Consider the following 54,807-nt stretch of genomic DNA (forward strand, 5'->3'; position numbering starts at 1 on the left):
AGGCGGGCAGCCTCCCGCCGATACTCCGGGGTGAATTTTCGTCGTGTCGTGCTCACAAGAACACCTTCCCGCAGAATCCAAGGATCCCGCTACTTCAGGTGTCCATCAACAGAGGTTAACCCCAGAGCGTCCTGAGGGGAGGGGCGGGACGGGGGGGACGTGGGCCGGGGGAGGGCGGCGGCCTGCACCCCGGTGCCGGCGGTTGCCGTTCTCCCGTCGGACTTCAACTCGATAGGATCAACAGCGTGCTCCGACTCAAACGCCTTGCCGTTTTCTGCGTATTCGCGATTTGCGTGATCACCGCAGGGGCGTTCTGGGTGCTCCGGGAGTCCGGCGCGGACGCCGGCACGGCCCTTCCACCTCCGCCGCCGCGGGCGGCCGTGAAACTCGAAACGCTCTCCACCGGCCTTGCCACTGCCGTCAATGTCACGCGCAACGCGGACGCTGAGTGGCTCGTCCAGGCTTCCGCACAAACCGGCATACCCGCCCGCGCGCTTCGGGCTTACGTCAGTGCGGCTAGCGCTGCCAATCATGCCGCTCCGGGGTGTGGGATCGGCTGGAATACGGTGGCGGCGATTGGCTTCGTCGAGTCCGCCCACGGAGCTTACGGCGGCGGAAGCCTGTCTGCCGCCGGGCAGGCGACCGGGCCGATCGTCGGGCCGAGCCTGGACGGCGACGGATTTGCCGCCATCGCTGATACCGATGCCGGCGTGCTGGACGGGGACCCCCTCTGGGACCGAGCCGTGGGACCCATGCAGTTCATTCCCTCCACCTGGAAGCTTGCGGGACAAGACGGGAACGGTGACGGAAAAGCGGACCCCTTCAATGTCGACGATGCCGCCCTCAGCGCGGCCGGCTATTTGTGTGCTCACGGCCGCAATCTCTCCGCCGCAAACGGGTGGACTGCGGCCGTCTACTCCTATAACCAGTCCGGTGCCTATGTGGATCAGGTGCGCCGCCAGGCCACGTCCTACGCTGAAGAGACCGCCGCGAGGACCAGCACAGGGCTGAACTAGCGGAGTCCGGCGCGGGGCTGAACTAACAGGGCCCGGTGAGGGCGGGACCGCCTAGTGAGGCTGGCAGGAGGCGGGGTTCTGGCCCGTGCCGTCCTGGCTGACAACGGTCACCGGACACAGCTGCAGTGCCACCTCACGCAGTTCCTTGGGGCGAAACGGCTTGGTCAGGTAAGCGGCGGCCCCGGAGGCCATGCCGGCCAAAATGTCATCCTCTTCGGACCTGGCCGAGAGAAACAGCAGGGGAGCGGCATTCAGGGCGCGGATGGCGCGGGCCACCACGTGGCCGTCCATGTCCGGTAAGCCAAGATCCAAGGTGATGAGCGAAATGCCGGGATCCGCGGCGGCCGCAATGCCCTCGGCGCCGGTGGCCACCGTGCGCACGTCAAAGCCCGCACGGATCAGTACCACGGTGATCAGCCCGCGGATGTCGGCGTCGTCCTCGATGACGAGGCAGACTTGTTGAGTTTCCATAAAGCCCCCAGAGCCAGCTTCCCACCAGTCTACGGCTGCGTGGGTGGAGAATCGCTACTATGACGCCTTCCGTGCCACACCTACCGCTGCTGACCGTTGGCCACGGCACCACCGCCCAGGAGGACTTCAAGGCCCTGCTGGCTTCGGCGGGAGTCCAGTCCCTGGTGGACGTCCGCATTGCTCCCGGAAGCTGGAAGTTTCCGCACTTCGGCAAGGACCTGCTGGCGCAATGGCTGCCAGAGGCGGGCGTGTCCTACCGTTGGGAGCAGCGGCTCGGCGGATTCCGCAAGCTGCCACCGGATTCCCCGGACGTGGCACTGCGCAACGAATCGTTCCGGGCCTACGCCGCGTACATGCGGTCGCCGGAGTTTTCCCTGGCCCTTGACGAGCTCCTGGCACAGGCAGCACAGGAGCCCGTGGCCATCATGTGCAGTGAGACCGTGTGGTGGCGGTGTCACCGCCGGCTCATCTCTGACCACGTGGTGCTGCTTCGCCACGTGGACGTGCGGCACGTGATGCCCGGCGGAAGGCTGACGCCCCACCAGCCCACCTCCGGCGTGCGTGTCAACGGGAGCGAACTGGTTTACGACGCCGGGACCTAGTGCCGCCGGTTACTCGTCATAGTGGGTTTCCGCAGGGCCGTGTCCCAGGGCGTTGACCACGGCGGCGGCGACGGTGTGCAGCTTGGAGTTGCGGGTGCTGGAGGCGGCCTTGAGGAGACTGAAAGCCGCCTGCTGGCTGCACCGGTTTTGGGCCATGATGATGCCCACGGCCACGTCGATCACGGTGCGGCTCTCAAGGGTGGCACGCAGGTGGGCCGCGGTGTCACTGTAATGCGCGAAACGGACCGCCAGGCGCAGGGCCAGGGACGTCTGGCGGACAAAGTCCTCGGCGGTTTCGAGGATGCGGCCCTCAAAGCGGCCGGCACGGTGGGAGTACAGGAGCAGGGTGGCTTTGGTTTCGCCCTCCTGCTCGAAGGGAATCGCCAGCACGGACCGGACGCCATGGGCCAGCACCGCTGCGGAGTACCCGGGCCAGCGGTCCTCGTCTCCCAGGTCGGGGACATGGACGGTGCGGTGGCCCTCGGCCGCAGTGATGCCGGGGCTGTCGCTGGACTGGTACTCCAGCTGGCTGATCACTTGGGCGGGATCAGCGCTGCTTGCCACCGTGGCGGCCTTGCGCTGGCGCAGGAGAGTAATGCCGCACAGCACTTCGTCACCGGGCACGCAAAGGGTGCGCGCTGATACGCGCGCCAGTTCGGCCAGGAACTCCTCAACATCGGTGCTGTTGAGGAGTTCTTCATGCAGGTGATCAGTAATTGATGGAGCTGTATTTGCTGTCGACTCGCCGGCCACGGTTCTTGGTGCCATTCACTCAGGTCAAGACGACCCGGCAATCCCGGCGCACATCCTGCCGTGACGGCTTGAGCGTGGCAGGAATCGCTGGATCGACGAACTGTCCAACGGCCTGCTGCTAAACCGATAACCAGAAGTATATACAGCCCTGGCCAGAGCAAATGTCACATTCAGGGGCCCTGCCGGACGGCGCGGACTCTGGCGTTGTGCGGCCACTTGCGGGCAGAATGTAGCTCACGTTGGCGCTGCCGGCGGTTCACCCGAAGCCAACCGGCCATAACGCCGCGGAGGGACAGCTATGACCAGACTGCTCATCATCGGGCCGCCCGGCTCCGGCAAGGGAACTCAGGCGGTCCACATCGCCAGGCATTTCAAGGTCCCTGCCGTATCCACGGGCGAAATCTTCAGGACCAATGTCAGCGCGGAGACGCCGCTGGGCCAGGAGGCAGCGCAGTATCTCGACGACGGCGCTTTTGTCCCCGATCATCTCACCAACGCGCTGGTCCGGGAGCGTCTGCGTGACAGCGACGTCCGGCCCGGGTTCCTGCTGGATGGGTATCCCCGCACGGCACCTCAGGTCATGGAACTGGACAACATGCTCGCCTCGCTCGGCCACCGGCTTGACGCGGTTGTTGAACTCCGCGCCCCGGATTCCGAACTCGAGCAGCGGATGATCCAGCGCGCCAAGGAACAGGGGCGCAAGGATGACACCGTGGACGTGTTCCGGCGCCGGCTGGAACTGTACCACCGCGAAACCCACGAAGTGGTGTCGGTTTATGCCGGCCGGGGCATGGTGGTATCGGTGGACGGCAGCGGGGAGCCCGGTGCCATTACCGAACGGGCAATTGCCGCCGTCGAAAAGTTCCTTGCAGCAGGAGTAGCACCATGAGAATTGCAGTAACCGGTGGAAGCGGAAAGCTCGGACGGCATGTGGTCCGCAGGCTCAATGATGACGGCCACCAGGTCCTCAACCTGGACCGGACAGGTGAAAGGAACCCGGGACTCGCCATCGTGGACCTGCGCAACTACGGCCAGGTATTGGATGTGCTGCTGGGCCTGGACGACAGGCACAACGGGTTCGACGCCGTCGTCCATCTGGGGGCGATCCCGGCGCCGGGCATCATTCCGGACGCCGCCACGTTCGAGAACAACATGCTCTCCACCTACAACGTCTTCCAGGCGGCACGGCGGGCCGGCATCAAGAAGGTGGTTTACGCCTCGAGCGAGACCGTGCTGGGGCTGCCTTTCGACGTTGACCCGCCCTACATCCCGGTGGATGAGGAGTACCCTGCCCGGCCCGAAAGCACCTACTCCCTGGTCAAGCACCTTGAGGAGCAGATGGCCATCCAGCTGACCCGGTGGGATCCCGAGCTGAGCATCACCGGCCTGCGGTTTTCCAACGTGATGGACCCGGAGGACTACGAACGGTTCCCGGAGTTCGACGCGGACGCCGCCGCCCGGAAGTGGAATCTCTGGGGGTACATTGACGGACGCGACGGGGCCCAGGCGGTAGCAAGGGCGCTGGAACACGGCAAGCCGGGTTTTGAAGCGTTCATCGTAGCCAACGCAGACACTGTGATGTCCCGGTCCAGCGCCAGCCTCGCGGCGGAGGTGTTCCCCAACGTGCAGGTGACCAGGGAACTCGGCGAGCACGAGACCTTGCTGTCCATCGACAAGGCCAAACGGCTGCTCGGATTCAAACCCGAACATTCATGGCGTTCGTACCACCCGAGCCGCCGCACGCCCACCGAGGACTGAGCCACCAGGCAGTTCGCCACGGGACCGCCTTAAGCGGGCGGTTGGGAACGGGAGTCCGACGGCGGCCGCTGGGGGGCGTCGTCGGGCTCTCCCGCCTGCCGGGACGGGTCCGGCCGGGTTGGGTCCGGCCGGGTTGGGTCCTGGTCTGCGCCGGCGTGGTGCTCGGACCAGATGTGTCCCACCTCTTCGGCGAACTGTTCCACGATCCTGCTCATGGCGGCATGGGCGGCGCCGGCCTCGCCCCGCTGGATGGAACTGGCCACATCAACGTGCAACTGCAACGCTTCGTGGTGCGGCAAATGCGGCATGAGGCCGTGCTCGGCCCTGCCGGTCAGAACTTCGGCCACCAGGTTCTGGAGCTGGGAAAACATGGCGTTGCCGGAAGCCCCAAGCACCGCGGCATGGAATTCAACATCAAGCCGGAGGAATTCCTCCTGGTCTCCGCGCTGGCCGGCGGACCAGAGGCGGGCTGCCAGCGAAACCAGCTCGCTGCCGGCGTCCCAGGAGGCACGCTCAGCGGCGAGCCGGGCGGCCTGCGGCTCGATGGCGCCGCGCAGTTCATTCAGCGCCTGGAGTTGCTCCAGGCGCCGGGATGAGGCCAGCCGCCAACGGATCACCTGGGGGTCGTAGAGGTTCCATTCCTCTTCCGGCTGCACCACGGTGCCAAACCGGCGCCGCGACGCCAGCATGCCCTTGGACGACAGGACCCTCGCCGCTTCCCGGACCACGGAACGGGACACGCCGTGCTGCGCCTCCAGCTCATCCAGCCGGACGATCGAGTGCGGCGCCAGCGACCCCTCGGCAATGGCGAGTCCCAGGCTCTGAACCAACGCTGCATGCCGGTCGATGGGAGACTCCGCCTTTGGGGTTTTCATGGCTAAATCATACTCGTTACCCAATAAGGGTTGTTTAAGTCTGCCTTATTTACCTATGCTCTTCTCCAGAGCAGATGTAAAGAGGCATTTGTATGTGGCTGGACAGTGACGTCAGCCCGGAAAAGCAAGGAGTCGTTATGAAGCGACGTTCAGTAGTGAAGTATGCGGCAGTGGCCGCCGCGCTCTCGCTGGGGCTGACAGCCTGCGGCGGCAGCGGCAGCAGCGACGCAAAGGGATCGGGAACAGTCCGCGTGACGCTGGCCAACCACGTCTGGACCGAAGGCATCAAGGCAGCCATCCCCGAATTTGAGAAGTCCAGCGGCCTCAAGGTCGAGCTGACCCAGCTCGGTGAAGACCAGCTCTCGGACCAGTACAACGTCAAGCTCAACGCCGGCAGCGACGAGATCGACGTGATGATGTATCGTCCGCTCCAGGAAGGCAAGGCGTTCGCTAAGAACGGCTACCTCGCGGACCTGACCAGCAAGGTGTCCTCGGATTCCAACTGGGACTGGAAGGACTACCAAGAGGGCCCGGTCAAGGCCACCACTGCTGACGGCAAGGTGGTGGGTGTCCCCATCATCACCGAGCGTGAGGTCCTTTACTACCGCAAGGACCTGCTGAAGGCCGCCGGCCTTGAGGTTCCCAAGACGATGGAAGAGCTCGAAGCGGCTGCCAAGGCCATCAAGGCAGCAAACCCGGACACCGCCGGATTCGTGGCCCGCACCGGCAAGTCCGCGGCCGTCACCCAGTTCTCCAGCTTCCTCTACAGCTTCGGTGGCGATTTCACCGATTCCAGCGGCAAATCCGCCGTCAATTCGGATGCTGCCAAGAAGGCCTACGCCTTCTACGGCGGACTGATCAAGAACTACGGCCCGGCCAATGTCAGCACCGACATGAGCTGGCCCGAGGCCATGGCCATCTTCACCCAGGGCAAGGCGGCCTTCTACACCGAGGCTGATTCGCTCTACAAGAACGCCACCGACCCGGCCAAGTCCAAGGTTGCTGATTCGGTTGGGTTCGCTGCCCTGCCCGCCGGCCCCGCCGGTTCCAAGCCGTACAACATCCCGTCATGGGGCCTCGCAGTCAACCAGGCTTCGGCCAACCAGGACAACGCCTGGAAGTTCATCGAATGGGCCACCAGCAAGGACCGCACCCTCGCGGCGCAGAAGGCCGGCGTCCCCGGACCCCGCGCCTCTGTTTGGGCCAACTCTGAAGGCACGTCCACGTACCCGAAGGACCTTGCCGAGGCCATCGCAGTCAGCGCCAAGAACGGCGTCGGCCACGACCGTCCCCAGGTAGTCACGGTGGGCAAGGCACGTGAAATCGTTGGCGAGCCGATCGTTGCCAGCATCACCGGCGCGGACGCTTCAGCTGCCGCGGACTCGGCCCACGAGGCCTTCCAGAAGTTCCTGGACAGCGAAAAGAAGTAACGCACCCGGTGCACCAACGCGGGCACCCCACCCCGGTGCACCACCCGGCCGGGGCGGGACGGCAGCGACGCTGCCCTCCCGTCCCGGCCGCACTTCACCACCCCAACTCTTGAGGCGAACCATGTCTGTAATGACTTCTCCCCGCAGCGCAGCCCGGAATTCAGGCCGTGCCCCCAACGGCCGCGAAAAATTCTCCGACTGGGCCAACGCACACCGGAAATGGCTATTCGCCGCCCCGGCCATGGCCTTCGTGGGCGTCCTGATCGTGTTCCCGCTGGCCTGGACCCTGTACCTGAGCCTCACCGACTCGCAGGGATCCGTCCGGGCGGCCACCGAGTTCATCGGCCTGGAAAACTACCTGACCGTCCTGTCCGACGTCGAACGCTTCTGGCCCGCGGTGGGCCGCACCCTGACCTTCACCGGCATTGCCCTGGTCTGTGAAGTGGTTCTGGGCATGGGCATCGCGCTGCTGCTCTGGCGCCCGTTCCGCGGCGAGAAGTGGGTGCGTGTGGCCATCCTGCTGCCGCTGGTGGCAACGCCGGTGGCCGTGGGCATGATGTGGCGGCTGATCTTCGATCCCAACATCGGCTTCGCGAACCAGCTGCTCGCCGCCGTGGGAATTCCGGCGCAGCCCTGGCTCTCAGGCCAGGAGACTGCGCTGGGCACCACCATCTTCATGGACGTGTGGCAATGGACCCCCATGGTGGTCCTCATCCTGCTGGCCGGCCTGACGTCGCTCTCCGAGGAGCCCGATGAGGCGGCCCGGATGGACGGCGCCAACGCGTTCCAGCGCTTCTTCTTCATCACCCTTCCCCTCATGATGCCCACGGTGATCGTGGCCATCCTGCTCCGGGGCATCGACGCCCTGAAGACCTTTGACATCCTGTACGCCACCAAGGGCAAGGGCGGCGGCTCCTTCCACGAGGTGGAGACCCTGAACGTCTACGCCTATGGCCTGAGCTTCGACTACAACCAGTACGGGCTGTCCTCCGCGGTGCTGATCCTGTTCTTCATGATCATCATCGGCTCCATGTGGCTGCTGACCATGCGCAAGAAAGCGGTAAGCAAATGAGCGTCCTGACCCAAAACCAGACGTCCGCGGGGCAGCCGCTCCGCCGCCCCAGGAAACCCCTCGGGACCCGTGCCTACAAGGTGTTCCGCGTGGTGGCGCTGATCGCCGTGGTCCTGTTCCTGATCGCACCCCTGATCTGGATGCTGCTCGCCTCGCTGAAGACCAATGTGGACATTTACGACACCGCCAAATCGTTCATCTTCAGCCCCACGTTCGAGAATTACGCGAACGTCCTCCAGCGCAACAACTACTTCGTCTTCATCTTCAACAGCTTCTGGGTGGCGTTCGTTTCCACGGCCCTCTCGCTGGTGCTGGGCGTCCCGGCCGCGTACGCCATGAGCCGGTTCACCATGCACCGTTCCGCCCTGGTGGTCCTGATGGCCCGCGTCATTCCCGGCGTTTCGCTGTTGGTGCCCTGGTACTACGTGTTCTCCAACCTGAAAATGGTGGGCGGCTTCGAGGTGCTGATCCTCAGCCACATGTTCGTGGCGCTGCCTCTGATCGTGTACATCATGATGAGCTACTTCGATTCCCTCCCGCTGGAACTGGAGGAATCGGCCCAGGTGGACGGTCTCACCCCCATCGGCGCGTTCCAGCGCATCACGCTGCCGCTCTCGGTCGCGGGTATGGCCACCGCGGGCATCCTGAGCTTCATATTCTCGTGGAACAACTTCATGTTCGCCCTGGTGTTGTCCGGGTCCAAGACCAAGACGCTGCCCGTGGCCATCTTCGACTTCGTCTCCTACGCCAGCATCGACTGGGGTGGACTCATGGCGGCGGCCACCGTGGTGACCATCCCCATCATGATCATTGCGCTCTTCACGCAGAAATACATCGTGTCCGGCATGACCGCCGGCGCCACCAAGGGCTAGGCCAAGATGACCATCATCAGCAGAATCGAAACCTTCCTGGTCGCACCCCGGTGGCTGTTTGTGCGGATCGAGACGGACAGCGGAATCGTCGGCTGGGGCGAGGCAACCTGCGAGGGGCGCAGCGAAACGGTGCGCACCGCCGTCGAACAGCTCTCGGAGCTGCTGATCGGCAACGATGCCCTCCGGATCGAGGACCACTGGCAGGTCATGACCAAGGGCTCCTTCTACCGGGGCGGGCCCATCCTGGCCAGCGCGGTTTCCGGGCTGGACCAGGCACTATGGGACATCGCCGGCAAGCACTTCAACACCCCGGTGCATCAGCTCCTGGGCGGCCATGTCCGCGACCGGATCCGGATGTACGGCTGGGTGGGCGGGGATGAGCCCAACGAGGTGGCGGACCAGATCAGCGCCCAGCTGGAAGTGGGCCTCACCGCCGTCAAGATGAACGCCAGCGGCCGGATGAGTCCGGTCGCCTCGGTGGCAGAGATCGACGGCGTCATCCGCCGTGTTGCCGCGGCCCGCGAAGTGCTGGGGGAGCACCGCGACGTGGCAGTGGATTTCCACGGCCGCTTCAGCCTGGCCAACGCCCGGCGGGTGGCGCCGCTGCTGGAGCCGTACCGGCCGTTCTTCCTTGAGGAGCCGGTGGTGCCGGAGAACACGCACCTGCTGCGCGAATTCACCTCCTCCACCACCACACCGGTTTCCACCGGTGAGCGGCTATACAACCGGCAGGAATTCCTGCCGGCGCTGCAGGCCGGCATCGCCGTGGCACAGCCGGATCTCTCCCACGCCGGCGGCATCACGGAGGTGCGCAAGATCGCCTCGCTCGCGGAAATCTACGACGTCCAGCTCGCCCCGCACTGCCCGCTCGGCCCCCTGGCCCTGGCGGCCTGCCTGCAGGTTGGCTTCGCCACGCCCAACTTCCTGATCCAGGAACAAAGCATCGGCATCCACTACAACAAGGGCGCCGAAGTGCTGGACTACGTGGTGGACAAGACCCCGCTGAAGTTCGTGGATGGCCACATTGAACGGCTGACCGGACCGGGCCTCGGCCTCGAAATCGACGAAGCGGTGGTCCGCGCCGCGGACAAGCGCGGCCACGCCTGGCGCGGGCCGGTCTGGCGCCACGCGGACGGAGCCTTTGCAGAATGGTGAACCACATGAATGCTGTCAGCCCCGAAACCCTGCTCGCCGGAATCAAGGAGGCCAGGCTCGTGGCCATCGTCCGGGGCACGGCCGGTGCGGCCGCCGCGAAGGCGGCCCTCGCCGCGATGGAGGAAGGCTTCCGGTTCGTCGAAATCGCCCTGACCACGCCCGGTGCCCTTGACGCGATCCGTGAGGTACGGGCCGCGGCGCCCGCCGGCTGCTACGTCGGCGGGGGAACGGTGCTGACGGCGCGGGACGTGGACAACGTGGCAGAGGCGGGCGGCCAGTTCATGGTGACGCCGGCGCTGGCCGCATCTATCGCCGAGTCCGCCCGGCAGGGGATTCCCGTCCTGGCCGGCGCCCTCACCCCGAGTGAGGCGTACGAGGCGATGAACCGCGGCGCCACGGCGGTCAAAATGTTTCCCGCGTCCATCGGCGGCCCCGGTTACCTGAAGGCCCTGCGCGACCCGTTCCCCGGAATCCCCTTTATCCCGGTGGGCGGGGTGGGCCTCGATGAAGCTGCAGGATATTGGGAAACGGGAGCGGTCGCCGTCGGGCTCGGCGGGCCGCTGTTTGGTACCGCCGGCTCCGGCGGCGACCTCGCGCCCATGCGGGAGCGTGCCCGGGCGTTTGTGGATCTCGCAGCCGCTTTCAACCGCCGGGCCGCCGCAGGCGCGGCGGGAGCAGGCACACGGTGAGTTCCGGCGTCGACCTTCTGACCTTCGGCGAGTCCATGGTCTCGCTGCGCTCCGCCGGGCCGCTGTCCGCCGGCGGGAGCCTGGCCATGCACGTGGCCGGTGCGGAATCGAACGTGGCCGTTGGGGTTGCCCGCCTGGGCCACAGCGTCAGCTGGGCCGGGGTCATCGGGGCGGACCCGCATGGCGAGTACATCCTCCGGCAGTTGCGCTCGGAGGGGATCCACGTCCGGCACCGGGTGGACGCGGTCCGAAGCACCGGGGTGATGTTCCTGGAGCAGCGGACGGCCGACCTCACCCGGGCGTTCTACTACCGCACCGGTTCCGCCGGTTCCACGCTCAGCCGGGACGACGTCGATCTCGCTTTGAACGCCGGCCCGCGTATCCTGCACCTGACCGGCATCACCGCCGCCCTCAGCGCCGAGGCGCGGGCAGCGTTCGGGTATGCGGCCGAGCGCGCCGCGGCGGAGGGCGTGCTGGTTTCCCTCGACGTGAACTACCGCAGCAGGCTCTGGACCCGGGACGAGGCGCGTGCCGTCCTGGCCCCGCTCGCCCGGCATGCGGACATCCTGATCGCGTCCGACGACGAACTGGACCTCGTGGCAGCCGCTGGCCCGGGTGCCCATCCCTTCGGCGGCGCCACGTCCGACGACGCCGAGGCAACCGTTGCCCACGAGCTCCTGGACCGCGGGGTCAGCGAAGTGGTGGTCAAGCGGGGTGCCCACGGAGCGGGCGTCCACACGGCCACCGGGCGGTTCGAGACGGCCGCCGTGGCCGTAACCAGCATCGACACTGTTGGCGCCGGGGATGCATTCACCGCCGGCTACCTCTCCGCAGTGCTTGACGGCGGCGACGTGCCGGCGAGGCTCGAACGCGGCGCGGTGATGGGGGCTTTCGCCGTCAGCACCGCCGGGGATTGGGAAGGGCTGCCCGGCCGGGATGAGCTGGACATGCTTGCCGCCACCCAGAGCGGCGCCACCGTCCGCTGAGAGCAGAGGGATCCGCTAACGCTGCCCTGGTGTGAGGCCGCGACCCGGATAGGCCTGGATGTCCGTGCTGAGGCTGAGCTCGCGCCACCGGTCCAGGTCGGCGCGTTCCGCCTCTGCCACGGCGGCAAAGGCGCCGACGGCGTCCGTGCCCAGCACCAGCAAGGCCGGCGGCTCGGCGCTTTCGACAATGGCGATGATGGCTTCGGCGGCCTTGGCCGGGTCTCCCGGCTGGGTACCGTCAACGGTGTCGTTCTCCTTGCGGCGTTTACCCGCCGTCTCGGCGTAATCGTCGATTGGCTTCGCCGACTGGGTGAGTGACCGGCCGGCGAAGTCCGTTCGGAAGGCGCCGGGCTCCACGGCCGTGACGCTGATCCCGAGCGGCTGAAGCTCCTTGTGCAGGGAACCGGACAGGCCCTCCACAGCGGCCTTGGTGGCGGAGTAGTAGCCGGAACCTGCGGGCTTGATTCGGGCTCCGATGGACGAAATGTTGATGATGGCGCCGGACCTCCTGGCCCGCATGTCCGGAAGGACGGCCTTGATCATGTCCACGGTGCCAAAAACGTTTGTATCGAACAGTTGCCGGATGTCGGCGTCGTCCGCTTCTTCAACCGCGGCGCGGTAGCCGTATCCGGCGTTGTTAACCAGCACGTCTATCCCTCCGAAGCGGGCTTTGGCCTGCTCCACGGCCGATGTGATCCGGGCCCGATCGGTGACGTCGAGGGGCAGGGCCAAGGCCCTGTCCGGATGGGCTGCCGCGATGTCCTCCACGGTGGTGACGTTGCGGGCCGTGACGACGGCGTTGTGCCCGTGCGCGAGGACGGCCTGGGCGAGGGCGCGGCCGAGGCCGGTTGAGCAGCCTGTGATGAGCCAGGTAGCCATGGGTTAGTTTCCTTTCGGGAGTGACAGGACGGACTGTGTTCGTTCCACTAGCCAACCGCACATTCGCCGGCTGTGGGAGTGCCTGGTGAGACAGGTACCGGCGTTGCCTGTCACGTGGCGTTGACTCGAGCGGCTCCCGGCGGCGGATAGGCTCAGTCCTACTATTCGCGTGGGGGAGGACGGTCCAGTGCCAGTGGAGCAGAAGCGCAATGTTGCCATATTCCTGGACATGGAAAATCTCTTCGGCGGCTACGGCAAAGACGTCGCCACGCTGCCCCTCGCCAAGATCGTCCGTGACATCGAAGCGGAAGTGGCCCGCAGTGGCCTGGGCGGGCGGACAGCCCTGGCCCGGGCCTACGCCAACTGGTCCCGGCCGGACATGGCCGGTTACAAAGGCCAGCTTCTGGCCGGCAACATCAAACCCGTCCAGGTGTTTTCCTTTGACCACAGCACCAAGAACGCCGCCGACATCGAGCTCGTGGTGGACGCCCTGGAAGTCGCGGGGGACATGCCGTGGATCGAGCTCTTCGTGATTGTCAGCGGAGACGGTGACTTCGTGCCGCTGATCCGGCGGCTTCATGCCTTGGGAAAACGGTCCTTGGTGGCAACCACGTCGCAGCCTGCTGCCGGTGTGGTCAACAAGCTGCTGCCGGCCGTCGCCGACCATTTCCATGTCATCGACGTCCCGAAACCACCCGCCGCCGAGCCCGTTAAAGCGGCAGCCCAGCCAGCGAAGAAGGCCGCCGAGCCGGCCAAGAAAACCCCGCCAGCCAAGAAAACCCCGGTTCCAAAGACTGCCGCGCAGGCTCACCCCGAGCTCAAGCTCTACAAAGCAAGCGTTCATGGCTTTATCAAAGATGATCCGAGCCTCTGGGTGAACGGGCAAGTCAGTGTGCAGCGGCTGGGGTCCCTGCTGCGGAAGAGGTGGCCCAACATCACCTACAAAACGTTCGGCTATGCCACCCTCACTCGCTTTGTCGAGGAGTGCTGCGGGCTCAAGGCCGCTGCGTCGCCAGCCGTCGCCGTTCGGCAGGACGTCAGCTCCTCCTAGGTCCCGATGGTGCTGGACCCCGGTGGCCCGCGCGTCAGGTCCGGACGTCGAACTCCGTGTGGCCGTGCCGGATGCCGTTGATCTGCAGTTCGAGGGCGTGCAGTCCGGCGTGGTGCACCCGCGTGGTCATGGGTCTGAAAGCGTGGCGCTTGGCCAGCGTTCGTGTTTCGCCCGAAGCAAGGGTCAGCGCCGCCAATTTGAAGATTTTCGCGGACTGGCTGCCGTTGGCTTTGCGGTAATGCACCGCATAGTCCACCGAAAGCCGGGCCTCCGCGGCGCCAGTGTTGGAGATGTCGAATTCGAACCGGAGGTCCGCCGGCATGGCCACCACCTGCCGGTCCAGCCGCAGGGCCGTCACCGCCACGGATGCCGGGGCAAACCCTTGAAGTGCCAGCGCACCCGGATGGCCCTTTTTGATCAGCGTCCGCAGGCCGTGCCGCACCACCCAGGCCGTATTGGCATCCGGGGCCGCCAGCCAGTGGGCCGCGGTGGACACTGCGGCCTCCGGCGCATGGCGGGCCAGGTCGTTGAGGTGGTTGGCAACTGAGCGCCGGACGTAGTCCGAAGGGTCGCGGTAGAGGGCATTGAGTATGGGGAGTGTTGCCTCAGGCTGCTGGATCAGGGCGGGGATCCGCACCGCCCACGGAAGGTAGGCGCGGGTCCCCTCCGAAGCCAGGCGGCGGACGTGTTCATCGGGGTGCCCCGTCCACCCGAGGACTGCCCGCAGGGAAGCGTCCACGTCCCTGGCAATCAGCCGACGGATGGCAAACTCGCCGGTGAGCCGTGGCGTCAGTTCGGTGAGGAGCGCCAGGCAGTCAGCGAAGTCCGTGCCACTGTCCGATTCGAGGGCCAGCGTCACAGCCGCCTCGGAGACTGGCCACAGGACCCAACCCTTAAATCCCGGGTCAGCCAGCGCGGCGCGGAAGGTAACAGCCGCCGTCGAAAAATCGCTCCCGGGGATCTGGCGGAAATCTGCCAGGAGTGCAGCAGAGACCTTGTCCGTCCTGCCGCGGAGGCTGAGCTCGCTGAGCCCGGATGCCACCGCCATCACACTGGACCACCGGGTGCCTGGTGCCCGGTTCGCCAGGATGCCGGCAAGCGCTTGAACATTTCCGCGGTTGATCAGCTCGTTCATGGCACCCATCCGGTCAGGCTACAGGGATAGTCTTCATCTCAAGGAAATTTAACAGCGCAGGGACGGAAGTCGAACGTGGCAGAGCAGGCAGGATCGGGAAAAGCGGGGAATGGCGCGAGTTGGTGGCGCACTTTCCGTGAGAAGTTCGTGGTGGAAGAACGCTACATAGAGCCAGCGGCACGCAGGGGGCTGTACCGTGCAGCGGTGATCCTGATGGCGGTCGGCACCCTGGCGTTCGTCGTTGCGCTGGTGGGGGTGGTGCAAAGCGGGACAGCACCGTGGGGCCCGGACGAACCGATCCGGGACTGGCTTCTTGGCACCCGTTCCGAGACGCTCACCGCCGTGATGATCTTCCTCGCTGTGCTCTTCGGCCCGATCGCCTTGCCCATCATCGTGCTGGTGGTCACGGTGGCGTGGGGGTTCGCGGCAAAACACGCCTGGCGGCCGATTGTCCTGGCCGCCGCGATGCTTACCGGGGTGATCATCTCCCAGATCATCCTGCAAATTGTCCGGCGGTCCCGTCCGCCGGTGGACCTGATGCTCTTTGGTGCCGACCATACATTCTCGTTTCCTTCAGGCCACGTCCTGGGGGCGTGCGACTTCCTGCTGGTGGGCACGTTTCTGATCTTCTCGCGGCGGGAAAACCCGCGGGCTGCCGTGCTGGGATTTGTGGGGGCAGGAATCGGCATTGTGCTGGCCATTGCCAGCAGGCTCTACCTTGGCTACCACTGGTTCAGCGACGCCTTCGCTTCGCTGTCCCTCTCGCTCATCATCCTGGGCGCCTACATTGCCTTGGATACCTGGCGCACTGCCCGGATCCCCGGCGAACGCATCACGGGCGAACTTTCCAAGGCCGACGCACCGGGCGACTAGTGCTGAGCTAGTGCTCGCGGAGTGAGCGTTCGCGTTTGAGGGCACGGCGCAACTTGGCGTTGGCGGCCTCAAGTTCGAGGACCTTGGCCACGCCGGCCAGGTTCAGTCCCTGCTCCAGCAGCTCTCCGATGTGAAGGAGAATGGCGATATCGGCGTCACTGTACTGGCGCGTCCCGCCGGAGGTCCGGGCGGGCCGCAGCAGGCCGCGCGTCTCGTAGAGGCGGATGTTCTGCTGCCCGGTGCCGGCCAGTTGGGCGGCCACCGAAATGGCATAAAGTGCCCGCCCGGACGGGGCTTGCGGTGCGCGTACTGAGGGTGGCTCGCTCATGCCGGCTCCCAAAATTCCTGTCGAAAATGTCTTGCCCCAGTTTCGCACGAGTGCTATAAAAAATCTATACCCACTGCCATAGATAGTTGGGGTGGCGGGTATGGTACGGAATCATGCAACTGCATTGCTGAAGGAGTGGGAAATGATGTTGATGCGTACGGACCCGTTCCGTGAGCTGGACCGGCTCACCCAGCAGGTCTTCGGTACCGCGGCCCGTCCGGCTGCCATGCCCATGGACGCCTGGCAGGAAGACGGTGAGTTTGTTGTGGCGTTCGACCTGCCCGGTGTCAAAGTCGACAGCGTGGACTTGAACGTTGAGCGCAACGTCCTGACGGTGCGGGCGGAACGCCTGGACCCCACCCAGCCCAACGTTGAGCTGGTGGCCTCGGAACGTCCACGCGGTGTGTTCAGCCGCCAACTGATCCTCGGCGACACCCTGGACACGGAACACATCAAGGCCAGCTACGACCAGGGCGTCCTGACCCTGCGAATCCCCGTGACGGAGCAGGCCAAGCCGCGCAAGATCGAGATTGAAACAAAGGGCCAGATGCACGAGATCGGAGGTTAGCCCTTCCCCCGGGGGCGCCGGCAGCCGTTGCCGGCGCCTCCTGCGCCCCACGGATAATTGCCGGAATGCCGTCATGAACAGTCAGCCGGATTTCTACGAGGTCCTGCGGGTGAAGCCAACTGCAAGCCAGCAGGAGATCTCCCGCGCCTACCGGGCCTTGATGCGCACCCATCATCCGGACCTCGGCGCGGACGGCGGCGCAACGGACGGCGGCGAGCTCTCGCGGGCCGAGTTGCTGCAGATCATGCAGGCCTTCTCGGTGCTGCGTGACCCCGCCCGGCGTGCGGCCTACGACCGAAGCCGCACCGGAACAAGCACACCAGGCGGGCAGGGTTCCGGTCCGGTCGTCATCCCGGTCCGGAGGGTGAACCGGCGCCATGTGCCCGCAGGCAACACCATCCGGATCACCCCGGTCCGCTGGGAAAGCGGGCCCTGGACCTAGCCCCATGCACACCAGAGGAGCCACCCATGAGCGATTGGCGTCGCTACGATTCCCATCTGATCCCCGCCTTCCAGGAACGCTTCGAAGCGCGCTGGGGTAAAGGCACCGCCCCGTTCCTGGACCCCGAAGCCCACGAAGAGCCGCTGCCGCGGGCGCAGTGGATCAACCCCGCAACCGGTGCGGCTCTGGCTGTGGTGCCGGTGTGGACGGCGGAGGAGCGTCAGCAGCGCTCATTCGGCGTGTTCTACCTACCGCCCGCCGGCGACATCTGGGTGCTGCGGCCGGGCTACACGGGCTACCTCGAACCGGCGGACGGCGACACCGAACACCTCGTCAGCCTCCGGAACGATGCCTACCGCAAGGCCGTGGCCCACGCCAAAGAGTTCCTCTTCGGATCACAGTGAGGCCGGGCCCGAGAATTCTGGACCCGGGAAGCCGGGGACAGGCGGGCCTTGGAAACCCGGACCGGGAAAGCGGGATCCGGCTCCGGCCGTCGCGTCCGGACCGCTGCCCAGCAGGCTGCGGGTGAGCGTTTCGGCGTCGGCCATCAGGTCCTCAACCGCGGCGCTGAGGTGGGCATCGGACACCGGACCGCCTTCCAGCGCAGCGGCCACCACCGCCCGGCGGACCAGTTCACGGGCAAAGGACGCGGTGGTCCCCTCGGTCTGTTCCGCGGCCGCGTCGAGGGCTGCAGGGCTGAAAGCCACCAGCCTGCCGTACAGCTCCAGCAACCGGACCCGCTCGGCGTGGGCCGGGAGGGGAATCTCGACGGCCAGGTCCACCCTGCCGGGCCGTTGCGCCAGTGCCCGCTCCAGCATGTCGGGCCGGTTGGTGGTGAGGACAAAGGCCACATCGGCGTCCGGGTCCAGGCCGTCCATCGCATCCAGCACTTCGAACAAAAGCGGCTGCGGCCCGTGCCCGAAGCTCCGGTCCTCGGCGATGAGGTCGCAGTCCTCCAGCACCACAATGGACGGCTGGAGCGCCCGTGCCATGCGGGCGGCGTCGGAGATCCGGGCCAGTGAACCGCCGGAGAGGAGGATCGCCGTGGAGCCTTCACTCAGGCTGAGCAGATGGCGCACGGTGTGCGTCTTTCCGGTTCCCGGCCTGCCGTAGAGCAGGATGCCGCGTTTGAGGTGCTGGCCGTGGTCCCGGAGCGACTCGCGGTGGGTGGCAATTCCAACCGTGTGGTCCACCACCTTCTGGAGCAGCCCCGCGGGCAGGATAACGTCCGACGCCGGGAGGCTGGGGCGGTGATGGAACGTCACCCCCGCCGTGCTGGGGCCGTACTCGGACATCACCAGGGAAATGACCTGGCCCTTGAGGACGCTGTTGTTTTCCATCCGGAGGCGGAACTCCGCCAGGAAGTGCGTGGCCGCTTCCGGGTTGGCGGCCATCACCTCCAGCGAGGCGGCCTGGCGGCCGGAACGCGGTTCCGCGTTGCGCTGCAGCACCGCCAGCGGGCTTCCCGCGAAGGCGAAAAGCCAGAGGCCGAACGCCACGGCCTGCCGCTGTTTGTCCGGCCCCACCGCCAGGTTGGCGTAGTCAGGCTGGGCAAGGGGAAACTGGGGAAAGAGCTGGGACTGCTGGACCATATCGCTGAAGGACTGGTGGTGGCGCTGGCCGCCGCCGCCAATCCCCGTCAACCTGCCGGCGGGGTCCTGCGCGGCGAGTTCTGCCATCACGATGTCCGCGTCCACAAACCTGTGTGCCGGGATCATCTCCTCGATCACGGAGACGCCCTCGGCAGTTACGCCCAGATGCTCCGTCAAAGCCTCAAGGAGTTGTTGGCCTTCCTGTTGCCGGTGCCTTCCGGCCTGCGCCAGTTGTACCAGCGCACCAAAGTTGTCGATGAACTTCCCCAGTTTTTCATCCATGCCCAGACCCTAGCAGTCCGCTCCGACAGAGACCCCGCGGTATAGCATTCTCAGTGGTACCCGTTCGCACGTCTTCACATCACTAAGGGCTGACACCATGCATATTTCCGCCAAAGACCTGGCAGCCCTCATCCCCGCGGACTTCACGTTGGGCGTGGCCACGGCAGCCTTCCAGATTGAGGGTGCGCTCACCGAGGACGGCCGGGGCCCGGCCGGCTGGGATGTGTTTGCGGCCAAACCCGGGTCCATCGTCGAGGACCAGAGCCCCGCCGTTGCCTGCGATCACTACCACCGCATGCCGCAGGATGTGGCACTGATGAAACAACTCGGCGTCGACTCCTACCGGTTTTCCCTGTCCTGGTCCCGCATCCAACCCACCGGGAGCGGCCCGGTGAACCCCGCAGGCCTGGCTTTTTACGACCGGCTCCTTGATGAGCTGCTCGCCAACGGCATTTCCCCGATGCTGACGCTTTATCACTGGGACACGCCGCTGGCCCTGGACGACGCCGGCGGCTGGATGAACCGGGACACCGCCTACCGGCTCGGGGAGTTTGCCGCGATCGCCGCGGAGGCCTACGGGGACAGGGTGGCGCGCTGGTGCACCATCAACGAGCCCGCCACCGTCACCACCAACGGCTACACCCTGGGACTGCACTCGCCAGGCGAGGCCCTGATGCTCAACGCATTTCCCACCGTTCACCACCAGCTGCTCGGTCACGGGCTGGCCCTGCAGGCCCTGCGTGCGGCAGGAGTCCCCGGGGAAATTGGCATGACCAACGTCTACTCGCCCATGGTTCCCAAAACGATCAACCCCCTGGACAAAATCAGCGCCAGCCTGATGGACCTCGCACAGAACCGGGTCTACGCGGATCCGGTCCTCACCGGTAAATACCCGGACCTGGTCCGGGCCGCGAAATTCTTCAGCTCTTTTGAGCACCCGGACGAAGACATGGCGATCATTTCCCAGCCGCTGGATTTCTATGGCCTGAACTACTACATGCCCACCAAGGTGGCGGTGGGCCCGGGTGAGGGCGCCGTGCCCGCGAGCATGGCCGAGGCCATGGGAAGCGACCTGAGTGCGGCCGGCAGTGGCGGCACGCCGTTCCATGTGGAGACGTGGCCCGAAGCCGACATCACGTCCTACGGCTGGCCCGTGAAACCGGAGTACATGAAGGTGGCGCTCAAGGAAATGTCCGAGCGGTACCCGAACCTGCCGCCCGTGATCATCACCGAGGGCGGTGCCAGCTTCGAGGACATCATTGTGCGGGACAAGTCCACCAACACCGCATTCATCCCGGACGAGCGGCGCCTTAAGTACCTCTCGGACCACATCCAGGCGGCGCTGGAGGCCACGGGCCCGGGCGGCGAGGCTGAGTCCATCGACCTGCGCGGCTACTACGTGTGGTCACTGCTGGACAATTTCGAATGGTCCGCGGGCTACAAACAGCCCTTCGGCCTGCTCCACGTCAATTTCGAGACGCTCGAGCGGACGCCCAAAGCCTCGTATTTCTGGTTCCAGGAGCTGATTGAGGAACGAAACCTAGTTACAGTGGCGGAAACCGCCGTCGCACAGGCCATGGAACCCGACACACTGGCGGAACCCGACACGCTGGCGGAACCCGACACGCTGGCGGAACCGGACGCGCTGGAGGGCAGCGGTGTTGAACACGAGGCCGGAGTTTAGCCGGATCTAGAGCAGGTCCAGGCTCTTGAGCTGCTTGGCCATTCCGGCGCCGTCCGGCGAATAGATCCACGGCACCACCGAGGTGGTGTGGTCCCCGTCCTCTGAGTGGCCGCCGGCAAACACGGACTCGCTGACGGACAGCTGCCGAATGGCGATGGCGGCCACCAGGTCGCCGTGGTCCTGGGCAAAACCGGAGTAGATCTGCTCATCGTGCTGGCCGTTGTCGCCGATGAGCAGCCAGCGCATGTCCGGGAACTCCTTGGCCAGGCGTTCCAGGTTGCGGTGCTTGTGCTCTTGCCCGCTGCGGAACCAGCGGTCCTGGGTGAGGCCCCAGTCCGTGAGCAGGAGGGCGCCCGAGGGGTACATGTTCCGGCTCAGGAACCGCTTCAGGGTGGGGGCCGCGTTCCATGGGCCGGTGGACAGGTAAATCACCGGGGCGTCGGGGTGTTCAATGGTGAGCCGATCCAGCAGGACGGCCATCCCGGGCGTGGCCATCCGGGCCCGTTCGCTGAGCACAAACGTGTTCCACAGCGCCAGGAAGGGCCTGGGGAGGGCGGTCACCATGACGGTGTCATCGATGTCGGAGACGATGCCGAACTTTGCCTTGGCGTCGATCACCTGGATCAGGGTTTCCACCGGCTCGGTCCCGTCAGCCCGCAGGACAGCGGTGTGCCAGCCCGGCGAAAGCCTGACGTCCACCACCGTGTCGATCAGCCCGCCCCGGTCCGCCTTGACGTGGGTGGTGACATCACCGATGGTAATTTCCACATCGGTGTACTGCATGGGCACGCTCGTGAAGGCGCGCCAGCCGCGGATGTTCTGGGTGCCGTTGAGGGCAGCATGCTCGGCCACGCTGCCGGGAGCGGGCCTTCTGGTCAGCAGGACCCGGCCGAGAACACGCACCCACCCTGTGGATGACCCGTAGCCCTGGTACGCGATGGTCTGCGGTGCGAAATTCCACCGTCCCGCGAGCCGGATCCGGGTTCCGTTGACGGCGTCCGAGATCCGGTGGGCCAGACGGAACAGTTTCGTCCCCGAAAGCTGTGCCGGGTGCGGGGTGTTCTGGGGTGCGTGCTGAGGAGCCCTGTCCATCCCTCCACTCTGCCACAGCGCAACGCTGCGCAGGGCACCTGCGTCACTACCGCCGTCGGGCGTGACATCAGCCGGCGCCAACGAACCAGCGCAGTGTCTCGGCGTTCCGCACCGCGTTCCCGCCGCCGTCGTTGTTGAAATAGGCGTAGACGTCCAGGCCGCTCCCGGCCCACTCGCGGATGCGGTCGGCCCACCACTGCAGGTCAGCGTCAGAGTAGGAACCGCCGTAGAGATGCTCGTGGTCGGGGCCGTGGAGCCGGACATACACGAAGGGTGCCGTGGCACGCAGGATGCAGGGGAGCCGGGCGCCGCTCATGATGCAGTAGGCAGCGCCGTGCCGTTCCAGCAGAGCGTAAACGTCCTCGTGGTCCCAGCTGGGGTGCCGGAATTCAACGCTCACCCGGATCCACCACGGGACCGCGCCGAGGAAATAATCCAGGCGCGCATCATCGCGTTCCATCTGCGGCGGGAGCTGGACCAGCAGGACGGCCCGTTTGTCCCCCAGCTCATGCCAGCACCGGGCAATCCGCTCCAGCCAGACCTCAGGCTGATACAGCTTCTTGCCGTGCGTCAGGCCGCGGGGTGCCTTGACGGACATGGCGAACCCGTCCGGGAGCCGGCGGCGCCAGCTGGCGAACGAGGTATCGCGCGGCCAGCGGTAGAAGCTGGCGTTCAATTCCACCGTGCTGAAACGGGCAACATAGTGCTGAAGCCTGTCCCGGGGCGGCAGGCCCGGCGGGTACAGGACACCCTCCCAATGGTCGTAACTCCAACCGGACGTGCCGATGTACACGGCCACGCTACGCCGGTCCCGGGAGTGAGGGGTGCATGATTGAGCCTCCGTGTTCGGGGACGGACCTTGCACTCAGGCTACCGGGCTGTACTGGACCGGCGGGCGGGTGTGTTGCCGTCCGGGTCCCCTCCTCACGCCCGGCCCATCCGTATGGCAGGGTAAGGACATGGCGCGCATCGAGGATTATGCAGTTGTTGGCGACCTTCACACCGCCGCCCTGATCAGCACGGCAGGCTCCATCGACTGGCTCTGCCTGCCCCGGTTCGATTCCCCGGCCTGTTTCAGTGCCCTGGTTGATACCCCCGACGCCGGACGCTGGCTGTTGGCGCCGGCAGGCGGCGGCGCCTGCACCCGGCGAAGCTACGTGGAAGACAGCCTGGTTCTTGAAACGGAGTGGGAAACCCCGGACGGCACCGTCAAGGTCATCGACTTCATGCCGCCGCGGGACGAAGTGGCGGACATCGTCCGGATTGTGGAGGGGGTATCGGGAAGCGTCAGGATGCACGGCGAACTTTCGATGCGGTTCGACTACGGGCACATCATCCCGTGGGTGCGGAAGGACAAACGTGGCCTGCACGCCATCGCCGGTCCGGACGCCGCCTACTTCGTCACCACGGCACCCGTTCACGGCGAGAACATGCATTCCGTCAGCGACTTCACGGTGCAGGCGGGGGAGCGCGTGCCCTTCGTCCTCACCTGGGCGCCCAGCCATGTTCCCCGGCCGCACACCGTTGACGCCGAGCACGTGCTGGGAACCACGCTGGCGTACTGGCGGGGCTGGGCTTCGCAGTGCAGCTACAAGGGCAAGTACGAGGAAGCGGTAACCCGTTCGCTGGTGATCCTGAAGGCCTTGACCTATGCGCCAACCGGGGGCATCGTGGCCGCCGTAACCACCTCCCTGCCCGAACAGATCGGCGGGCCCCGCAACTGGGATTACCGCTACTGCTGGCTCCGTGACGCCACCCTGACGCTGCAGGCGCTACTGGCCGCGGGGTATACGGCGGAGGCTGCCGCCTGGCGGAACTGGCTGCTCCGCGCCGTTGCCGGCGACCCGGCAGACCTGCAGATCATGTACGGCATCCACGGAGAGCGAAGGCTGCCGGAGATGGAACTGCCCTGGCTGGCCGGCTACGAGAACTCAAAGCCGGTCCGCACGGGTAACGGCGCTGCCTCGCAACTTCAGCTCGACGTCTGGGGCGAAGTGCTTGACTGTTTGTCCCTGACCCGGAATTCCCTGCTGAAACACACTGATGAGTCCTGGGATTTGCAGGTTGCCCTCATGCAGCATCTGGAAACCATCTGGGACCAGCCGGACAACGGGCTGTGGGAGATGCGCGGGCCACGCCGGCACTTCACGCATTCAAAGGTGATGGCCTGGGTGGCGGCGGACCGCATGGTCCAAGGCGTGCGCGATTTCGGCCTCCCCGGACCGGTGGAGCGCTGGGAGGCCCTTCGCGACACGATCCACCGGGAAGTGATGACCAACGGATTCGACGCCGCGCGCAACACCTTTGTGCAGTCCTATGGCCGGCCGGAACTCGATGCCAGCCTGTTATTGATTCCGCGGGTCGGTTTCCTGCCGCCCGATGATCCCCGGGTGGTGGGGACCATTGACGCGATCCAGCGCGAGCTCACCGATGACGGCTTCGTGCTGCGCTACCGTCCGGCAGACAGCGACGACGGGCTGCCGGGGGACGAAGGCGTGTTCCTCGCGTGCTCCTTCTGGATGGTGGAGGCGCTCCTTGGTGCCGGCCGGGCCGACGAAGCCACTGAGCTCTTCGAGCGGCTGCTGGAACTGCGCAATGACGTGGGCCTGCTCAGTGAGGAATGGGCTGTGACGGCCAAGCGGCAACTGGGCAACACCCCGCAGGCCTTCAGCCACTTCGCGCTGGTGACAAGCGCCCTGGAACTGCACCAGGACACCGTGCGCCGGAGTGATACCCCCATTGCGCCGCGAAAGGCAGGGTAGGGCCGTAACTCCCCGGTGTCTGCCCTTGCGCTTCAACTCCGCCCGATAAGTAAGTACACTTACTAATACTCGCGGCGAGTTCCCTAAGCACAGGACCGCGACTGAATGAGGAGTGGTAAGAAATGGCCGGACATTTTGAACTGGTGGATGCCCCCGACGGCGGCTACAGGGTAAGGATGCTCGACGGCTCGGGTGACCTGATGGCGATCTCAGTGACCTTTCCCACGAAACGCGCCGCGGTGGCGGGTATTGCCATGGCCCGCGAAATTGCGGGGACGGGCCTGATCAGGGACTGCAGCAGCAAGGGCGCCGGGGCAGTGATCCGGGAGCTTGTCCGGCCAGCGTCCACGCCAAAGGACACCTCCTCTTCCAGGGGTAGGAAGGTTTCAAAGGCCCCGCGGACTGCGGTCGGGTGATGGGCCCGCAAAGTCACAGCGCCGCCGCTTGGCGGCGGGGCGCTGTCCTGTTCGACATTGACGGAACGCTGGTGGACTCTGCGTACCTGCACACTGTGGCGTGGTGGCAGGCGTTCCGCGAGCACCACCATGAGGTGCCCATGGCGGCCATCCACTGGTGCGTGGGAATGGGCGGCGACCGGCTGGTGGACGCCCTCCTTCCGGCGGACCGGGACAAAGAGGCGGATGCGGAAATCATGGCCAGTCATGCGGCGGTCTTTGCCCTGAACTGGCCCTCACTGGCCGCGTTTGACGGCGCGAAGGACCTGCTGGCGCAGTGCCACGCCGGGGGACTCGCCGTCGCCCTGGCCTCCTCCGCGCGGCGGCAGGACTTGGAAGCTAGCCGCAGGACGCTCGCCGCGGACGCCTTTATCCATGCGGCCACCAGCTCCAACGATGCCAAGGAAAGCAAGCCAGCGCCGGACATCCTGGAAGCGGCCCTGGAGGCCGTCCAGGTCCCGGCCGCGGAGGCCGTGTATGTGGGGGACGCGGTATGGGACATGAAAGCAGCCGCGGCTCTTGGTATTCCCTCCATCGGCGTCACATGCGGCGGCCGGAGTGCCGCTGAGTTGCTGGACGCGGGCGCCGCGGAGGTCTATGCCGGCCCCCGGGATCTGCTCGACAACCTGCAGGCGAGCGCCATCGGAAGGCTGCTCGCCCTGAATCCGGGGGCTGGCACCTAGGCCCGCCGGCCGTCGGCGCTGTCCGCGTCCTGCCGGGTAAAGCCAGCGTCCTCCCGGGTGAAGCCGGCGTCTTCGGCGAGGTCGGCCTTGACCCAGGAGACGTTCACGGCGACGGACCCGTCGTCGTACTTTTCGACTTCCTCCACCACTTCCGAAGCGGTAGCGCCCATGGCCAGGATTCGCTCCCGGTAGCCCGCCACCAGTTCGGCCAGGCTGGCATCGGTCCATTCCCCCGGACGCATCCGGGTGGAAATCTCAACGGGCTCCGGCTGGTACAGCGCCATGGCGGCGCCTCCTCCCTGTGGGTCGGTTCACTCTGTCCCTTCCTACGCTAGGTTCCGGGACGGTTCCTGCACAAGGAAATTAGTCAGCGTACTTACTTTTTCAGTTCGGACCCGTTAGTCACCTCCACCGGCCCTTACAGCGGCAGGAGGGCTGAGAGGTCTGCCCGCAGTCCGGAGGCCGCCACCCGGTGCGCGGCCACTGCGTCCGCCCACGTCAACCGGCCGGTTACCAGCGACAGCCAGGTGGCGGCGTCGCACTCGATCACGTTCGGCGGGGTGCCGCGTGTGTGCCGGGGACCCTCCACACACTGGGTGACCCCGAAGGGCGGTACCCGCACTTCAACCGAATTGCCCGGCGCGCGGGCGGTCAGCTCCTCCAGCGAGTAGCGCACCGCGGTTGCGGTGACGGTGCGGGGGAGCGGAGCGTCCGACGGCGATGCGGCGGCTTCCCGCCACGCGGCCAGTGCCGCTGTTCCTTCTTCAGTGCCGATCCGGCGGCGCGCGGTGGCCATGCTCAGTCCAGGAGGGCGGACACGGCCGGGCCCAGGCGGATTTTGCCCACCGGGTGACCGCCGCCCATCACGGGGTCCACTACTTTTTCCAGGACGCTGGAGACGCCGGGGATGTCCACGGCACCGGCGGCGGCGAGCAGGGTCAGGCCCACCAGGGAGGTGGCCCGGAGGCTGCCGTCCAAAATTTTGATGGCCACGGAGACGCCCTGGGGTGTGGCCATGGCCAGGACTCCCTCGGCGCCGATCTTGGCGATGATGCCCAGTTCGTCCATCACCACAGTGTTCGCTTCGCCCCGGCCCTGGACGGCCCAAGGGTAGTCCAGCATGGACGTGGCGATGGTGGCGGCGCGGGCGTTGGAGTGCTTGTCGCCCGGGGCCTTGGCCAGCATCGAAAAGGCGCGGGCCAGCCCGGTCAGCGAAATGGCGGCCACGGGAGCCCCGCACCCGTCGATGCCCAGGTGGGCGATCCGTTCACCGCTGTATTCCTCAATCACACTGCGGACGCGCTGCTGGAGGGGATGGTTCGGCTCGAGGTAGCTGTGGGTATCCCAGCCGTTTTCGGTGCATGCCCACAGGAACGCGGCGTGTTTGCCGGAGCAGTTGAAGGCCAGCTTGGACCGGCCCTTGTCCGAGCGCAGCAGCCAGTTGCGGGCCGTCTCATCCTGCGGCCACGCTGCGGGGCACTGCAGTTGTTCCTCTTTCACGCCGGCGGCCTTCAGCATCCCTTCCACCACATCCATGTGGTCCAGGGAACCGACGTGGCTGCCGCAGGCCACGGCCACCTGCGTGCCGCGCAGCGGAACACCGGACTGCATGGACGCCAGCGCCTGGAGCGGTTTGAGCGAGCTCCTGGCATAAAGCGGGGTCCTGATGTCGCCAAGTTCGGTGACAACGGAGCCGTCCGCGGACAAGACAACGGCGGAGCCGATGTGCCGGGACTCCACAAAGCCACTGCGTTCAACGACGGCAAGTTCGACGGCGGAGTCCACGGTGAAAGTGGCGTGCGGGTTGTGCGGCATGTTGCCAGTCTAGGGGCGCTCCGGTCGATTTCCCGGCTACTCCACGGTGACCATCACCGACTGCCAGCCTGAGGCGCCGTCGGGGACCGGATCAGCCCGCCGGTCCGTCTGCACCTCACCCGTGCCGTCGGTGGCCCTGACCTTGATGTAGTGCGGCCCGGGCGTGGCATCCCAGTCGAAGGACCACTGGCGCCACGTGATCAAGGAGGCCTCGCCGGACAGCACGGCTTCGGCCCAGGGGTTGTTGTCGATCTGGACTTCCACCTTGGTGATGCCGCGGGTCTGGGCCCACGCGGTGCCACCGATGGCCACCCGGCCCGCCGGTACCTTGGCGAAGGACCTCGGGACTTCCACCCGGGCCATGGTCTTGATGGGGCCGCGCTCCGACCAGCCGCGCTGCGTCCAGTAGGCCTTGTTGTCTGCGAAGCGGGTCACCTCCAGGTCCACCACCCACTTGGTGGCGGAGACGAACCCGTAGAGGCCGGGCACCACCATGCGCACCGGATAGCCGTGTTCCAGCGGCAGCGGCTCGCCGTTCATGCCGATCGCCAGCATGGCGTCGCGGTCATCCTGCAGAACCTCGAGCGGGGTGGAGGCGCTGAAGCCGTCCACCGACGTCGAGAGCACCATGTCTGCACCTGCCCGGGGCCGGGCCCGCTTGAGGACCTCGCGGATGGGCAGCCCGAGCCAGCGCGCGTTGCCCGCGAGGTTGCCGCCCACCGGGTTGGACACGCAGGTGAGGGTTACGTGGGATTCGATGAGGTCGGCGTCGAGCAGATCCTGGAAGCTCAGCCGGACCTCCTGCTCCACCAGGCCGTGGACCCGGAGCTCCCACTCGTCGGCATTGATTTCCGGGACGCTCAGGGCGGTGTCGATGCGATAGAAGTCGCCATTGGGGGTCAGCCACGGCGTCACGCCGGCCACCGGGGACTGCACGCCGGCGGGGATGGCCGCTGCAGGCTTGACCGGCACGGGCAGCTGCAGGGCCTCGCGGGCTTGGATGATGTTGCTGCGGGCGGCGCTCAGCAGGCGCCCGCCTGTGGCCGCGATTCCGGCCCCCACCACGGTGATCCCGGCGGCGGCGAAGAAACGGCGGCGGCTGGCGGCGGGCCGGATGGGTTCCTCGGCGCCCGTGTCCGCGGGTGCCTCCGGCCAGGCCTTTAGTCGCCAGAGCGGGGCAACAAGCAGCCGCAGCACCACGAGCCCGGCCACCGTGCCCAGCACCGTGGGGATCGCATCCAGCGGCTGGACGCCGGCCCGGGTCACCACGCTGGCCACAATAACCACGCCCATCAGCAGCACGCCGGCCACGCCCAACGCCCACCTGCGGTAAGCCACCACGCCCAGGGCGCAGGCCAGCAGGAAAATGGTCAGGCCCATCCCTACGAAGAGAGCCGCCTTGTCATTGGTGCCAAAGGTCTCCACCGCGAAGTTCTTCATCCACAGCGGTGTGAAGTCGATGAAGGTGGACCCGAGGGCAAGGATGGGGGTGGCCCGCGCCGTAAAGAACGCGCCGATCAGCTCCGCAACAGAAAGGACGACGGCGGCAGCCGCCACACCCGCCAACGCGGCCAGGGCGGCGGGCTGCTTGAGCCAGTTCAGGAGCTTGTTCATGGTGTGGGTTCGGCGCGGCGGGCCTTCCGGATGGTTAGGGATGGGTGGGCGGCGTGAAGGTGAGGAACCGCCCTTAGGAAACGGCGGGGTGCACAAAGTACCCTTGGAGACTGTGAAGGTACTCGTCATTGGCCCTGGAGGCCGCGAACACGCCATTGTCCGCTCCCTGCTCGCCGATCCCAACGTCTCCGAGGTCCACGCAGCGCCCGGCAACGCCGGCATCAGCAAACTGGTACCCACCCACAAGATTGACGGGAACGATCCAGATGCCGTGGCGGCCCTGGCCACCAAGCTGGGCGTGGACCTGGTGGTGGTGGGCCCGGAGGCTCCGCTGGCAGCCGGCGTGTCCGACGCCGTGCGCGCCGCCGGAATTCCCGTTTTCGGTCCGAGCAAGGCCGCAGCCCAGCTGGAAGCCTCCAAGGCCTTCGCCAAGGAAGTCATGGCAGCGGCGGACGTCCCCACGGCCATGGCCCTGGTGGCCACCAACGCTGAGGAAGCGGCGTCGGCGCTGGACACCTTCGGCGCCCCCTACGTGGTGAAGGACGATGGCCTGGCGGCCGGCAAGGGTGTGGTGGTCACCAACAACCGCGAGGAAGCCCTGGCCCACGCGCAGACCTGCTTCGACGCCGGCGGCACCGTGGTGATCGAAGAGTTCCTGGACGGGCCGGAAGTATCCGTCTTTGTCCTGTGCGACGGCCACAACACCGTTGCCCTGTCCCCGGCACAGGACTTCAAACGGATCTTCGACAACGATGAAGGCCCCAACACCGGCGGCATGGGAGCGTACACCCCGCTTGAATGGGCACCCCCGGGGCTGGTGGACGAAGTCATTGACCGCGTGGCCCAGCCCACCGTGAACGAAATGGCCCACCGCGGCACCCCCTTCGTGGGCGTGCTCTTTGTTGGCCTCGCCCTGACATCCCGCGGCACCCGCGTCATCGAATTCAATGTCCGCTTCGGCGACCCCGAAACCCAGGCGGTACTGGCACGCCTCAAAACGCCGCTCGGTGCGCTGCTGCTGGCAGCCGCCAAGGGTGAACTGGACAAGGCAGATGAGCTGCGCTGGTCCAAGGAGACCGCGGTGGCCGTCGTCGTTGCCTCCCAGAACTACCCGGACACCCCCCGCACCGGGGACCGCATCCGCGGGCTCAAGAAAGTGGATCAGCTCGAAGGGGTGCACGTGATCCATGCGGGCACCGCGTTCGACGACGAGGGCAAAGTGGTTTCCGCCGGCGGCCGGGTGCTCGCCGTGGTGGCCCTCGGCAGTGACCTGGTGGAGGCCCGTGAGCGGGCGTACGACGGCGTTGAACTGGTTCAGCTCGAAGGCTCCCAGTTCCGGACGGATATTGGACGCAAGGCCGCCCGCGGCGAGATTAAGGTTGCGTCCCGCGCAACGGCATCGCTGCCTGTCACGAAGGCGAAGGCATAAACATGACTGAAACTCCCGCACCGGAACCGCAGCGCGGCCTCAGCACGACCACCCTTGACCTGCCCGGCTGGAAGCACATCTACTCCGGCAAGGTCCGCGACCTGTACGAGCCGGCGGACGAATCCATCCGCGAACGCCTTGGCCAGGACTGTGTCCTTGTGGTGGCCAGCGACCGCATCAGCGCTTATGACCATGTCCTGACCAGCGAAATTCCGGACAAGGGGCGCATCCTCACCCAGCTGAGCCTGTGGTGGTTTGGGCAGTTGGACGTTGAACACCACGTGCTGGCCTCCACCGTGGAGGAGGGAGTTCCCGCGGCCGTGGAAGGCCGGGCCATGATCTGCAAGAACCTGGAAATGTTTCCGGTGGAGTGCATTGCCCGGGGCTACCTCACCGGCACCGGCCTGCTGGAATACAAGTCGCACGGCACGGTTTGCGCCATTCCACTGCCCGAGGGCCTGGTGGACGGTTCGCGGCTGGAACACCCCATCTTCACCCCGTCCGCCAAGGCCGAGGTGGGCCACCACGACGAGAACATCACCTACGACGCCGTGGTGGGCATTGTGGGCGACGACATCGCGGCACGGCTGAGCGACCTGACCCTGAAGATTTACTCCACCGCTGAAAAGATTGCCCGCGAACGGGGCATCATCCTGGCGGATACCAAGGTGGAGTTTGGCTACGACCCGGTCTCCGGCGGCATTGTCCTTGGCGATGAGGTCCTCACGCCGGACTCGTCCCGCTTCTGGGATGCCGCCACCTACCAGCCCGGCCAGGCGCAGCCGTCCTACGACAAACAGTATGTCCGCGACTGGCTGACCTCGGCCGAGTCAGGGTGGGACAAGAGCTCGGACACCCCGCCGCCGGCGCTGCCCGAGGACGTCATTGCCCGCACCCGCAGCCGTTATGTCGAGGCCTACGAGAAACTGACCGGCCGCACATTCGCCTAGGCGGTTCGCGTAGCCAGCGCTAGCTGGCCTTGGCGTTTTTCGCTGCGGCCCGCTCTTTGGACAGCCTGATTTCGAGCATGGAGTCCAACGCCTGTTGGACTCGCTCCTGGGCGCCGGCTGAACTGAAATCCTTTTGCGCCTCCTTGAGGTACACGAGAGCTTCCTCAGACTCCCCGGCGGCCTTGAGGGACTTGCCCAAAAGGAGGGCAACTTCGCCAGCAGTGTGCTTGGGCAAGGCCTCTCGTTCTGCATGGATTTTCCGCAGTCTCTCTATGGCGGCCACGATATCGCCGTTCAGGTAGAGCCACTGGGCTCTGACGAAGGAGACTTCAAGCTCGTCGCTCTTTGTCCCGTCTACGATGGAGAAGGCGAGTTCCGCCCGTTCGACAGCGGCGAGCGTTTCTGGCTCTACGATGCCGGATTGTAGCCGGACTGCAGCCGACGCTTTATTGAAACGGGCCCACATTGCGATGTCGTTGGCAGGAGAAAGTAGCCTGGCTGCACGCTCGTGTTCTTTGACGCCGGCGACGTAGTCATGCCGCATGAAGGCCACGTTGCCCACGACCCATGCGACTTCCCCTGCCAGCTGCGACATCGTGCTTTCATCGACCTGTTCGAGAAGGTCTTGGCAGTACGCCCACGCTTCGTCCAGTCGGCCGCTCTCCGCCAAAGCTCCAATAAGCACTCGTAAGGCACCGATGATAATCGTGGAGTTTTGTGGCAACTGCTTGGACAGCTTGAGTGCTTCTAATGCCTCATTCACCGCAGCCGGCAACTGTCCACGCCATTGCAACACGGCAGCCAACATCTGATGTGCCCGTACGCCCAGTCCAATGGATTCCCTGGCCATCGGATGCTCGATGAGGCGTTCCGTGATCCGCTGGCACTCCTCCAGATCGTCGTTCCGCATCAAACACTCCGCCTGCATGTACGTCATGTTCCACCAGGCACTGGTGTTTTTGCCTTCCAGTGCAAACTGGGCAGCCGCGGCCGCGTGGCTGGCTGCCAGGGCGTAGTCCCGGAGGTCCCACGCCTGCCGTGCGTAGAGACCTGCGAGCACATATTCACCGTCGCTGACGGAGACGGGCTGGCTCCAGGCCTCAAGTGCTTTAGGAGCAAGATCTAGCCTCCGGGCAAGTTCTTCAACCACTTCGGCGGTGGGCTCGCGGCGGCCGGTCTCAAGGAGCGAAATGTAGCTGGGGGAATAGAGGTCCTTGCCGAGTTCAGCCTGTGTCAACCCGCGCTCAAGTCGTTCCGCTCGAAGCTTTTCCCCGAATCCATTACCCACGGGATTCCTCCTTATGCTGAACCGTCTTTAGTACGCAAAGCTTGACAGGCCCTGTGGGATCCATTTTACAATAAGTGTCAACAAGGACGTGCTGACTTTGTAACGAATCCGACTCGCATTGAGGAACTCATATGTTCAAGAAGATAGCGGCAGCCGCCGTCCTGGCCGGCGCCCTGGCATTCGCCGCAGCCGCACCAGCAGTCCTGTCCGCAGGTTCCGTTTCAGATAACTCGGGTGTAGCCGTTGCCAGCGGTAACTGGCCCTACCCCATGTCCGAAAAGGTGAAGGTCGAGAAGGGTAAGAAGAGTACCGCCACCACTACGGATACCACCAACGCCACGTACACCACTCTCAGCGGTAACTGGCCCTACCCGATGTAAGAAGTCCTCGTAGGAGGCGAAGGGCCCCGAAGCATCATGCTTCGGGGCTTTTTCTGTGCCTCCGCAGGACATAAAAAAGAGGGCCTCCCTGGGGGAGACCCTCTTTCATTTGGTCGGGATGACAGGATTTGAACCTGCGACCTCGTCGTCCCGAACGACGCGCGCTACCAAGCTGCGCCACATCCCGATCCGCTGCAAAAGCAACTTTACAAGAATAACGGATGCCTGCCCGGATGCGAAATCGGCTGCCTTCGGAGTCCGTTGCCGCTACACCAGCGCCTACACAAGGGAGTCCTTCCAGGCGCCATGGAGGTCGGCGAATCGTCCACCGCCGCCGATCAAATCCGCCGGCGTGCCGTCCTCCACGATGCGGCCGTCATGGACCACCAGGACCCGGTCGGCGGTCTCCACCGTGGAGAGCCGGTGCGCGATGATCAGCGCCGTCCGGCCGGTGGCTGCCGCGGCGCCGCCCCGGGCGCCTCTGCCCCTGGAGTCCATGGGCGCATCACCGGCGCCCTGGGCACCCGCCTCAGGGCCGCCGTCGGACGTTCCGCGCAGCAGCCTCGCCAGGCCGTGCTGCACCAAACGCTCGGACGGGATATCCAGCGAGGAGGTGGCCTCATCCAGGATCAGCACCGCCGGCCGGGCGAGGAATGCCCGGGCGAAGCTGATCAGCTGCCGCTGCCCGGAGGAGACGCGGCCGCCACGCTTGTTGACGTCAGTGTCGTAGCCCTCGGGGAGCTGGGTGATGAACCCGTGCGCGCCCACGGCGCGGGCGGCGTCCTCAATCTCTTCACGGGAAGCGTCCGGCCGGCCCAGGGCGATGTTGTCCGCCACGGAACCGCTGAAAAGGAACGCCTCCTGCGTGACCATGACGATGTTCCGCCGCAGGTCGGTGGTGCTGAGGCTGCGGAGGTCTACGCCGTCTAGGGTCAGGGAACCGGCGGAGACGTCGTAGAAGCGGGCGATCAGCTTGGCCAGGGTGGATTTACCGGCGCCGGTCTGGCCCACCAGGGCCACGGTCTGGCCGGCGGGAATGTGCAGGTCCATCGTGGGAATGACCACCGGACCGTCGCCGTAGCGGAACTCCACGCCCGTGAAATCCACCGTGCCGCGGGCATGGGGAAGTTCCACCGCGTTTTTGGGCGGCCGGACCGTGGGAACCTCCTCCAGCAGCCCCGACACCTTTTCCAAAGCCGCCTGCGCGCTTTGGAACGAGTTGTAGAACATGGCCATCTGGTCCACGGGCTGGAAGAAGCGTTTGGTGGACAGCATCAGCGCGAGCAGGACGCCCACCGCCAAATCCCCGCTCAACACCCGGAACCCGCCGAACAGCAGGACCACAGCCACGCAGACGTTGCCGATCAGCACCAGGCCGGGCTGGAAAATGCCGTTGAGGTTGATGGAGCGGACTGTGACCCGCCGGTAATCCTCGGACAGTTTCCCGTACTGCTCAGCGTTCTCCCGCTCTTTGCGGAACGCCTTCACGGCACGGATCCCGGTCATGGTTTCCACAAAGTGCACAATCAGCCGGGCGGATACCACCCGTGATTCACGGAACGCAATCTGCGAATGCTTCTGGTACCAGCGAGCGAGGAAGAACATGGGGACGCCCGCAGCCAGCACAATCAGCCCGCTGCGCCAGTCCAGGACAAACACCGTGATGGCGGTGAACACCATAAACAGCAGGCCCGAAGCGAGCGAGCTGACGCCGGAGTCCAACAGCTCGCGCAGGGCCTCCAAGTCTGAGGTCTGCCGGGCGATGATGCGGCCGGACGTGTACTTTTCGTGGAACTCCAGGCTCAGCCGCTGGGTGTGCCGGAAAACCCGGACGCGGAGGTCCAGCAGCATGGCCTGGCTGAGCCGCGCGGTGGACGTGACGTACAGGGAGGTGAGTCCCGCCGTCGCGATCGCTGCGAGCAGGTACGCCACGCCGGTGAGCACCAGCGGGAGATTGTCACCCGCGCGGAGGGCCGGCAGCGCATGGTCGATGCCGAAGGCAATCAGCGCAGGGCCGGCCACCCGCGTGGCCTGGGAAAGGACCACCATGGCGATGGTCAGCCAGAACCTGAGCCGCACCGGACGGATCAGCCTGGCAAGCAAGGCGAGCGACCGGCGTCGTACGGTTTTGCTTTCCGCCTTGCTGAGGTGGGCGTTGTCCTCGTTGGCGGTGCCGAAGGTTGCATTGCTCATCGGGTCATTTCCTCAGCATCTGCCGCGTCCTCAAGCTCCGACAGCTCCGTATCCAGGTCCCGGGGCTCCTGGTCCAGGCTCGCGATGACATAGCGGTAATGGGGGTTGTGCGCCAGCAGGTCGGTGTGGGTTCCGACGGCGGCGATCCGGCCTTCCTCGAGCAGCGCCACCCGGTCGGCCATCGCCACGGTGGACGGACGGTGCGCCACAATCAGGGTGGTGGTGTCCTTCAGGACCGCGCGGAGCCGGGTCTCCACCAACTCCTCGGTATGCACGTCCAGGGCGGAGAGAGGGTCATCCAGCACTAGTATCCGGGGCCGGGCCGCGATGGCCCGGGCCAGGGCGATCCGTTGCCGCTGGCCGCCGGACAGGCTCAGGCCCTCCTCGCCGATGAGGGTGTCCACACCGTCCGGCAGCGAGTACGCGAAGTGCGCCTGCGCCACGTCCAACGCCTCCTCCAAGGCTTCCTCGGACCGGTCCGTTGCCCCCAGGAGCACGTTGTCCCGGACCGAGCTGGAGAACAGTGTGGTGTCCTCAAACGCGACGCCCACGACGCGCCGGAGGTCCTCGACGTCGAACTCGCGCAGGTCCACGCCGTCGATGGTGATGGACCCGGCCGCCACGTCGTACAGGCGCGGCACCAACTGGATCAGGGCGCTCTTGCCGCTGCCGGTAATGCCTACCAGTGCCATGGTTTCGCCCGGCCGTACGCCCAGGTTGATGTCCTGCAGGATGGGCTTGTCCGGCGCGTCCTCGAACGCGAACGTGGCGTTGTTGAAGCTGAGGGCCCCTTTGAGCTCCGCGGGGTGGCGCGGGGCCCGGGGACTGGTGATGGTGTTGACCGAATCCATCACTTCGAAGTGCCGGTCAATGGCTGTCTTGGCGGTCAGTGCCATGGCCAGCAGCATGCCCGAGAACTCAACCGGGGTGGCCACCACCGCGGCGGTGGCGAAGAAGGCCACCAGGGCGCCGATACTCAGCTGCCCGCCGGCGCACAGCATCACGCCGACCACCAGGCCGGCACCCAGTGCGAGTTCCGGCAGCAGTGTGACCACCATGGTGAAGGCGGCCTGGTGTTTGGCCTTGGCGATTTCAATCTGGCGGAGTTCCTCGGCCTGCTCGTTGAAGTTCTCCAGGGCCTCGCGGCTGCGGCCAAACGCCTTCAGAACGCGGATGCCGTGGACGGACTCCTCCACGGTGGTGGCAAGGTCGCCGGCCTGGTCCTGGCTGCGGCGCGCCACTTTGCTGAAGCGGGTCCGGAACCGGAAGCTGTAGGCCATGATAGGCACCGCGGCGGCCATGAAAATCAGCGCCAGCTGCCAGCTCATGGAGAACATCACCACAATGCCGATCACCACGGTGAGGGTGGTGACCACCAGCATGATGGCACCAAAGGCCATCCACCGGCGCAGGAAGTTCAGGTCCGTCATGGCACGGGAGAGCAGCTGGCCCGAGCCCCACCGGTCGTGGAAGGAGACCGTGAGCTCCTGCAGGTGCCCGTAAAGCGAGACCCGCATCCGGGTTTCCACGGTGGTGGCCGGGTTGATCACGAACTGCCGCCGAAGCGCCACGAGCACCGCCTCGGCGATGCCGAGGAGCAGGATCACGACGGCGGCAGTCCACACCGCGCTCCGGGCACCGCCGGGCTTCAGCGACTCGTTGATCAGGACGCGCAGTACCTGGGGGATGGTGAGCGCCACGAGGCTTGCCAGCAGGGCGCTGAGGAGTCCCAGCACCAGCCGGGGGAGGATCGGCCTAACGTGGGGATAGAGACGGCTGACGGATCTGAAAAATGAGGTTTGCTTGGCCATGCCCGCTTCTCAAGCTGTACAACGAATATAGTTTCCCTTAGCAACTACCCTACGTTAATGCGTGAGCTGATTCACACGGGCTATTGAGGCGACGTCAGCGTCAGCAGCACGGCCTCCGGCTTGCAGGCGATGCGGACGGGAGCGAAACGGGAGGTGCCGATGCCGCCCGAGACGTTGACCGGCGTCGTCCGTCCATTGCTTTCCCAGTCATTGAGGCCCTTGGCGCGCCACGTGGGGATGTCGCAGTTGGCGACGAGGGCGCCGTAGCCGGGGATGCAGAGCTGGCCGCCGTGGGTGTGGCCTGCCAGCAGCAGGTCCGCACCGGCGTCGGTGAAATGGTCCAGCACCCGCTGGTACGGGGCATGGATGACTGCCACCCGGACGTGCGGGTCCTGGTCCTGGTTGCGGGTCCCGCGCGGCCAGCCGGCGTAGCGTTCCCGCTTGAGGTGCGGATCATCCACACCGGAGAAATCGAACCGGATCCCCTTCAGGACCAAGGACTGGTGCCGGTTGGTGAGATCCACCCAGCCGCCCATGCCAAAACCGGAGCGCAGCCGCGGCCAATCCAGTTCCACCGGCTTGGGCCGGGCCTTCGACGGGCCCAGCAGGTAGGACGCAGGGTTCTTCAGGGTGGGAGCGTAGTAATCGTTGGACCCGGGCACGAACACGCCGGGGAACTCCATCAGCGGGCGCAGGGCCTTGAGGAGCGGGTCCACGGCCTTGACGTGGCTCAGGTTGTCGCCCGTGTTGACCACCAGGTCCGGCTGCAGGGCCGCCAGCGATTCAAGCCACCGGGCCTTGGTGTCCTGACCGGGGACGAAGTGGATATCGCTCAGGTGCAGGATCCGGAACGGTGCACGGCCCGCGGGCAGGATGGGCAGCGTTTCCTCGCGCAGGACAAACTGGTTCTTTTCCCACAGTCCGTAGCCGAAGGCGGCCACGCCCGCTGCAGTGCCTGCAGCCGCGGTAACGGCGAAGCCGCGCCCGATGTTTCGGACGCGGCTGGCCAAGTTGGAAGTCACGGCCATTACTGGCTAGCCGTCTTTCTTATTGCCGTTGCCCGGAGTGTCGGCCGCCGGCGCGGACGGTGCCGGCGCAGGCGCCGCCGGGGCGGGCGCGGTGGCGGGCGACGTCGGCACGGTGGGGGCGGCGGGCGTCCTGGACTGCGTGCCGTTCACCATCTCCGACGGCGGTGCCGGGAACGGATTGGTTCCGTAGGCCGGTGCCATCTGTGCCATGTACTTGGAGAACATGGGTCCGGCGATCATGTAACCGTCAAGGGATTCGTAGAACTTGCCGTTGAAGGTCAGGTTCCGGCCGGGGCGGTTTTGGGCGCCCAGGGCATCGCCGAACCAGGCTGCGGTGGCAAGGCCGGTGGTGTGGCCCACCACCCAGGTGGATTCGTTGAGGTTTGAGGTACCGGTCTTCGCCGCAACCGGGAAGTTGGTCCTGGTGGAGAGCCGCGGCTGGATCAGCGAGCCGGACCCGACGTTCAGGACTTCCTGGAGAGCGTAGTTCACGCCCCGCGCAACCTCGGGTTTGAGGGCATCCCGGCAGCTCGGGCTCTGGGCGGGCAGCTGCTTGCCGGACTGGTCCGTGACGGAGGTGATGGCAATGGCTTCGCAGTACTTGCCGTCGTTCGCGAAGGTGGCGAATGCGCTGGCCATGGTCAGCGGGGACGTCTGGGTGGAACCAAGGAGGTTCGCCAGGGTGGACATGTCAATCTTGGGGTTGGGCTCGCCGTCCTTGGACGGCAGGCCGCTGTGGAGCCCCACGGCGTCCACCACCTTCTGGATGCCGCAGAAGTCCAGCTGCGCGGCGGAGGCGAACGTGGCCGTGTTGATGGAGTTGTACAGGCCGAAGAGCACGGGCATGGACCGGTAGAACTGCGGTTCGGCGTTCTGCAGGTCATCGGCGGCGCCAAGCGACTTCTGGGCGGTGTTGTACGCGCCGGTCACCACGCCGCAGGAGTTCTTCCACGGGTAGCCGAGCTGATAACGGCGCTGGGAGGCGTTGACCACGGTGTTCATGGACTTGCCCTCGTTGAGCCATTCCGCGAAGGTGAACGGTTTCATGGTGGAGCCGGGCTGGGCGCCGCCCAGGCCGTTGAGGTCGTTGCCGTTCTTGTCCAGCTGGTCAACGCTGAAGTTCACCTGCGAGTCGAAGCCGCCCTCGGCAGGCAGGAACGACGTGTTCTGCGCCATGGCCACGATCTTGCCGGAGTTGGGCTGAAGCGACACCAACGCTGCTCCCCACTTGTCCGGGTTCGCTCCGGCAGACGCGTTCACCTGCTCCTGCGCTGATGCCTGGGCCGCGGGATCAAGCGTGGTGGTGATGGTCAGGCCGCCGCCGTAGATGAGCCGCTGGCGTTCCTTGACCTCGGCGCCGTAGGCCGGGTTGTTCTCCAGCAGGTGGAGCACGTAATCGCAAAAGTAGGGGGCGGCGGACGCGTAGGCGCAGCCCTGGCGGGCGGGAGTCACCTTGGTCTCCACCGGCGTTGCCACTGCGGCGTCGTGCTCGGCCTGGGTGATCTTGTTCTGGTTCAGCATCAGGCCCAGGACGAGGTCGCGGCGTGCCTTCGAGTTCTCCGGGTTGGTGATGGGGTCGAAGGCTGACGGGCTGTTCACCAGGCCCGCCAGGAGTGCGGCCTGGGGGAGGGTGAGGTCCTTGGCCGTGGTGCTGAAGAAGAACTTGGACGCGGCCTCGATGCCGTACGCATCACGGTTGAAGAAGACGATGTTCAGGTAGCCCTCAAGGATCTGGTCCTTGGAGAACTCCTTTTCCAGGGCGATGGACAGCTTCATCTCCCGAAGCTTGTCCCCGACGCCCTTGTTGACGCCGTTGAGCTTGATGGCCTCTTCATTTCCCTCGGCAGCGAGGTTGGCGTTGAGGACGTTGTTGACGTACTGCTGGGTGATGGTGGAGGCACCCTGCTTGTTGCCCCGGGCAGTGGCCACGAGGGCACGCATGATGCCGGTGGTGTCCACGCCGCCGTGCTCGTAGAAACGGCTGTCCTCCACCGCGATGACGGCTTTGGTCATGAACGGCGAGATCTGGTCCAGGCCGACCTTGGTGCGGTTCTCCGAATACACGCTGGCGATCTGGCTGCCGTCCGCGGCGAGGATCCGGGTGGTCTGGTTGGGCGGGTCCACCTTCAGCTCCGCCGGGAGGGTGTCGAAGAAATCGATCGAACCACTCGCTGCACTGCCGGAAACAGCTGCGGCCGGAACCAGCAGGCCCGCCACCAGGACACCACAAATAGCGCTCACGCCAAGGAAGCCAAAAATCTTTCCGAGGGTAGTGGCCGTGTCGAAAATGGGGTTCTTACGAGTCACCATGTTTTCCACTTTACCGGCAACGACTAGTCTTTCTCTCATGACCAAATGGGAGTACGCGACGATTCCGCTCATTATTCACGCCACCAAGCAGATCCTGGACCAGTGGGGAGAGGACGGCTGGGAACTCGTCCAGGTAGTTACCGGACCGGACGGCAATGGCCTGGTTGCGTACCTTAAAAGGGAGAAGCAGTAGCAATGAGCACTTCCGCAGAGACCACGTCCGGCGCGGCAGAAGCGCCCATTTCCGCCGTCGAGCAGCGTCTTGCCGAGCTTGGCCTGAGCCTTCCGGAGGTGGCCGCACCCGTGGCCGCCTACGTTCCGGCGGTCATCACCGGCAGCCACGTTTACACCTCCGGTCAGCTGCCGTTTATTAACGGCAAACTCGAAGCAACCGGCAAGGTTTCCACCGGCACGGAGGGCACTTCTGACGAGCCCACCGTGTCCCCGGAAGCCGCCAAGGCCTATGCCGCCGTCTGCGCCGTCAACGCCCTGGCCGCCGTGAAGGGCGTCATAGGTGATCTTGACCGCATCACGCGCATCGTCAAGGTGGTGGGCTTCGTTTCCTCGGACCCGTCCTTCACCGGCCAGCCGGGCGTTATCAACGGCGCCTCGGAGCTGCTGGGCCAGGTGTTTGGTGAGGCCGGGCAGCACGCCCGTTCCGCCGTCGGCGTTTCAGTTCTCCCGCTCGACTCTCCGGTAGAAGTCGAACTGATCGCTGAATTCAGCTAAGGAACCGGTTCACTCAATTGCCTCAACTTGCCAGACGCTTGTTCGCCCTCCCTCCGGAACTGGAAGGGGCGGCCCGAAGCTGGTTCGAACACGGTGAGCGGACTCCGCGTGCCGCCCGCCTGGCATCCTCCGTGGTGCTTCTGCGCGATTCGCCCACCGGCCTGGAGACGTGGCTGGGATACCGGCCAGGCTCCTCGCCGCTGGGCGTTCTCGCCTTCCCCGGCGGTTCTTTGGAAGCGTCCGACGACGACGCCGTCGGGTGGCTGGGCCCGTCACCGCAGCATTGGGCTGAGCAGATGGGAACGGCCGACGTCGGGCTGGCGCGCCGCCACGTGGTGGGCGCCATCCGCGAGCTCTTTGAGGAAACCGGCGTGCTCCTGGCCGGGCCGGACATGTCCAACACGGTCGAAGGAACGTCGAGCCACGAATGGATGAAGATCCGGGTGGCCGTCGCCGATCAGGAGAAGACTTTCACCGAGCTGCTCGCCAAGCGGGGACTCTCGGTCCGGACGGACCTGCTGAAGCCGCTGGTTAACTGGCGCAGCCCGGACTTCGCCCACCGCCGCTTCGACACCCGGTACTTCGCGGCTACGGTGCCGGTGAATCAGCAGCCGAGCCTGCTGGAGGGCAAGGGCATCTGGGGGCGCTGGGTGTGCGCCACCAAGGCCATCGCCGAACGCGACACCACCGCCCTGGGGGACGAGGTGGGCCAGGAGAACACCGTAGGCCTCACCCTTAGCCAGCTCCTGGTGCCCGGCTCGGAGATCATGCTCGAAAAGATGGCCGCCGCGAACGGCTGCATCGCCTACCTCAGCTACAAACGCAAGCCGCACGTTTATCAGCCGAAGCTCGTTGAAGAGGACGGCAAACTGATGCTCGAGGTTGAAGCGGCCAAGACAGTAGCCGGGGTCCCGCAGCGCGAACGCTGACCCACCCCCGCTGGGTTGAGTCCGCCGGCCAGCGGCCCTTCGCCGCCCCCACCCCACCCCTACCCCGGACGCTCTCTCACTTAATGTGGGTTTCCCCCGACGCTCTCTCACTTTCTTGAAGAAAGTGAGAGAGCGTCGGTCGTTTTCGCGCATTAAGTGAGAGAGCGTTGGCGGCTCGGGGCCGGACGCAACTGGGACTAGCGGGAGCGCTGGCGGAGGCGCTGCATGTCCAGGATGACCACGGCGCGGGCCTCGAGGCGGAGCCAGCCGCGCTGGACGAACTCGGCCAGGGCCTTGTTGACCGTCTCGCGGGAGGCGCCGACCAGCTGGGCCAGTTCTTCCTGTGTGAGCTCGTGGGCCACCAGGACGCCGTCGGTCGCCGGGCGGCCGAAGCGGTCCGCCAGGTCCAGGAGGGCCTTGGCCACACGGCCCGGGACATCGGAGAAGACCAGATCGGACAAGGAATCGTTGGTGCGGCGCAGGCGGCGCGCCAGAGCCTGCAGCAGCTGCGCGGACACCTCGGGGCGGGTCCGCAGCAGGCCGTTGAGGCTTTCGTTCTTCAGGCCGGCCAGCCGGGTCTCGGACACCGCGGTGGCCGTGGCGGTCCGGGGGCTGGGATCGAAGAGCGCCATTTCGCCGAACAGTTCGCCCGGGCCCAGGATGGCGAGCAGGGATTCGCGCCCATCGGGGGACGTGCGGCCCAGCTTCACCTTGCCGGAGACGATGAAGTAGAGCTGATCACCCTGGTCGCCTTCGCGGAAGACCGAGGCGCCGCGGGAAAGGTCCACCTCGGTCAGCTCATCGGTCAGCAGCCGGAATGCTTCGTCGTCAAGCGTGGCAAATAGTGGTGCTCGGCGCAGTACCTCGATGTCCATGAAATCTCCCAAATAAAAAGTGTCGGCTGTGGCGCTTGTGCCATTGTTTCAGAATTTTCGGCGTTCTGTGACGTACTTGGCAGCGGAAACGCCGTTCGGAGGGTTCGTGCAGGCCCGGCCGCACCAATGCCGGCGGCTGCGGGCAGCATTCTGCGTCCTGCCGCGGCGGGAAGGGCCGGCCGCGGGCACTCCCACAGAAGAGCGTCAGCGTACGGCACTAGAATTGGGTCTCAACCGTATTAGAGGAGCGTCAGTGTTTGGCTTGACCGTTCTGGACCTGGCGCTGATCCTGGCCCTGCTGTCTTACCTGATCTATGGCCTGCGTAATGGCTTCCTGGTCACGCTCGGGGGAATTGCGGGCTTCGCCGCGGGCGCCGTGGCTGCCTTTTTTGCCGTACCGCTGGTCAGCGAGATCGTGAAAGACTCCGGCTGGAGGCTGACCGCGATTGTGGCTGCTGCCGTGGTCCTGATGGCCATGGGGCATGGCGTGGGGACCATGGCCGGGCGGAAAATCCGCGGTGCCGTGCGGGTTCAACCGCTACGGGCGGCGGACCGGCTTATTGGCGGCATCGTCAATGTGGTGGTGTCAGCGCTGGTGATGTCCATGCTGGCCTTCAGCGTCAGCTCCCTGGGCGTTCCCTTTGTGTCCCAGCAGCTGGCGGAGTCCAAGGTGATCCGCTACATCGACGGCCTGACGCCGGTCCCGGTGAAGGCGACCCTCGCGCAGTTGCGTTCAACGGTGATCGGCAACGGCATCCCCACGCTGATCGAAGGCCTGGGGCAGGGGCCAAAAGTGTCCGTGCCTAACGCCAGCACTAATACACGGGCCCTGAACCGGGCCGCCGACTCGGTCCTGAAAATCGCCGGAACGGCTTACCAGTGCGGCCAGAACCAGACCGGCACCGGCTTTGTGGTTTCCCCGGGACGGGTTGTGACCAACGCCCATGTGGTGGCGGGCGTGTCGCAGCCGGTGGTGGAGATCCCCGACGGCGGAGCGATGCCGGGACGTGTGGTCTACTTCGACACCCGGCATGACCTCGCCGTCCTGGCCGTTGACGGCCTGCCGTCCGAGCCGCTGGCCCTGGCCTCGGACCTTCCCAACGGCAGCCAGGCGGCCTTCGCCGGCTATCCTCACGGCGGCCCCTTCAAGTCCAACCCCGCCACCGTCCAGGACATCGCCTCGGTCCTGGTGCCTGACATTTACGGCCAGAACCCGGCCCCTGAGGACATCTACCGGCTGGCCGGGGACGTCCAGCCGGGAAACTCCGGCGGCCCGCTGCTGACCACTGAGGGCCAGGTGGCCGGCGTCATCTTCGCGAAGGCAACCTCGGACGCAGAACTGGGCTTCGCGATCACCATGGAGGACCTCTACCCGGTGGCGTCCCAGGCTGCCGGGTTCAGCGCCCCCGTGTCATCGGGGCAGTGCATCCAGAAGTAGCGCCCCCGGACCGGAGGCGGGCCTGAATCAGAGGACGTCGGCCAGGTAGTCGATGGCGAGCTTGTAGCCGAACACGCCGGCTCCCACGATCACGGCTGCGCACACCGGTGACAGGAACGAGTGGTGACGGAACTCCTCCCGCTGGTGCACGTTGGTGATGTGCACTTCGACGGCGGGCAGCTGCACCGCCGCCAGGGCGTCGCGCAGCGCAACGGACGTGTGCGTGTACGCGCCCGCGTTCAGGACAATCCCGACGGCGTTGGTGCGGGCCGCGTGGATAGCGTCGAGCAGGACCCCCTCGTGGTTGGACTGGACGCATTCGACGTCGAACCCATGCGCTTTCGCGGCGTCGGCGGCGAGCCGTTCGACGTCGGCGAGCGTGGAGGTGCCGTACTTTTCCGGCTCGCGGGTTCCGAGCAGATTGAGGTTGGGGCCGTTGATCACCAGAATGGTGCCCCGGCCGGCCGTGGTGCCGGTACCGGTCCGGACGCTTTCGGTGGCGTGTTCAGTCATGGGTCCAATTTACCGGTCGGATCCTGCACCATCATTCGGCCCGCCGGGCGCGTGCCCCCTTGCTTTCCGGCGTCCGGCGGCAGCGGCACGTGAATGATGGTGCAGAATCCTACGGGCCCGGGCCTTGCCCTCCGGCAGCGCGCGGAGGATAACTCCCACCCGCAACCCTGGACCTACTTGCGCAGCGACGCCGCGATCTGTTGCATCACGGTGTTGTCGGCCAGGGTGGTGGCGTCGCCCGGGTCCCGTCCTTCGGCGACGTCCTTGAGGAGGCGGCGCATGATCTTCCCGGAACGGGTCTTGGGCAGTTCCGGGACCACGAGGATGGTCTTCGGTTTGGCGATGGGACCGATTTCCTTGCCGACGTGGTTCCGGAGTTCCTGGACGATGGCGTCGCCGGAGTCCACGGCGTCGCCGCGGAGGATGACGAACGCGACGACGGCCTGGCCGGTGGTCTCGTCCGCGGCGCCCACGACGGCGGCTTCGGCCACGGCCGGGTGGGAAACCAGGGCGGATTCGATCTCGGTGGTGGAGAGGCGGTGCCCGGAGACGTTCATGACGTCATCCACGCGCCCCAGGAGCCAGATGTCACCGTCCTCGTCTTTCTTGGCGCCGTCGCCGGCGAAGTACATGTCCTCGAACCGGGACCAGTAGGTGTCCTTGAACCGTTCAGGGTCGCCCCAGATGCCGCGGAGCATCGCGGGCCAGGGTTCGCGGATCACCAGGAAGCCGCCGTGGCCGTTGGGCACGGACTCGCCCATCTCGTCCACCACATCCACGGCGATGCCGGGCAGCGGGGTCTGTGCGGAGCCGGGCTTGGTGGCGGTCACGCCGGGGAGCGGGGCGATCATCTGCGCGCCGGTTTCGGTCTGCCACCAGGTGTCCACGATGGGGGTCTTGTTGGCGCCGATAACGTCCCGGTACCACATCCAGGCTTCGGGGTTGATGGATTCGCCCACCGAGCCCAGGACCCGCAGGGAGGAGAGGTCATACTTGTCCGGGATCTCCCGGCCCCACTTCATGAATGTCCGGATGGCGGTGGGGGCGGTGTAGAGGATGGAGACCTTGTACTTTTCGATGATCTCCCACCAGCGGCCCTGGTGCGGGGAGTCCGGGGTGCCCTCGTACATGACCTGGGTGGCGCCGTTGATGAGCGGGGCGTAGGCGACGTAGGAGTGGCCGGTGACCCAGCCGACGTCGGCCGTGCACCAGTACACGTCCGTCTCGGGGTGCAGGTCGAAGACTGCCTTATGGGTGTAGGCGCCCTGGGTGAGGTAGCCGCCGGTGGTGTGCAGGATGCCCTTGGGCTTGCCCGTGGTGCCGGAGGTGTAGAGGATGAACAGCGGGTGCTCTGAGTCGTGCCCGACGGCGGTGTGCTGGGCGGATGCCTGCCCGACGGTGTCATCCCACCAGTGGTCCCGGCCTTCGTGCCAGTCCACGTTCTGGCCGTTGCGCTTGACCACCACGACGTTCTGGACGGTGTGCTCGCCCTCGTGCGCGAGGGCCTCGTCCACGGCGGTCTTCAGCGCGCTGGGCTTGCCGCGCCGGTAGGTGCCGTCGGCGGTGACCACGAGCTTGGCTTCGGCGTCGTCGATGCGGGAGCGGAGGGCTTCGGCGGAGAAGCCGCCGAACACGACGGAGTGCACGGCCCCGATGCGGGCGCAGGCCAGCAGCGTGATCACGGCTTCGGGAATCATGGGCAGGTAGACGGCCACGCGGTCGCCCTTTTCCACACCGAGGGACTCAAACGCGTTGGCGGCTTGCTTCACCTCATCGGTGAGCTGGGCGTAGGTGTAGGTGCGGGTGTCGCCGGGCTCGCCCTCGAAATAGATGGCCACCCGGTCGCCCAGGCCGTTCTCGACGTGCCGGTCCAGGGCGTTGTAGGCCGCGTTGACCTCACCGCCCACGAACCACTTCGCGAACGGCGGATTCGACCAATCCAAGGTCTCGGTGAAGTCCTTGGACCAGGTCAGCAGCTCCCGGGCCTGCCGTGCCCAGAACGCGGGACGGTCGGCGTCGGCCTCCGCATAATCTGCTGCGGTGACAACGGCGTCGGCAACAAATTCGGGGCTGGGGGCAAAGGTGCGGTTCTCGTGCAGCAGGTTTGAAATTGCGTCGCCCTGCTGGTCGCTCTGTGCGGTGGCCGCAGTGGCGGTGGCGGTGGAGCCGGGAGTGTCCTGGGACATGGTGAACCTCATCATTCATCGGTCTTTTCTGCGGCATGCCGTCACCCGGCCATACTCCGCCGCAGTGCGCATTACGGGGCACGGCAGGTCACGAATGTTCCGCAAACAGCTGTTCCGGAACCAAGCCTAATGCCCAGCCCGTTCCGATGTGTCACCTGTCACAGTGCAGCCCGCGAACGGCATTTATTTAGCGGTGAATGGTTACGGAAGCGCGCCCGGCGCCCTTCCACGGGGGCGGATCAGCTAGTGATCGGCCATGCGGATGACTAGGCTGAGATTGGATTGTGACTTTCTACGGAGCTGCCGGATCCGGTGCAACATTGCCCGGGACCGCTGGCTGCCGCCGTTCCGGACGGCACAGTTTTTGGGACGGAACCGTCCCGTGCCGCCACGCTTAGGAGAACAGAATGAACCAGCAAATCGTCGGCCAGAAACCGGGCCGTGCAACGGAGGCAGGGCCTGGCGCAACCGAAAGGGACGGCGCCGCCAGCGGTTCACAGCGGCCTGCTTCCGCCAAACCCGGCACCACCAACCAGGCTGTGCTGGGTCCCTTCACCATCCGGGACCTCGCGGTTTTCGCGGCCACACTGGTCCTGCTGATCGCCTCGCTGCTTCCGATCTTCTTTGGCCGGTTCAATCTCTGGAACGCCGGCAGCCTGTTCTTCCTCGGCCTCGGCATTGTGCTGCCACTGATCGTCACCGCACTTTTTGCCGCCCGCCGGCTTGCCCCCGCAACGAAGGTCCGCATCGGATCGCTCTCCGTTGACCAGTTCGCCTCCGTGGTGGCGTCCTTCGCACTGGCATTCTTCTTTGTTTCCGCTGCCGCTGCCTACGTCCCGAGCCTTCTCGTGGGCCTGGTGGGTTCCGTGATCCTCTTCGGAGCGACTGTGCTGGGCCGCTTCATCCCGTTCTTCGCCGGGGACTTCCTGGGACGTGAGGAAACCACTGCCCACCTGGTGGCCCGCGAGTCAGCGGTCCCGCTCCCCAAGCCGCATACCCCGAAGGAGCCCAAGCCCGCTGCCGCATCCGGGGCCGGGTCCAAACGGGGTTTCGGGCTCCCTGCCGGCCTGTGGCCGTCCAAACATTCCGGCCCGTCCGCACAGGCCGCTTCAGCCCCGGATGCCTCGGCGCCTGCGGCCGGTACTGCTGACGGCACCGCCACCCCGGGGGCCACGGCAGTGTCCTCGGCCCCGGAAGTCCGGGAGTGGACCCCGGCCGGTGACCCGACTCCGGCAACGCAAGCCGCCGACGTCGTTCCTTCAGCCCCGCAGCCAAACGCCCGCGCCGCGTCCGCCGCGGAGGAAACCAGGATGGGTGACGTCCCGGCCGCCGCGACGGCTGATCAGGCCGCTCCCACCGGGGCGCCCGCGGCCGCGCCCGAACCAGTGCACGACGGCGCCGCGCAGGCCCCTGCCCGGCAGTCTGCAGCGGAACCTGCCGCCACGGCCGTGCATCAGCAGGTGCGCAGCGCAGAGCCGATCGGGGCGACTGTGGACCCTGCCAGCCGGCCGGAAGAATCGGATGCGCCGGTCCACGAGGCTTTCTGGTTTGCCGTGGCGCAACACCGCACCGCCGTCGATCCCCGGACGGGTGCCCCTGCATTCGTGATCGAACCCGGCGGCTGGGTGCTCGCCCTGGAGGACCGTGGCCACGAATTCCTGGTCCAGCACACCGACGGTCGTCTGGGCGTCCTGCGCGACCTCAGCAACATCGAGCGCGGCTAGCCAGGTCACGTGGCCATCTCCCGTTCAGCCGGCGCCGCACCGGCCAGAGTTGCCGCACCCCGCCCGGCAGAGTCATTGCTGGCATTAAAGCGCCGGGCGCGGCGGATCAATAAAGCCCTGGCGGAGAAATACCCCTACGCCCACGCCGAGCTCGATTTCCGGAACCCCTTTGAACTGGTGGTGGCCACGGTCCTGTCCGCGCAGACCACCGATGTGCTGGTCAACCAGGTCACCAAAATCCTGTTTGCGCGGTACCCGGATGCGCGGGCCATGTCCGAAGCCGAGCCCGCCGAGCTGGAAGCGATCCTGCAGCCCACCGGGTTCTTCCGGGCCAAAACGAAGAACGTGCTCGCGCTCAGCCATCGCCTGGTTGATGAGTACAACGGCGAGGTGCCCGGCCGGCTGGAGGACCTGGTGACCCTTCCCGGGGTTGGCAGGAAGACAGCGAATGTGGTGCTGGGTAACGCGTTCGGCATCCCCGGCATCACCGTTGACACGCACTTCGGCCGGCTGGCGCGGCGGTTCGGGTGGACCGAATCCGAAGATCCCGTACAGGTCGAGCACGACGTCGCCGAACTGTTCGAACCGAAGGACTGGACCATGCTCTCGCACCGGGTGGTGTTCCACGGTCGGCGGGTATGCCACTCACGCAAGCCGGCATGCGGGGCCTGCCCGGTGGCCAACTGGTGCCCCAGCTACGGGCTGGGTGAAACCGATCCCGGGAAGGCGGCCAAGCTGCTGAAATACGAACTTGCGCCCGGCAATGAAGCCCTGCTGGCACAGTTGCTGGCCGAAACCCATCGGGCTGCGGAAATCCGCATGGAATCCCAGAGGCGGCTCACATGAGCGCCCGCCAGGACCTGATCGACCTGGTGCAGCGATCGGACGACGGGAACGTTACCGCGCCGAATACTGCCTGGGCCGCGCTGACCGTGGACGAAGCGATTGCCCGGAAGGCAGCCGTTCTGATGCTGTTCGGCGTGCTGGACGATGTCCCGGCGTCCTCGAACAAACCGCTGGCCGCCGCCGACCTGGACGTGCTCCTGCTTGAACGGGCACACACCCTGGGCTCGCACCCGGGCCAGGTCGCCTTCCCCGGCGGCGGCATCGACGACGGCGAAACCCCGGTGGCCGCGGCCCTTCGGGAGGCGGAAGAGGAAACGGGGCTTGACTCGTCCGGCGTCGAAGTCCTCGGGACGCTGCAGGAACTCGGACTGGCCCGCAGCAACTTCCTGGTGACGCCCGTGCTCGGATGGTGGGCTTCGCCGTCGCCCGTGGGCGTTGTGGACTACGGCGAATCAGCACAGGTTTTCCGGGTCCCCGTCCGTGACCTTCTGGACCCGGACAACCGGGTTACGGCAACAGTCAGCCGTGGCAGCAAAACCTTCAGCAGCCCGGCCTTCGCCGTCTGCGGTGTGCTGGTGTGGGGCTTCACGGGGATCATCCTCGACGGCCTCTTCGAACAGTTGGGCTGGGCGGTTCCATGGGACCGAAGCCGCGTACACGAGGTGGCGTTCTGAGCCTGCCGGCTTAGTGCTGAGCCTGCCAGCTTAAACGGCGAGGGCCCGGCCTGGTGGCCGGGCCCTCGCCGGGTGCTGTTTCGCCCCACTAGCTGGGATGTGGTTTATGGCGCAGATCCACCACCACGCCTGTTGCGGCGTTTTCGCGTAGGGCATTGATGCCGTCCTTCAGTGCACCGAGGTGCTTGAAATCCGGCGATACGGCAACGATTTTGCCGTTCTTATCTGTCAGTTTGAAGCGGTATGCTTCGTCGCCAACGCGGTGTATTTCAAATTTTCCGGGCATGCTCCGGACCTCCCCTTATGCGTCTTTGCACGTCGAGCCCCCACCCTCTGCATAAGCGGGGCTTCCCCGACTGTAACCTTGGTCACTGTGTAGAACCAGCTACTGCCGGGTAGGTTACTTTGGGCTACTTGGCGTTGTCGTACGAGTCCACCACGGCCACGCTGACCGGGAATTCCACCGGGATTGGTCCGAACAGCAGCTCCTTGGCGGCGGCCGCGGCATCCTCGATCGCGCGGATGCAGGCGGCAACACCCGCCTCCGGCGCATGTACCATCACCTCGTCATGCAGGAAGAAGACGAGTTCCGCCTGAACGGAACCGTCGGCACGCAACGCCCGCAGCCGCCGTCGTAATTCCGCCAGCCAGCAGGCCGCCCAATCAGCGGCCGAGCCCTGCACCACGAAGTTCCGCGTGAACCGGCCGCGGGAGCGGGCGATCGATTCCGCGCGGCGCTGCTCCTCCGCGGTGGCGGACTGCTGGCTCCGGAACCAGGATTGCGACGGCGGCGGGCTGCTGCGGCCCAGCCGTGTGGTCACGGTGCCGCCGGCTTCACCCTCGCGGGCAGCCTGCTCCACGAAGCCGACGGCATGCGGGTAGGTCCGCGCAAGTTGGGGCATGAGCCGTCCAGATTCTCCGGTCGTGGCACCGTAGATAGCCCCCAGGAGGGCTGTCTTGGCCTTGGCGCGATCGCCACCGAAGCCCTGGGCGGCGATGCCCGCATACAGATCCTTGTCGCGCGCGGCCGCAGCCATCTTCGAGTCCTGCGCGAGGGCCACCAGGACCCGGGGTTCCAGCTGCGATGCGTCGGCGACGATGAGTTTATGGCCGGGCCCGGCATGGACGGCGCCGCGGATTTGGCGCGGAATCTGCAGGGCACCGCCGCCGCGGGAAGCCCACCGCCCGGAGACCACGCCACCCACCACATACTCGGGCCGGAAACGGCCGTCACTCACCCACGCGTCCAGCCAGGCCCAGCCGTTGGCGCTGTGCAGGCGGGACAGCTTTTTATAGGCCAGGAGCGGCTCGATGGCGGGATGGCTGGACTCCATCAGTTCCCACTGCCGCGTGCTCTTGACCTCGATGCCGTTGCGGTGCAGGGCACGCATCAGGTCCTGCGGGGAATCCGGGTTCAGCGCGGGGGAATTGAGGAGGTTCCGCAGTTCGTTGTTCAGGGCTTCAAGTTTCGCCGGCCGGTGGCCCGGCTGGGGCCGCGGCCCCAGATAGTCGGCCAGGATCTGCTCATGCAGGTCCTCGCGCCACGGAACGCCGGCATGCTGCATCTCCGCGGCGATCATGGCACCGGCGGATTCGGCGGCGAGCAGCAACTGCAGCCGTTTCCGCTTGTTCTCCAGCGGATCTGCGTCGGCCAGGGCGGCCTGCTGCGCGGCATACTCCGCACGCAGTTCCGACAGGGTATGGCGGGGGGACCGGTGCCGGACGTCCTCAAACAAGGCACCCTGATCGGCCGGCGGAGGCGGCGGCTGAAGGGCGCGCGGCGGTTCCTGGGGATCATCCAGCGGGGCTTTCTCCGCCTGCTGCGCGTATTCGGTGTGGGCGGTGAACTCCGAATACGCCAGGATGGTGCCGCAGAGGCTCAGGTCGTAGCAGCGTTCCACTTCCACGCCGGCCGCGAGCAGCGCCGGATACCAGTCCTGGGTGCGGTGCCAGATCCAGCGGGGTGCCGCCTCCCGTGGCCGGGTTTCAAGGTGGCGTACGACGCCGGGCAGCTCGCTTGCGCTGATCAGCCGCGGTTCAGGGCGGTCCGGGTGCGGATCGCCCGCCTGTGTGACCTGCTGGAGGGCGGCGCCGTGGGAGTGGGCGGCGAGCAGCAGATACATGGGGTCAATTCTGCCTTGTCCAGCGGTGTTGGCGTGCAACGTTCGTCAACATGTGTTGACGTTCCGCGGGTTGTCAACTAATGTTGACGCATGGAGGTGGATCGGATGAAAACGCTGGTGGCATCGATGGACGGGAAAGGTCCCGCTGAAGCGCTGTACGCCGTCGCGGAACTGCAGAAGGAAGTAGGCCGCACGGAAGCCTCCCTGGTCCGCAAAGCACGGCAGGCCGGGCTCTCGTGGGAGGCAATCGCCCTCTGCCTGGGAGTCAGCAAGCAGGCCGTGCACCGGAAGTACGGAAAGCAGTAGCCGGCCGTTTCCCGCTCGGGAGTTGTCCACATAGCGCGGCCCGGCACTGTTTCCGTGACGGGCGGTAATGGAGAGTTGCTCCATGAGCAGGCACCAGCTATCGCCGTCCCCTTCCGAGCAGCCAGAGACGCGCGTGTCCCGGGCCAGGCCGTCGCCTCCGCGCGGAACCCGGCCCGGCACGGTTGGCGCGGGTGCGCCGGGTGCGCCGGGTGCCGGCGCGGGAGGGAGCGCGTGGCTGCCCGATTCCGCAGCCGCCGAGGTGCTGTTGGTCACAGGCTACGACGTCCTGCAGGGTGAGGTTGAACAGATTGTGGCCGCGGCCGGGAGCCAGCTGCGGGTGGTGGCTGACGTCACAGCTGCGGCCCTGTACTGGGATTCCGCCGCCGCCGTGCTGGTGGGAAGCGATGTCCGGGAGTTGCCGCCGCGGCGCCGGGCACCCGCCGTGCTCGTCGGTCTGAACGGTGAGGGGGACAGTCTTTGGCATCTCGCCGCGGCCCTCGGGGCCGAACGGGTGGCAGTGCTTCCGGACGCCGGTGCGTGGCTGGCCGAGTACCTGAGCCGATCGCGCTCGCCGGAGACCGGCGGCCTGGTTCTGGGAATTACCGGGGGCTGCGGCGGGGCCGGTGCCACCACCTCCGCCATTTGGATCGCCCAGGCGGCAGCCGGCCTGGGAGTGCGTGTATTGCTCGTTGACGGGGACCCCTGGGGAGGCGGTTTGGAACTGGCGCTGGCCGCCGAGGAGACGCCCGGCCTGCGCTGGCCGGACCTTGCAGGCGCCAGCGGCAGCATCGACCCGGAACAGTTGGCTGATTCCCTTCCGGTCGTCGGAGGATTTTCTTTCCTGTCGTGGCCCGGCAGCAGGGACAGGACTGCGCCGGTGGACGCCGCCACCGCGGGCGGAGTCCTGGATGCAGCCCGGCGCGGTTATGAACTCGTGGTGGTGGACATTGGCCGCGGTGCCGAGCCGGTGCAACTCTTCGCCTGGGACTGCGACCGGCTCCTCGTAGTGGTGCCGGCGCAACTCAGGGCCGCGGTGGCCACCGCCAGGCTCCTTCATGAGCTTCCGCCGGTTGAGGCGGCCCTGCTGGTCCGGGGCAAGACCGGAGCCGCTCTGGACGGCGGCCTGATTGCCGACGCCGTGGGGTTGCCGGTCCAAGGCCGGGTTCCCGAACTGCGCGGCGTCACCGCGGCCGGCGAGAACGGGCGGCTGCTTGAGTTTGGCAACCGACGGAGCGTCAGGCACTTCGCCGCATCGGTTCTTGATCTGGTCGCCGGCGAAATTGCGGTCGGAGACTTGCCATGACTGCAGGACCGTTCGGCGGGAGGCAACCTGTAACGCCGGCACCCGCTCCGCAGTTCGTTTCGCCGCTGCCGGACAAGCTGAACGGAACCCGCCGCCGCCAGGCGCGGGTGCTGGACCGGCGGGGGCTTGATTCAGCCCTGCTGGAGACGGTCCGCGAGTCAGTCATGGCAGACTCCGGCCCGGTCACGGCCTCCCGTGTCGCGGCGGCAGTACAGGCCACCGGCAGGCTGCTGGGGACCGCCGGCTCGCTGGCAGCCGTTGAAAGGATCAGCGCGGAACTGAACGGCCTCGGCCCCCTCCAGGAGCTGACCCGGGACGTTCGGGTCACCGACATTTTTGTGAACGCGCCGGACTCGGTCTGGATTGACCGCGGGAGCGGCATTGAACCCGCAGGGGTCTCGTTTGACGGTGAGGCCCAGGTGCGGGCCCTGGCCTCCCGTCTCGTGGCAGCCGGCGGCAGGCGGCTGGACGACGGCTCGCCCTGCGTTGATGTCCGGTTGGACGGCGGCTACCGCATCCATGCGATCCTGCCGCCCATTTCGACAGCAGGCACGCTGCTGAGCATCAGGATCCGGCGGGAACAGGTCTTCACCATGGATGAACTCCGCGTCGGCGGCATGTTCTGCGGCGTGGTGCAGGAGGTACTGGAACGCATTGTTGAGCATCGGCTGAGTTTCCTCATCAGCGGAGCCACAGGCTCAGGGAAGACCACCATGCTCTCCACCCTGCTCGGGCTGTGCTCACCCGCGGAACGGCTGGTGCTGATCGAGGACGCCTCTGAACTGAACCCCGTTCATCCGCACATTGTTTCGCTTGAGTCCCGGCACGGAAACCTGGA

The 54,807-nt window shown here is 66.2% G+C and carries 55 protein-coding genes and 1 tRNA gene (1 of these 56 only partly in view); 32 read left to right on the forward strand and 24 right to left on the reverse strand.

The annotated features are described in order from the left end of the window. Window positions 1-245 precede the first annotated feature (245 nt). On the forward strand, window positions 246-1,016 hold the full coding sequence (locus PY310_RS04985; protein ID WP_275213146.1) for a lytic transglycosylase domain-containing protein: 771 nt from the start codon (window positions 246-248) through the stop codon (window positions 1,014-1,016). 51 nt (window positions 1,017-1,067) lie between these two features. On the opposite strand, the gene PY310_RS04990 is transcribed toward PY310_RS04985, so the two are convergent. After that, on the reverse strand, window positions 1,068-1,487 hold the full coding sequence (locus PY310_RS04990) for a response regulator transcription factor (RefSeq protein ID WP_275213147.1): 420 nt from the start codon (window positions 1,485-1,487) through the stop codon (window positions 1,068-1,070). Window positions 1,488-1,546: 59 nt separating this feature from the next. Between PY310_RS04990 and PY310_RS04995 the strand changes: the two genes are divergently transcribed. Further along, window positions 1,547-2,089: a DUF488 domain-containing protein gene (locus PY310_RS04995; RefSeq protein ID WP_275213148.1), complete on the forward strand. Its 543-nt coding sequence runs from the start codon at window positions 1,547-1,549 to the stop codon at window positions 2,087-2,089. A gap of 9 nt (window positions 2,090-2,098) precedes the next feature. Here PY310_RS04995 and PY310_RS05000 read toward each other — a convergent pair whose 3' ends face one another. Beyond that, window positions 2,099-2,842 (reverse strand): GAF and ANTAR domain-containing protein, encoded by a 744-nt coding sequence (locus PY310_RS05000; protein ID WP_275213469.1) that lies wholly within the window; start codon window positions 2,840-2,842, stop codon window positions 2,099-2,101. Between the two features lie 298 nt (window positions 2,843-3,140). Here PY310_RS05000 and PY310_RS05005 point away from each other — a divergent pair, with 298 nt between their 5' ends. Together PY310_RS05005 and PY310_RS05010 are read left to right on the forward strand one after the other, a co-directional pair. Further along, a complete protein-coding gene (locus PY310_RS05005) occupies window positions 3,141-3,731 on the forward strand; it encodes an adenylate kinase (protein ID WP_275213149.1) in 591 nt (196 codons plus the stop codon). Then, window positions 3,728-4,600, forward strand: coding sequence for an NAD-dependent epimerase/dehydratase family protein (locus tag PY310_RS05010; protein WP_275213150.1), 873 nt, complete (start codon window positions 3,728-3,730; stop codon window positions 4,598-4,600). The genes PY310_RS05005 and PY310_RS05010 overlap by 4 nt, the downstream gene beginning before the upstream one ends. A gap of 29 nt (window positions 4,601-4,629) precedes the next feature. Here PY310_RS05010 and PY310_RS05015 read toward each other — a convergent pair whose 3' ends face one another. Next, window positions 4,630-5,475: a FadR/GntR family transcriptional regulator gene (locus tag PY310_RS05015; RefSeq protein WP_275213151.1), complete on the reverse strand. Its 846-nt coding sequence runs from the start codon at window positions 5,473-5,475 to the stop codon at window positions 4,630-4,632. A gap of 137 nt (window positions 5,476-5,612) precedes the next feature. On the opposite strand from PY310_RS05015, the gene PY310_RS05020 reads away from it, so the two are divergent. From PY310_RS05020 to PY310_RS05045, 6 genes are all read left to right on the forward strand, one after another. Further along, entirely contained in the window at window positions 5,613-6,905 is a 1,293-nt protein-coding gene (locus PY310_RS05020; protein WP_275213152.1) for an ABC transporter substrate-binding protein, read from the forward strand. A gap of 130 nt (window positions 6,906-7,035) precedes the next feature. Beyond that, the gene (locus tag PY310_RS05025) at window positions 7,036-7,977 is read left to right on the forward strand and encodes a carbohydrate ABC transporter permease (RefSeq protein ID WP_275213154.1); all 942 of its coding nucleotides are present in this window, start codon (window positions 7,036-7,038) and stop codon (window positions 7,975-7,977) included. Continuing rightward, on the forward strand, window positions 7,974-8,849 hold the full coding sequence (locus tag PY310_RS05030) for a carbohydrate ABC transporter permease (RefSeq protein ID WP_275213156.1): 876 nt from the start codon (window positions 7,974-7,976) through the stop codon (window positions 8,847-8,849). Before PY310_RS05025 ends, PY310_RS05030 begins: the two co-directional genes overlap by 4 nt. Before the next feature lie 6 nt (window positions 8,850-8,855). Beyond that, window positions 8,856-10,004 carry a galactonate dehydratase gene (dgoD, locus tag PY310_RS05035; protein WP_275213157.1) on the forward strand — a complete coding sequence of 383 codons (1,149 nt, stop codon included), beginning with the start codon at window positions 8,856-8,858 and terminating at the stop codon, window positions 10,002-10,004. Window positions 10,005-10,009: 5 nt separating this feature from the next. Continuing rightward, window positions 10,010-10,693, forward strand: a complete 684-nt coding sequence (locus tag PY310_RS05040; protein WP_275213159.1) for a bifunctional 4-hydroxy-2-oxoglutarate aldolase/2-dehydro-3-deoxy-phosphogluconate aldolase — start codon at window positions 10,010-10,012, stop codon at window positions 10,691-10,693. Beyond that, on the forward strand, window positions 10,690-11,679 hold the full coding sequence (locus PY310_RS05045; RefSeq protein ID WP_275213160.1) for a sugar kinase: 990 nt from the start codon (window positions 10,690-10,692) through the stop codon (window positions 11,677-11,679). Before PY310_RS05040 ends, PY310_RS05045 begins: the two co-directional genes overlap by 4 nt. 15 nt (window positions 11,680-11,694) lie before the next feature. Here PY310_RS05045 and PY310_RS05050 read toward each other — a convergent pair whose 3' ends face one another. After that, window positions 11,695-12,558 carry an oxidoreductase gene (locus PY310_RS05050; protein ID WP_275213161.1) on the reverse strand — a complete coding sequence of 288 codons (864 nt, stop codon included), beginning with the start codon at window positions 12,556-12,558 and terminating at the stop codon, window positions 11,695-11,697. A gap of 187 nt (window positions 12,559-12,745) precedes the next feature. On the opposite strand from PY310_RS05050, the gene PY310_RS05055 reads away from it, so the two are divergent. After that, complete coding sequence (locus PY310_RS05055; protein WP_275213163.1) at window positions 12,746-13,609, forward strand: NYN domain-containing protein; 864 nt, start codon at window positions 12,746-12,748, stop codon at window positions 13,607-13,609. A 34-nt stretch (window positions 13,610-13,643) separates the two neighbouring features. On the opposite strand, the gene PY310_RS05060 is transcribed toward PY310_RS05055, so the two are convergent. Continuing rightward, the gene (locus PY310_RS05060) at window positions 13,644-14,753 is read right to left on the reverse strand and encodes a DNA alkylation repair protein (protein ID WP_275213164.1); all 1,110 of its coding nucleotides are present in this window, start codon (window positions 14,751-14,753) and stop codon (window positions 13,644-13,646) included. A gap of 66 nt (window positions 14,754-14,819) precedes the next feature. Between PY310_RS05060 and PY310_RS05065 the strand changes: the two genes are divergently transcribed. Then, a complete protein-coding gene (locus PY310_RS05065; protein ID WP_275213166.1) occupies window positions 14,820-15,617 on the forward strand; it encodes a phosphatase PAP2 family protein in 798 nt (265 codons plus the stop codon). Window positions 15,618-15,624: 7 nt separating this feature from the next. On the opposite strand, the gene PY310_RS05070 is transcribed toward PY310_RS05065, so the two are convergent. After that, window positions 15,625-15,945, reverse strand: coding sequence for a MerR family transcriptional regulator (locus PY310_RS05070; protein ID WP_275213168.1), 321 nt, complete (start codon window positions 15,943-15,945; stop codon window positions 15,625-15,627). A gap of 145 nt (window positions 15,946-16,090) precedes the next feature. On the opposite strand from PY310_RS05070, the gene PY310_RS05075 reads away from it, so the two are divergent. From PY310_RS05075 to PY310_RS05085, 3 genes are all read left to right on the forward strand, one after another. Then, a complete protein-coding gene (locus tag PY310_RS05075) occupies window positions 16,091-16,513 on the forward strand; it encodes an Hsp20/alpha crystallin family protein (RefSeq protein WP_275213470.1) in 423 nt (140 codons plus the stop codon). A 73-nt stretch (window positions 16,514-16,586) separates the two neighbouring features. Beyond that, a complete protein-coding gene (locus PY310_RS05080; RefSeq protein ID WP_275213169.1) occupies window positions 16,587-16,955 on the forward strand; it encodes a J domain-containing protein in 369 nt (122 codons plus the stop codon). 26 nt (window positions 16,956-16,981) lie between these two features. Beyond that, window positions 16,982-17,359, forward strand: coding sequence for a hypothetical protein (locus tag PY310_RS05085; RefSeq protein ID WP_275213170.1), 378 nt, complete (start codon window positions 16,982-16,984; stop codon window positions 17,357-17,359). On the opposite strand, the gene PY310_RS05090 is transcribed toward PY310_RS05085, so the two are convergent. Further along, entirely contained in the window at window positions 17,351-18,829 is a 1,479-nt protein-coding gene (locus PY310_RS05090) for an AAA family ATPase (RefSeq protein WP_275213171.1), read from the reverse strand. The genes PY310_RS05085 and PY310_RS05090 overlap by 9 nt on opposite strands. Before the next feature lie 97 nt (window positions 18,830-18,926). On the opposite strand from PY310_RS05090, the gene PY310_RS05095 reads away from it, so the two are divergent. Further along, window positions 18,927-20,513: a GH1 family beta-glucosidase gene (locus PY310_RS05095; RefSeq protein WP_275213173.1), complete on the forward strand. Its 1,587-nt coding sequence runs from the start codon at window positions 18,927-18,929 to the stop codon at window positions 20,511-20,513. Window positions 20,514-20,519: 6 nt separating this feature from the next. Here PY310_RS05095 and PY310_RS05100 read toward each other — a convergent pair whose 3' ends face one another. After that, window positions 20,520-21,605: an App1 family protein gene (locus PY310_RS05100; RefSeq protein WP_275213174.1), complete on the reverse strand. Its 1,086-nt coding sequence runs from the start codon at window positions 21,603-21,605 to the stop codon at window positions 20,520-20,522. A 67-nt stretch (window positions 21,606-21,672) separates the two neighbouring features. Further along, window positions 21,673-22,404 carry a DUF72 domain-containing protein gene (locus tag PY310_RS05105; protein WP_275213175.1) on the reverse strand — a complete coding sequence of 244 codons (732 nt, stop codon included), beginning with the start codon at window positions 22,402-22,404 and terminating at the stop codon, window positions 21,673-21,675. Between the two features lie 160 nt (window positions 22,405-22,564). Here PY310_RS05105 and PY310_RS05110 point away from each other — a divergent pair, with 160 nt between their 5' ends. The 3 genes from PY310_RS05110 to PY310_RS05120 all read left to right on the forward strand — a co-directional run bounded on the left by PY310_RS05110 (window position 22,565) and on the right by PY310_RS05120 (window position 25,505). Then, window positions 22,565-24,367, forward strand: a complete 1,803-nt coding sequence (locus tag PY310_RS05110) for a glycoside hydrolase family 15 protein (RefSeq protein WP_275213176.1) — start codon at window positions 22,565-22,567, stop codon at window positions 24,365-24,367. Between the two features lie 122 nt (window positions 24,368-24,489). After that, entirely contained in the window at window positions 24,490-24,783 is a 294-nt protein-coding gene (locus PY310_RS05115) for a YegP family protein (protein ID WP_275213177.1), read from the forward strand. Continuing rightward, window positions 24,783-25,505, forward strand: a complete 723-nt coding sequence (locus PY310_RS05120) for an HAD family hydrolase (protein WP_275213179.1) — start codon at window positions 24,783-24,785, stop codon at window positions 25,503-25,505. Before PY310_RS05115 ends, PY310_RS05120 begins: the two co-directional genes overlap by 1 nt. On the opposite strand, the gene PY310_RS05125 is transcribed toward PY310_RS05120, so the two are convergent. The 4 genes from PY310_RS05125 to PY310_RS05140 form a co-directional block, all read right to left on the reverse strand. Beyond that, complete coding sequence (locus tag PY310_RS05125; protein WP_275213180.1) at window positions 25,502-25,789, reverse strand: hypothetical protein; 288 nt, start codon at window positions 25,787-25,789, stop codon at window positions 25,502-25,504. The genes PY310_RS05120 and PY310_RS05125 overlap by 4 nt on opposite strands. 134 nt (window positions 25,790-25,923) lie before the next feature. Further along, entirely contained in the window at window positions 25,924-26,301 is a 378-nt protein-coding gene (locus PY310_RS05130) for a sterol carrier family protein (RefSeq protein WP_275213181.1), read from the reverse strand. Window positions 26,302-26,303: 2 nt separating this feature from the next. Beyond that, a complete protein-coding gene (locus tag PY310_RS05135; RefSeq protein WP_275213182.1) occupies window positions 26,304-27,320 on the reverse strand; it encodes an asparaginase in 1,017 nt (338 codons plus the stop codon). Window positions 27,321-27,356: 36 nt separating this feature from the next. Beyond that, entirely contained in the window at window positions 27,357-28,934 is a 1,578-nt protein-coding gene (locus tag PY310_RS05140) for a molybdopterin-dependent oxidoreductase (RefSeq protein WP_275213183.1), read from the reverse strand. A 112-nt stretch (window positions 28,935-29,046) separates the two neighbouring features. Between PY310_RS05140 and purD the strand changes: the two genes are divergently transcribed. Both purD and PY310_RS05150 read left to right on the forward strand, forming a co-directional pair. Continuing rightward, window positions 29,047-30,363, forward strand: coding sequence for a phosphoribosylamine--glycine ligase (gene purD / locus PY310_RS05145; RefSeq protein ID WP_275213471.1), 1,317 nt, complete (start codon window positions 29,047-29,049; stop codon window positions 30,361-30,363). 2 nt (window positions 30,364-30,365) lie between these two features. Next, entirely contained in the window at window positions 30,366-31,313 is a 948-nt protein-coding gene (locus tag PY310_RS05150) for a phosphoribosylaminoimidazolesuccinocarboxamide synthase (protein ID WP_275213185.1), read from the forward strand. A gap of 19 nt (window positions 31,314-31,332) precedes the next feature. On the opposite strand, the gene PY310_RS05155 is transcribed toward PY310_RS05150, so the two are convergent. Continuing rightward, on the reverse strand, window positions 31,333-32,601 hold the full coding sequence (locus PY310_RS05155; RefSeq protein ID WP_275213186.1) for a helix-turn-helix domain-containing protein: 1,269 nt from the start codon (window positions 32,599-32,601) through the stop codon (window positions 31,333-31,335). A 131-nt stretch (window positions 32,602-32,732) separates the two neighbouring features. Between PY310_RS05155 and PY310_RS05160 the strand changes: the two genes are divergently transcribed. Further along, on the forward strand, window positions 32,733-32,981 hold the full coding sequence (locus tag PY310_RS05160) for a hypothetical protein (RefSeq protein WP_275213187.1): 249 nt from the start codon (window positions 32,733-32,735) through the stop codon (window positions 32,979-32,981). Between the two features lie 110 nt (window positions 32,982-33,091). Here the strand turns inward: PY310_RS05160 and PY310_RS05165 are convergent. From PY310_RS05165 to PY310_RS05185, 5 genes are all read right to left on the reverse strand, one after another. Beyond that, window positions 33,092-33,168 (reverse strand) — tRNA-Pro (locus PY310_RS05165). A 92-nt stretch (window positions 33,169-33,260) separates the two neighbouring features. Beyond that, a complete protein-coding gene (locus PY310_RS05170) occupies window positions 33,261-35,174 on the reverse strand; it encodes an ABC transporter ATP-binding protein (protein WP_275213188.1) in 1,914 nt (637 codons plus the stop codon). Then, complete coding sequence (locus tag PY310_RS05175; RefSeq protein WP_275213189.1) at window positions 35,171-36,985, reverse strand: ABC transporter ATP-binding protein; 1,815 nt, start codon at window positions 36,983-36,985, stop codon at window positions 35,171-35,173. Before PY310_RS05175 ends, PY310_RS05170 begins: the two co-directional genes overlap by 4 nt. An 80-nt stretch (window positions 36,986-37,065) precedes the next feature. Further along, window positions 37,066-38,013: a metallophosphoesterase gene (locus tag PY310_RS05180; protein ID WP_275213190.1), complete on the reverse strand. Its 948-nt coding sequence runs from the start codon at window positions 38,011-38,013 to the stop codon at window positions 37,066-37,068. 6 nt (window positions 38,014-38,019) lie between these two features. Then, on the reverse strand, window positions 38,020-40,323 hold the full coding sequence (locus PY310_RS05185; RefSeq protein WP_275213191.1) for a transglycosylase domain-containing protein: 2,304 nt from the start codon (window positions 40,321-40,323) through the stop codon (window positions 38,020-38,022). Window positions 40,324-40,360: 37 nt separating this feature from the next. Here PY310_RS05185 and PY310_RS05190 point away from each other — a divergent pair, with 37 nt between their 5' ends. The 3 genes from PY310_RS05190 to PY310_RS05200 are packed head-to-tail and all read left to right on the forward strand — an operon-like array spanning window position 40,361 to window position 41,981. Next, window positions 40,361-40,516, forward strand: coding sequence for a Sp36 family protein (locus PY310_RS05190; RefSeq protein WP_011693223.1), 156 nt, complete (start codon window positions 40,361-40,363; stop codon window positions 40,514-40,516). 2 nt (window positions 40,517-40,518) lie between these two features. After that, window positions 40,519-41,052, forward strand: a complete 534-nt coding sequence (locus tag PY310_RS05195) for a RidA family protein (protein ID WP_275213192.1) — start codon at window positions 40,519-40,521, stop codon at window positions 41,050-41,052. 17 nt (window positions 41,053-41,069) lie between these two features. Further along, window positions 41,070-41,981, forward strand: coding sequence for an NUDIX hydrolase (locus PY310_RS05200; protein WP_275213193.1), 912 nt, complete (start codon window positions 41,070-41,072; stop codon window positions 41,979-41,981). A gap of 197 nt (window positions 41,982-42,178) precedes the next feature. On the opposite strand, the gene PY310_RS05205 is transcribed toward PY310_RS05200, so the two are convergent. Further along, window positions 42,179-42,856 (reverse strand): Crp/Fnr family transcriptional regulator, encoded by a 678-nt coding sequence (locus PY310_RS05205; RefSeq protein WP_123254700.1) that lies wholly within the window; start codon window positions 42,854-42,856, stop codon window positions 42,179-42,181. A gap of 253 nt (window positions 42,857-43,109) precedes the next feature. On the opposite strand from PY310_RS05205, the gene PY310_RS05210 reads away from it, so the two are divergent. Then, a complete protein-coding gene (locus PY310_RS05210) occupies window positions 43,110-44,294 on the forward strand; it encodes a MarP family serine protease (protein WP_275213194.1) in 1,185 nt (394 codons plus the stop codon). 27 nt (window positions 44,295-44,321) lie between these two features. Here PY310_RS05210 and aroQ read toward each other — a convergent pair whose 3' ends face one another. Then, complete coding sequence (aroQ, locus tag PY310_RS05215) at window positions 44,322-44,807, reverse strand: type II 3-dehydroquinate dehydratase (RefSeq protein WP_275213195.1); 486 nt, start codon at window positions 44,805-44,807, stop codon at window positions 44,322-44,324. A gap of 173 nt (window positions 44,808-44,980) precedes the next feature. Further along, entirely contained in the window at window positions 44,981-46,993 is a 2,013-nt protein-coding gene (gene acs, locus PY310_RS05220; RefSeq protein WP_275213472.1) for an acetate--CoA ligase, read from the reverse strand. 407 nt (window positions 46,994-47,400) lie between these two features. On the opposite strand from acs, the gene PY310_RS05225 reads away from it, so the two are divergent. The 3 genes from PY310_RS05225 to PY310_RS05235 are packed head-to-tail and all read left to right on the forward strand — an operon-like array spanning window position 47,401 to window position 50,237. Beyond that, a complete protein-coding gene (locus PY310_RS05225) occupies window positions 47,401-48,717 on the forward strand; it encodes a hypothetical protein (RefSeq protein ID WP_275213196.1) in 1,317 nt (438 codons plus the stop codon). Window positions 48,718-48,726: 9 nt separating this feature from the next. Beyond that, window positions 48,727-49,563 carry an endonuclease III gene (nth, locus tag PY310_RS05230; RefSeq protein ID WP_419095451.1) on the forward strand — a complete coding sequence of 279 codons (837 nt, stop codon included), beginning with the start codon at window positions 48,727-48,729 and terminating at the stop codon, window positions 49,561-49,563. Then, window positions 49,560-50,237 (forward strand): NUDIX hydrolase, encoded by a 678-nt coding sequence (locus PY310_RS05235; protein WP_275213197.1) that lies wholly within the window; start codon window positions 49,560-49,562, stop codon window positions 50,235-50,237. Before nth ends, PY310_RS05235 begins: the two co-directional genes overlap by 4 nt. A gap of 88 nt (window positions 50,238-50,325) precedes the next feature. Here the strand turns inward: PY310_RS05235 and PY310_RS05240 are convergent, their stop codons facing one another. Together PY310_RS05240 and PY310_RS05245 are read right to left on the reverse strand one after the other, a co-directional pair. Further along, a complete protein-coding gene (locus PY310_RS05240; RefSeq protein ID WP_275213198.1) occupies window positions 50,326-50,523 on the reverse strand; it encodes a YegP family protein in 198 nt (65 codons plus the stop codon). Between the two features lie 124 nt (window positions 50,524-50,647). Continuing rightward, a complete protein-coding gene (locus tag PY310_RS05245) occupies window positions 50,648-52,360 on the reverse strand; it encodes a bifunctional 3'-5' exonuclease/DNA polymerase (protein ID WP_275213199.1) in 1,713 nt (570 codons plus the stop codon). Between the two features lie 90 nt (window positions 52,361-52,450). Between PY310_RS05245 and PY310_RS05250 the strand changes: the two genes are divergently transcribed. From PY310_RS05250 to PY310_RS05260, 3 genes are all read left to right on the forward strand, one after another. Further along, window positions 52,451-52,666, forward strand: coding sequence for a death domain-containing protein (locus tag PY310_RS05250; RefSeq protein WP_190990663.1), 216 nt, complete (start codon window positions 52,451-52,453; stop codon window positions 52,664-52,666). Between the two features lie 82 nt (window positions 52,667-52,748). Continuing rightward, window positions 52,749-53,969: a septum site-determining protein Ssd gene (gene ssd, locus PY310_RS05255; protein WP_275213201.1), complete on the forward strand. Its 1,221-nt coding sequence runs from the start codon at window positions 52,749-52,751 to the stop codon at window positions 53,967-53,969. Continuing rightward, window positions 53,966-54,807, forward strand: the 5' portion of a protein-coding gene (locus PY310_RS05260; protein ID WP_275213202.1) for a TadA family conjugal transfer-associated ATPase. 448 nt of this gene lie beyond the right edge of the window; only the first 842 of its 1,290 coding nucleotides appear in the window; its start codon is at window positions 53,966-53,968; the stop codon falls past the right edge of the window. The genes ssd and PY310_RS05260 overlap by 4 nt, the downstream gene beginning before the upstream one ends.

It is taken from the genome of Pseudarthrobacter naphthalenicus (assembly GCF_029076445.1).
GTDB classification, from domain to species: Bacteria; Actinomycetota; Actinomycetes; order Actinomycetales; family Micrococcaceae; genus Arthrobacter; species Arthrobacter naphthalenicus.

Excerpts from the sequence above, each read along its gene's own strand:
- PY310_RS04990 (WP_275213147.1), bottom strand. The coding sequence starts at position 1,487 with ATGGAAACTCAACAAGTCTGCCTCGTCATCGAGGACGACGCCGACATC.
- PY310_RS04995 (WP_275213148.1), top strand. The coding sequence starts at position 1,547 with ATGACGCCTTCCGTGCCACACCTACCGCTGCTGACCGTTGGCCACGGC.
- PY310_RS05005 (WP_275213149.1), top strand. The coding sequence starts at position 3,141 with ATGACCAGACTGCTCATCATCGGGCCGCCCGGCTCCGGCAAGGGAACT.
- PY310_RS05010 (WP_275213150.1), top strand. The coding sequence starts at position 3,728 with ATGAGAATTGCAGTAACCGGTGGAAGCGGAAAGCTCGGACGGCATGTG.
- PY310_RS05015 (WP_275213151.1), bottom strand. The coding sequence starts at position 5,475 with ATGAAAACCCCAAAGGCGGAGTCTCCCATCGACCGGCATGCAGCGTTG.
- PY310_RS05020 (WP_275213152.1), top strand. The coding sequence starts at position 5,613 with ATGAAGCGACGTTCAGTAGTGAAGTATGCGGCAGTGGCCGCCGCGCTC.
- PY310_RS05025 (WP_275213154.1), top strand. The coding sequence starts at position 7,036 with ATGACTTCTCCCCGCAGCGCAGCCCGGAATTCAGGCCGTGCCCCCAAC.
- PY310_RS05030 (WP_275213156.1), top strand. The coding sequence starts at position 7,974 with ATGAGCGTCCTGACCCAAAACCAGACGTCCGCGGGGCAGCCGCTCCGC.
- dgoD (WP_275213157.1), top strand. The coding sequence starts at position 8,856 with ATGACCATCATCAGCAGAATCGAAACCTTCCTGGTCGCACCCCGGTGG.
- PY310_RS05040 (WP_275213159.1), top strand. The coding sequence starts at position 10,010 with ATGAATGCTGTCAGCCCCGAAACCCTGCTCGCCGGAATCAAGGAGGCC.
- PY310_RS05050 (WP_275213161.1), bottom strand. The coding sequence starts at position 12,558 with ATGGCTACCTGGCTCATCACAGGCTGCTCAACCGGCCTCGGCCGCGCC.
- PY310_RS05060 (WP_275213164.1), bottom strand. The coding sequence starts at position 14,753 with ATGGGTGCCATGAACGAGCTGATCAACCGCGGAAATGTTCAAGCGCTT.
- PY310_RS05070 (WP_275213168.1), bottom strand. The coding sequence starts at position 15,945 with ATGAGCGAGCCACCCTCAGTACGCGCACCGCAAGCCCCGTCCGGGCGG.
- PY310_RS05075 (WP_275213470.1), top strand. The coding sequence starts at position 16,091 with ATGTTGATGCGTACGGACCCGTTCCGTGAGCTGGACCGGCTCACCCAG.
- PY310_RS05080 (WP_275213169.1), top strand. The coding sequence starts at position 16,587 with ATGAACAGTCAGCCGGATTTCTACGAGGTCCTGCGGGTGAAGCCAACT.
- PY310_RS05085 (WP_275213170.1), top strand. The coding sequence starts at position 16,982 with ATGAGCGATTGGCGTCGCTACGATTCCCATCTGATCCCCGCCTTCCAG.
- PY310_RS05090 (WP_275213171.1), bottom strand. The coding sequence starts at position 18,829 with ATGGATGAAAAACTGGGGAAGTTCATCGACAACTTTGGTGCGCTGGTA.
- PY310_RS05095 (WP_275213173.1), top strand. The coding sequence starts at position 18,927 with ATGCATATTTCCGCCAAAGACCTGGCAGCCCTCATCCCCGCGGACTTC.
- PY310_RS05100 (WP_275213174.1), bottom strand. The coding sequence starts at position 21,605 with ATGGACAGGGCTCCTCAGCACGCACCCCAGAACACCCCGCACCCGGCA.
- PY310_RS05110 (WP_275213176.1), top strand. The coding sequence starts at position 22,565 with ATGGCGCGCATCGAGGATTATGCAGTTGTTGGCGACCTTCACACCGCC.
- PY310_RS05115 (WP_275213177.1), top strand. The coding sequence starts at position 24,490 with ATGGCCGGACATTTTGAACTGGTGGATGCCCCCGACGGCGGCTACAGG.
- PY310_RS05120 (WP_275213179.1), top strand. The coding sequence starts at position 24,783 with ATGGGCCCGCAAAGTCACAGCGCCGCCGCTTGGCGGCGGGGCGCTGTC.
- PY310_RS05125 (WP_275213180.1), bottom strand. The coding sequence starts at position 25,789 with ATGGCGCTGTACCAGCCGGAGCCCGTTGAGATTTCCACCCGGATGCGT.
- PY310_RS05130 (WP_275213181.1), bottom strand. The coding sequence starts at position 26,301 with ATGGCCACCGCGCGCCGCCGGATCGGCACTGAAGAAGGAACAGCGGCA.
- PY310_RS05135 (WP_275213182.1), bottom strand. The coding sequence starts at position 27,320 with ATGCCGCACAACCCGCACGCCACTTTCACCGTGGACTCCGCCGTCGAA.
- PY310_RS05140 (WP_275213183.1), bottom strand. The coding sequence starts at position 28,934 with ATGAACAAGCTCCTGAACTGGCTCAAGCAGCCCGCCGCCCTGGCCGCG.
- PY310_RS05150 (WP_275213185.1), top strand. The coding sequence starts at position 30,366 with ATGACTGAAACTCCCGCACCGGAACCGCAGCGCGGCCTCAGCACGACC.
- PY310_RS05160 (WP_275213187.1), top strand. The coding sequence starts at position 32,733 with ATGTTCAAGAAGATAGCGGCAGCCGCCGTCCTGGCCGGCGCCCTGGCA.
- PY310_RS05170 (WP_275213188.1), bottom strand. The coding sequence starts at position 35,174 with ATGAGCAATGCAACCTTCGGCACCGCCAACGAGGACAACGCCCACCTC.
- PY310_RS05175 (WP_275213189.1), bottom strand. The coding sequence starts at position 36,985 with ATGGCCAAGCAAACCTCATTTTTCAGATCCGTCAGCCGTCTCTATCCC.
- PY310_RS05180 (WP_275213190.1), bottom strand. The coding sequence starts at position 38,013 with ATGGCCGTGACTTCCAACTTGGCCAGCCGCGTCCGAAACATCGGGCGC.
- PY310_RS05185 (WP_275213191.1), bottom strand. The coding sequence starts at position 40,323 with ATGGTGACTCGTAAGAACCCCATTTTCGACACGGCCACTACCCTCGGA.
- PY310_RS05190 (WP_011693223.1), top strand. The coding sequence starts at position 40,361 with ATGACCAAATGGGAGTACGCGACGATTCCGCTCATTATTCACGCCACC.
- PY310_RS05195 (WP_275213192.1), top strand. The coding sequence starts at position 40,519 with ATGAGCACTTCCGCAGAGACCACGTCCGGCGCGGCAGAAGCGCCCATT.
- PY310_RS05205 (WP_123254700.1), bottom strand. The coding sequence starts at position 42,856 with ATGGACATCGAGGTACTGCGCCGAGCACCACTATTTGCCACGCTTGAC.
- aroQ (WP_275213195.1), bottom strand. The coding sequence starts at position 44,807 with ATGACTGAACACGCCACCGAAAGCGTCCGGACCGGTACCGGCACCACG.
- acs (WP_275213472.1), bottom strand. The coding sequence starts at position 46,993 with ATGTCCCAGGACACTCCCGGCTCCACCGCCACCGCCACTGCGGCCACC.
- PY310_RS05225 (WP_275213196.1), top strand. The coding sequence starts at position 47,401 with ATGAACCAGCAAATCGTCGGCCAGAAACCGGGCCGTGCAACGGAGGCA.
- PY310_RS05235 (WP_275213197.1), top strand. The coding sequence starts at position 49,560 with ATGAGCGCCCGCCAGGACCTGATCGACCTGGTGCAGCGATCGGACGAC.
- PY310_RS05240 (WP_275213198.1), bottom strand. The coding sequence starts at position 50,523 with ATGCCCGGAAAATTTGAAATACACCGCGTTGGCGACGAAGCATACCGC.
- PY310_RS05245 (WP_275213199.1), bottom strand. The coding sequence starts at position 52,360 with ATGTATCTGCTGCTCGCCGCCCACTCCCACGGCGCCGCCCTCCAGCAG.
- PY310_RS05250 (WP_190990663.1), top strand. The coding sequence starts at position 52,451 with ATGGAGGTGGATCGGATGAAAACGCTGGTGGCATCGATGGACGGGAAA.
- ssd (WP_275213201.1), top strand. The coding sequence starts at position 52,749 with ATGAGCAGGCACCAGCTATCGCCGTCCCCTTCCGAGCAGCCAGAGACG.